Annotated in this window: 50 protein-coding genes and 1 pseudogene (2 of these 51 running past the window's edge); 27 read left to right on the top strand and 24 right to left on the bottom strand. The window is 65.1% G+C overall.

Going from position 1 to position 57,103, the window contains the following annotated elements; translation table 11 throughout:
• Together ABZN20_RS03765 and ABZN20_RS03760 are read right to left on the bottom strand one after the other, a co-directional pair.
• Positions 1-1,044 carry the 5' portion of an ABC-F family ATP-binding cassette domain-containing protein gene (locus ABZN20_RS03765; protein ID WP_367026793.1) on the bottom strand. The gene continues 858 nt to the left of window position 1, outside the view, so 1,044 of the gene's 1,902 nt are visible here — the first part of the coding sequence; its start codon is at positions 1,042-1,044; its stop codon lies beyond the left edge, outside the window.
• A 19-nt stretch (positions 1,045-1,063) separates the two neighbouring features.
• Positions 1,064-1,588 carry a YcxB family protein gene (locus ABZN20_RS03760; RefSeq protein ID WP_218806864.1) on the bottom strand — a complete coding sequence of 175 codons (525 nt, stop codon included), beginning with the start codon at positions 1,586-1,588 and terminating at the stop codon, positions 1,064-1,066.
• A gap of 177 nt (positions 1,589-1,765) precedes the next feature.
• On the opposite strand from ABZN20_RS03760, the gene bfr reads away from it, so the two are divergent.
• Positions 1,766-2,245 carry a bacterioferritin gene (bfr, locus tag ABZN20_RS03755; protein ID WP_218806865.1) on the top strand — a complete coding sequence of 160 codons (480 nt, stop codon included), beginning with the start codon at positions 1,766-1,768 and terminating at the stop codon, positions 2,243-2,245.
• A 133-nt stretch (positions 2,246-2,378) separates the two neighbouring features.
• Positions 2,379-2,582 (top strand): (2Fe-2S)-binding protein, encoded by a 204-nt coding sequence (locus ABZN20_RS03750; RefSeq protein WP_218806866.1) that lies wholly within the window; start codon positions 2,379-2,381, stop codon positions 2,580-2,582.
• Between the two features lie 301 nt (positions 2,583-2,883).
• On the opposite strand, the gene def is transcribed toward ABZN20_RS03750, so the two are convergent.
• From def to ABZN20_RS03735, 3 genes are all read right to left on the bottom strand, one after another.
• Positions 2,884-3,459, bottom strand: a complete 576-nt coding sequence (gene def, locus ABZN20_RS03745; protein ID WP_367026792.1) for a peptide deformylase — start codon at positions 3,457-3,459, stop codon at positions 2,884-2,886.
• 1 nt (position 3,460) lies between these two features.
• Complete coding sequence (locus tag ABZN20_RS03740) at positions 3,461-4,282, bottom strand: NADPH-dependent oxidoreductase (RefSeq protein ID WP_367026791.1); 822 nt, start codon at positions 4,280-4,282, stop codon at positions 3,461-3,463.
• 69 nt (positions 4,283-4,351) lie between these two features.
• Positions 4,352-4,585 (bottom strand): hypothetical protein, encoded by a 234-nt coding sequence (locus ABZN20_RS03735; RefSeq protein ID WP_367026790.1) that lies wholly within the window; start codon positions 4,583-4,585, stop codon positions 4,352-4,354.
• Positions 4,586-4,894: 309 nt separating this feature from the next.
• Here ABZN20_RS03735 and ABZN20_RS03730 point away from each other — a divergent pair, with 309 nt between their 5' ends.
• From ABZN20_RS03730 to ABZN20_RS03710, 5 genes and pseudogenes are all read left to right on the top strand, one after another.
• Positions 4,895-5,725, top strand: coding sequence for a methyltransferase domain-containing protein (locus tag ABZN20_RS03730; protein WP_218806869.1), 831 nt, complete (start codon positions 4,895-4,897; stop codon positions 5,723-5,725).
• A gap of 176 nt (positions 5,726-5,901) precedes the next feature.
• Positions 5,902-7,275, top strand: coding sequence for a porin (locus ABZN20_RS03725; RefSeq protein WP_367026789.1), 1,374 nt, complete (start codon positions 5,902-5,904; stop codon positions 7,273-7,275).
• A 2-nt stretch (positions 7,276-7,277) separates the two neighbouring features.
• Positions 7,278-7,742 (top strand): annotated as a pseudogene (gene nhaD / locus ABZN20_RS03720) (sodium:proton antiporter NhaD); the annotation flags it as partial.
• A 406-nt stretch (positions 7,743-8,148) separates the two neighbouring features.
• Complete coding sequence (locus tag ABZN20_RS03715) at positions 8,149-8,685, top strand: flavodoxin (protein WP_367026788.1); 537 nt, start codon at positions 8,149-8,151, stop codon at positions 8,683-8,685.
• A gap of 287 nt (positions 8,686-8,972) precedes the next feature.
• Positions 8,973-9,470 carry a type II toxin-antitoxin system RatA family toxin gene (locus ABZN20_RS03710; protein WP_423246427.1) on the top strand — a complete coding sequence of 166 codons (498 nt, stop codon included), beginning with the start codon at positions 8,973-8,975 and terminating at the stop codon, positions 9,468-9,470.
• Between the two features lie 15 nt (positions 9,471-9,485).
• Here the strand turns inward: ABZN20_RS03710 and ABZN20_RS03705 are convergent, their stop codons facing one another.
• On the bottom strand, positions 9,486-11,861 hold the full coding sequence (locus ABZN20_RS03705) for a DNA translocase FtsK (RefSeq protein ID WP_367026786.1): 2,376 nt from the start codon (positions 11,859-11,861) through the stop codon (positions 9,486-9,488).
• Between the two features lie 171 nt (positions 11,862-12,032).
• Here ABZN20_RS03705 and trxB point away from each other — a divergent pair, with 171 nt between their 5' ends.
• The 4 genes from trxB (at position 12,033) to miaA (ending at position 16,493) form a co-directional block, all read left to right on the top strand.
• A complete protein-coding gene (trxB, locus tag ABZN20_RS03700) occupies positions 12,033-12,986 on the top strand; it encodes a thioredoxin-disulfide reductase (protein ID WP_367026785.1) in 954 nt (317 codons plus the stop codon).
• A 39-nt stretch (positions 12,987-13,025) separates the two neighbouring features.
• A complete protein-coding gene (locus ABZN20_RS03695; RefSeq protein WP_255556473.1) occupies positions 13,026-13,637 on the top strand; it encodes an outer membrane protein assembly factor BamE in 612 nt (203 codons plus the stop codon).
• A 127-nt stretch (positions 13,638-13,764) separates the two neighbouring features.
• Entirely contained in the window at positions 13,765-15,558 is a 1,794-nt protein-coding gene (mutL, locus tag ABZN20_RS03690) for a DNA mismatch repair endonuclease MutL (protein WP_367026784.1), read from the top strand.
• Positions 15,555-16,493, top strand: coding sequence for a tRNA (adenosine(37)-N6)-dimethylallyltransferase MiaA (gene miaA / locus ABZN20_RS03685; protein WP_367026783.1), 939 nt, complete (start codon positions 15,555-15,557; stop codon positions 16,491-16,493). The genes mutL and miaA overlap by 4 nt, the downstream gene beginning before the upstream one ends.
• A 58-nt stretch (positions 16,494-16,551) precedes the next feature.
• On the opposite strand, the gene ABZN20_RS03680 is transcribed toward miaA, so the two are convergent.
• Positions 16,552-16,986 carry a type II toxin-antitoxin system VapC family toxin gene (locus ABZN20_RS03680; protein WP_367026782.1) on the bottom strand — a complete coding sequence of 145 codons (435 nt, stop codon included), beginning with the start codon at positions 16,984-16,986 and terminating at the stop codon, positions 16,552-16,554.
• A gap of 628 nt (positions 16,987-17,614) precedes the next feature.
• Between ABZN20_RS03680 and ltrA the strand changes: the two genes are divergently transcribed.
• Positions 17,615-18,925: a group II intron reverse transcriptase/maturase gene (gene ltrA, locus ABZN20_RS03675; protein ID WP_218806875.1), complete on the top strand. Its 1,311-nt coding sequence runs from the start codon at positions 17,615-17,617 to the stop codon at positions 18,923-18,925.
• A 188-nt stretch (positions 18,926-19,113) separates the two neighbouring features.
• Here ltrA and mepA read toward each other — a convergent pair whose 3' ends face one another.
• The 3 genes from mepA to ABZN20_RS03660 are packed head-to-tail and all read right to left on the bottom strand — an operon-like array spanning position 19,114 to position 22,292.
• Complete coding sequence (gene mepA / locus ABZN20_RS03670) at positions 19,114-19,953, bottom strand: penicillin-insensitive murein endopeptidase (protein WP_367026781.1); 840 nt, start codon at positions 19,951-19,953, stop codon at positions 19,114-19,116.
• 7 nt (positions 19,954-19,960) lie between these two features.
• Complete coding sequence (locus ABZN20_RS03665) at positions 19,961-21,037, bottom strand: hypothetical protein (RefSeq protein WP_367026780.1); 1,077 nt, start codon at positions 21,035-21,037, stop codon at positions 19,961-19,963.
• Entirely contained in the window at positions 21,021-22,292 is a 1,272-nt protein-coding gene (locus ABZN20_RS03660) for a hypothetical protein (RefSeq protein ID WP_367026779.1), read from the bottom strand. Before ABZN20_RS03660 ends, ABZN20_RS03665 begins: the two co-directional genes overlap by 17 nt.
• An 80-nt stretch (positions 22,293-22,372) precedes the next feature.
• Here ABZN20_RS03660 and ABZN20_RS03655 point away from each other — a divergent pair, with 80 nt between their 5' ends.
• The 6 genes from ABZN20_RS03655 (at position 22,373) to ABZN20_RS03630 (ending at position 31,008) form a co-directional block, all read left to right on the top strand.
• Entirely contained in the window at positions 22,373-22,510 is a 138-nt protein-coding gene (locus ABZN20_RS03655; protein ID WP_367026778.1) for a hypothetical protein, read from the top strand.
• A gap of 32 nt (positions 22,511-22,542) precedes the next feature.
• Positions 22,543-24,183, top strand: coding sequence for an ATP-binding protein (locus ABZN20_RS03650; RefSeq protein WP_367026777.1), 1,641 nt, complete (start codon positions 22,543-22,545; stop codon positions 24,181-24,183).
• 94 nt (positions 24,184-24,277) lie between these two features.
• Positions 24,278-24,613: an STAS domain-containing protein gene (locus tag ABZN20_RS03645; protein WP_218806881.1), complete on the top strand. Its 336-nt coding sequence runs from the start codon at positions 24,278-24,280 to the stop codon at positions 24,611-24,613.
• 13 nt (positions 24,614-24,626) lie between these two features.
• Positions 24,627-25,055, top strand: a complete 429-nt coding sequence (locus ABZN20_RS03640) for an ATP-binding protein (protein WP_218806882.1) — start codon at positions 24,627-24,629, stop codon at positions 25,053-25,055.
• A gap of 20 nt (positions 25,056-25,075) precedes the next feature.
• Positions 25,076-28,444, top strand: coding sequence for an NAD-glutamate dehydrogenase domain-containing protein (locus ABZN20_RS03635; protein ID WP_367026776.1), 3,369 nt, complete (start codon positions 25,076-25,078; stop codon positions 28,442-28,444).
• 11 nt (positions 28,445-28,455) lie between these two features.
• A complete protein-coding gene (locus tag ABZN20_RS03630) occupies positions 28,456-31,008 on the top strand; it encodes a PAS domain S-box protein (protein ID WP_367026775.1) in 2,553 nt (850 codons plus the stop codon).
• Between the two features lie 62 nt (positions 31,009-31,070).
• Here the strand turns inward: ABZN20_RS03630 and pgsA are convergent, their stop codons facing one another.
• Positions 31,071-31,640: a CDP-diacylglycerol--glycerol-3-phosphate 3-phosphatidyltransferase gene (pgsA, locus tag ABZN20_RS03625; RefSeq protein WP_218806884.1), complete on the bottom strand. Its 570-nt coding sequence runs from the start codon at positions 31,638-31,640 to the stop codon at positions 31,071-31,073.
• 3 nt (positions 31,641-31,643) lie between these two features.
• Positions 31,644-33,476, bottom strand: a complete 1,833-nt coding sequence (uvrC, locus tag ABZN20_RS03620; protein WP_367026774.1) for an excinuclease ABC subunit UvrC — start codon at positions 33,474-33,476, stop codon at positions 31,644-31,646.
• Positions 33,477-33,651: 175 nt separating this feature from the next.
• On the opposite strand from uvrC, the gene secA reads away from it, so the two are divergent.
• The 8 genes from secA to ABZN20_RS03580 all read left to right on the top strand — a co-directional run bounded on the left by secA (position 33,652) and on the right by ABZN20_RS03580 (position 42,565).
• On the top strand, positions 33,652-36,369 hold the full coding sequence (gene secA / locus ABZN20_RS03615; protein ID WP_367026773.1) for a preprotein translocase subunit SecA: 2,718 nt from the start codon (positions 33,652-33,654) through the stop codon (positions 36,367-36,369).
• Entirely contained in the window at positions 36,353-37,579 is a 1,227-nt protein-coding gene (gene argJ, locus ABZN20_RS03610) for a bifunctional glutamate N-acetyltransferase/amino-acid acetyltransferase ArgJ (RefSeq protein WP_367026772.1), read from the top strand. Before secA ends, argJ begins: the two co-directional genes overlap by 17 nt.
• 7 nt (positions 37,580-37,586) lie before the next feature.
• Positions 37,587-38,537 carry a Nudix family hydrolase gene (locus ABZN20_RS03605; protein ID WP_367026771.1) on the top strand — a complete coding sequence of 317 codons (951 nt, stop codon included), beginning with the start codon at positions 37,587-37,589 and terminating at the stop codon, positions 38,535-38,537.
• Between the two features lie 167 nt (positions 38,538-38,704).
• Positions 38,705-40,114, top strand: coding sequence for a glutamate--ammonia ligase (gene glnA / locus ABZN20_RS03600; RefSeq protein WP_367026770.1), 1,410 nt, complete (start codon positions 38,705-38,707; stop codon positions 40,112-40,114).
• Between the two features lie 130 nt (positions 40,115-40,244).
• Complete coding sequence (locus ABZN20_RS03595) at positions 40,245-40,412, top strand: hypothetical protein (protein ID WP_367026769.1); 168 nt, start codon at positions 40,245-40,247, stop codon at positions 40,410-40,412.
• Positions 40,409-40,678, top strand: coding sequence for a hypothetical protein (locus ABZN20_RS03590; RefSeq protein ID WP_218806890.1), 270 nt, complete (start codon positions 40,409-40,411; stop codon positions 40,676-40,678). The genes ABZN20_RS03595 and ABZN20_RS03590 overlap by 4 nt, the downstream gene beginning before the upstream one ends.
• Before the next feature lie 67 nt (positions 40,679-40,745).
• Positions 40,746-41,315, top strand: coding sequence for a Uma2 family endonuclease (locus ABZN20_RS03585; RefSeq protein WP_218806891.1), 570 nt, complete (start codon positions 40,746-40,748; stop codon positions 41,313-41,315).
• A gap of 56 nt (positions 41,316-41,371) precedes the next feature.
• Positions 41,372-42,565 carry an ISAzo13 family transposase gene (locus tag ABZN20_RS03580; RefSeq protein WP_367025483.1) on the top strand — a complete coding sequence of 398 codons (1,194 nt, stop codon included), beginning with the start codon at positions 41,372-41,374 and terminating at the stop codon, positions 42,563-42,565.
• 69 nt (positions 42,566-42,634) lie between these two features.
• Here ABZN20_RS03580 and ABZN20_RS03575 read toward each other — a convergent pair whose 3' ends face one another.
• Both ABZN20_RS03575 and ABZN20_RS03570 read right to left on the bottom strand, forming a co-directional pair.
• Complete coding sequence (locus ABZN20_RS03575; RefSeq protein ID WP_367026768.1) at positions 42,635-43,021, bottom strand: type II toxin-antitoxin system death-on-curing family toxin; 387 nt, start codon at positions 43,019-43,021, stop codon at positions 42,635-42,637.
• Entirely contained in the window at positions 43,018-43,245 is a 228-nt protein-coding gene (locus tag ABZN20_RS03570; RefSeq protein WP_218806893.1) for an AbrB/MazE/SpoVT family DNA-binding domain-containing protein, read from the bottom strand. The genes ABZN20_RS03575 and ABZN20_RS03570 overlap by 4 nt, the downstream gene beginning before the upstream one ends.
• Before the next feature lie 119 nt (positions 43,246-43,364).
• Between ABZN20_RS03570 and ABZN20_RS03565 the strand changes: the two genes are divergently transcribed.
• On the top strand, positions 43,365-44,399 hold the full coding sequence (locus ABZN20_RS03565) for an ATP-binding protein (protein WP_367026767.1): 1,035 nt from the start codon (positions 43,365-43,367) through the stop codon (positions 44,397-44,399).
• Positions 44,400-44,421: 22 nt separating this feature from the next.
• On the opposite strand, the gene hypF is transcribed toward ABZN20_RS03565, so the two are convergent.
• The 10 genes from hypF to ABZN20_RS03515 form a co-directional block, all read right to left on the bottom strand.
• Complete coding sequence (gene hypF / locus ABZN20_RS03560) at positions 44,422-46,812, bottom strand: carbamoyltransferase HypF (RefSeq protein WP_367026766.1); 2,391 nt, start codon at positions 46,810-46,812, stop codon at positions 44,422-44,424.
• Positions 46,813-46,820: 8 nt separating this feature from the next.
• A complete protein-coding gene (gene hypD, locus ABZN20_RS03555; RefSeq protein WP_367026765.1) occupies positions 46,821-47,921 on the bottom strand; it encodes a hydrogenase formation protein HypD in 1,101 nt (366 codons plus the stop codon).
• Between the two features lie 12 nt (positions 47,922-47,933).
• Entirely contained in the window at positions 47,934-48,785 is an 852-nt protein-coding gene (gene hypB, locus ABZN20_RS03550) for a hydrogenase nickel incorporation protein HypB (protein WP_367026764.1), read from the bottom strand.
• 35 nt (positions 48,786-48,820) lie between these two features.
• A complete protein-coding gene (gene hypA / locus ABZN20_RS03545) occupies positions 48,821-49,174 on the bottom strand; it encodes a hydrogenase maturation nickel metallochaperone HypA (RefSeq protein WP_367026763.1) in 354 nt (117 codons plus the stop codon).
• On the bottom strand, positions 49,167-49,403 hold the full coding sequence (locus ABZN20_RS03540; protein ID WP_367026762.1) for a HypC/HybG/HupF family hydrogenase formation chaperone: 237 nt from the start codon (positions 49,401-49,403) through the stop codon (positions 49,167-49,169). Before ABZN20_RS03540 ends, hypA begins: the two co-directional genes overlap by 8 nt.
• A gap of 112 nt (positions 49,404-49,515) precedes the next feature.
• Positions 49,516-50,988 (bottom strand): DegQ family serine endoprotease, encoded by a 1,473-nt coding sequence (locus ABZN20_RS03535; protein ID WP_367026761.1) that lies wholly within the window; start codon positions 50,986-50,988, stop codon positions 49,516-49,518.
• Between the two features lie 94 nt (positions 50,989-51,082).
• Positions 51,083-51,739 carry a CerR family C-terminal domain-containing protein gene (locus ABZN20_RS03530; RefSeq protein ID WP_367026760.1) on the bottom strand — a complete coding sequence of 219 codons (657 nt, stop codon included), beginning with the start codon at positions 51,737-51,739 and terminating at the stop codon, positions 51,083-51,085.
• A gap of 53 nt (positions 51,740-51,792) precedes the next feature.
• Positions 51,793-54,960: an efflux RND transporter permease subunit gene (locus tag ABZN20_RS03525; protein ID WP_367026759.1), complete on the bottom strand. Its 3,168-nt coding sequence runs from the start codon at positions 54,958-54,960 to the stop codon at positions 51,793-51,795.
• Positions 54,957-56,117: an efflux RND transporter periplasmic adaptor subunit gene (locus tag ABZN20_RS03520; RefSeq protein ID WP_367027528.1), complete on the bottom strand. Its 1,161-nt coding sequence runs from the start codon at positions 56,115-56,117 to the stop codon at positions 54,957-54,959. The genes ABZN20_RS03525 and ABZN20_RS03520 overlap by 4 nt, the downstream gene beginning before the upstream one ends.
• A 31-nt stretch (positions 56,118-56,148) precedes the next feature.
• Positions 56,149-57,103, bottom strand: the 3' portion of a protein-coding gene (locus tag ABZN20_RS03515; RefSeq protein ID WP_367026758.1) for an efflux transporter outer membrane subunit. 608 nt of this gene lie beyond the right edge of the window; 955 of the gene's 1,563 nt are visible here — the last part of the coding sequence; its start codon lies off the right edge, out of view — the gene reads right to left on this strand; its stop codon occupies positions 56,149-56,151.

Below are 57,103 nucleotides of genomic sequence, written 5' to 3'. Positions count from 1 at the left end.
CCCGTTGCGGCCCAGCAATCCGACCCGGTCGCCCGGCATCAGCGACATCCCGACGTTTTCCAAGAGCGGAACGCCTTCGTATCCCACCGCCACGCCTTCGGCCTGCAGCAGCGGACGGGGCAGCTTTTCCGGCGGGCGGAAGGCGAATTCGAAGGGTGAATCCACGTGGGCCAGCGAAATGACCTCCATCTTCGCCAGCAGCTTGAGCCGGCTCTGGGCCTGACGCGCCTTGGTCGCCTTGGCACGGAACCGGTCGACGAAACCCTGCAGGCGGGCGACCTCGGCCTGCTGTCTGCGGAACGCCGTTTGGTTCTGGGCCAGCCGCTGGGCGCGGGCTTGTTCGAAGGCGGAGAAATTGCCGGTGTTCAGGACCACTTCGCCGTTTTCGATGTGGAGGATGTGATCGGCCAGGCCATCGAGGAAGTCCCGGTCGTGCGAGACGAACAGCAGGGTGCCGGGATAGGCCGCGAGCCATTCCTGCAGCCACAGCACGGCGTCGAGGTCGAGGTGGTTGGTCGGCTCGTCCAGCAGCAGGAGGTCCGAGCGGCACATCAGCGCCCGGGCCAGCGCGAGGCGCATGCGCCAGCCGCCGGAAAAGGCGTCGACCGGACGGTCCCCGTCTCCCGCCGCAAAGCCCAAACCCGCGATGAGCCGCCCGGCGTTGGCCCTGGCCTGGTAGCCGCCGATCGCTTCGTAGCGAGCGTGGGCCCGGGCCAGCGCGAGCCCGTCTCCGGAGGCTTCGGCCGCGGCGATCTCACGCTCGACCTCGCGCAGCTCGGCGTCGCCGTCCATGACGAACTCGATCGCCGCCCGCGTGTCCGTCGGCGTTTCCTGGGCGACATGGGCAATCACCCAGTTCGGCGGAAGCTGAACTTCGCCCGCGTCGGCCTGGCCGCTACCGGTCACCAGCTTGAACAGGCTGGACTTGCCGACCCCGTTGGCGCCGGTCACGCCGACCTTCTGACCCGGGAAGATGCTGAACGACGCGTGCTCGAACAGTATCCGCCCGCCGATCCTCAGGGGGACGTCGCGAAACCCGATCATCGTGAAAGGCGCGGCCGCTCTAGTCCGCCGCGGCGATCCGTTCGTCCGCCGCCCGCACGAAGTCGCGCAGCTTGGCGGCATTGACCGTGGCCCGCGGCACGATCAGGGCCGCGTCGATCGCCACGAAAATGAATGCGTACTTGTCGGTGAGCTCGATCCGCAGGATCTCGCTCCAGGGAATCCGGCTTTCCTCGCCGTCCAGCTTCTTTTCGATCAGCGCGTCCCTGGCTACGCTCAGCCGGTAGCGGCCCAGGATGCGCCGCTTGTCTTCGTCCGAGTGCATGGCGAGCAGTTGCTTGCGCGTGGTCCACCGCATGTAGGCGGGAACCAGGAAGCCCCAGGCCAGCGCGATGACGCCGACGTAGGCCGCGGACACCAAGTCCTGGTAATAGAACCAGAGAAACAGCGAAATGGCGACCAAGAAGGCAGGGATCGTCGACTGATGCCGTTGCCGCCGTTTCTTCAGCGCCTTGGTTTCCCGTATCTGATGCTCGCTGAAGGCCAGCAGGTCCTGTTCGCGCAGTTCGTACTCGATTTCGTTCATCTGTTGAGGTGTTCCGGTCGCCGATGTTGTGGTTTTCTTGCCGCGTGCGCCGCGGATCGGGCGTATATTCGAATGTGGCAGGGTGTTTTTTGGAGCTGACTAGTATACGTAATTCTGTTTCAATTACGCACGACAACCACGAAGGCCCTGAAGGGCCGCGTCCCGGGAGATGGGGAAATGAAAGGCCAACCCGAAGTGATAACGGCGCTGAATCGGCTGCTGGCGGGCGAGCTTGCCGCCATCGACCAGTATTTCATCCACGCGATGATGTACCGGGACTGGGGATTTCATGCCCTGCATGAGCACACCGCCCACGAAATGCAGGAAGAACAGGCTCACGCTGGTGCGCTGATCAAGCGGATCCTGTTCCTGGAAGGGGTTCCGGATGTGGTCGGCCGGGATGCGATCCGCGTCGGACGGAACGTGCCGGAGATGCTGAAAAACGACCTCGGCGTCGAATACGCCGTGATCGGCCATCTGCGCGAGGTGATCGGCCTGTGCGAGGAGAAGGGTGACTACGAGACCCGGCGTATCCTCCAGATTCTGCTCGACGACACCGAGGAGGATCACAGCTTGTGGCTGGAGACCCAGCTTCGGCTGATCGAGAGCATCGGCCTGGAGAACTATCTGCAAAGCCAAATGGAAGAAGGGATTTAGGCGCCGCTTCGGCCGTTGGATCGGGAAATGCTGTCGTCCCGATTCGGAAACAAAATTTTTTTCCGATTCTTGTTTGAGAAACGTTCTCAGTTCTGCTAGTCTAAGCTCGTACCCAGTCTCGAGGTCCATGCTTATGTACGTCTGCATCTGTAGGAACGTCACTGAACGCCAGGTCCGGGAAGCCGTCGTTCGCCACGGCGCGTGCAATCTGCGCACGCTGCGGAAGCGTGTGGATACCTGCAGCCAGTGCGGAAAATGCGCGCTGGAGGTCAAGACGCTCATCCGGGAAACCCTGGCGGAAAACGCCATGCTGGAACAGCAGGACATGGCGGCCTGAATATCCCTTGGCTTCCCCGGCGAAGCTTGCGCCGGCATCCAACGCCTTCCGTAAGCCGGGTTCCCACTCCGACATCAGAGCGAGCACAGGGCGCTTCAGCCCATTCCTCACGGCCCAATCCGGATCATTTCCGAAAACGTAAAACGCCCTTCCACGACCAGTTCTCCGAGAGGCCTCCGGGACCAGGGTGGCTGGTCGCCATGATCGTCAGGATTTCGTTGAATCACGGGGGACCATTCGCCCCCCGGATCGTTGATGCCAGCCGGCATCGGTGGCAGCGGGGCCGTTTGGTCCGCCGGCCTCAGCCGGATTCGATGTCCCGGTACCGTGCGTAGTTGGCCTGGCTGGTGAAGCTGCGCGGGTCCATGCGGTCGATGTAGAGGCTGCCGTGCAGGTGATCGATCTCGTGCTGGAGGATACGGGCATACCAGCCGCTGGCCTCGATGATTCGCGCTTCGCCCCACTGGTCCAGGCAGGACACCCGGACCGAGCGCGCGCGCTCCACCCGTGCGCTGAAGCCGGCGAGGCTGAGGCAGCCTTCGTGGAAGACGTCGGTCTCTTCCGAGCGGGCGATGATTTCCGGGTTGACGATGACGTGGAAGGGCACCGGTTCGCGTCCTCGCGCCGCCAGTTCCTCGGCCGACAGGCTCTTCTGGTAGTCGGCGCGGTCTTCGATGACGGCCAGTTGCAGGCCCTGGCCGATCTGCGGGGCGGCGAGCCCTACGCCCGGCGCGTCGCGCATCGTCTCGCGCATGTGCCCGATCAGCGCCTGGACCGCGGCGCTGCGGATTTCCTCCGGGCTCAAGGGACGCGCCCGCTGCCGCAGCACCGGTTCGCCGGCCTGGACGATCTTCAATCTGAGAGCGGCGCCGGCCAAGTCAGCGCAGCTCGAAGCCGAGGGCGTTCAGGGCCGCCTTGAGGCGGTCGCGGCCGGACAGCTTGGCGGGACCGGAGATCCGGGAGGCGGAGTGTTTCGACCAGTCGCCCGTGACCGCCATGTTCTGTTCGGCATAGAACTCCGACATCGCGGCGTTGTACCGCTCCACCGCGTCGTCCTGGCTTTCCAGGGCATAGGTTTCCCGGTGCAGCACCGCTTCCTGCGGCAGGCGCGGCTTGATGGCGGGGAGGGCGGCGGGGTCGGGATGGCCGACGCAGAGCCCGAATACGGCGAAAACCCCTGGCGGCAATCCGAGTTCCGCCGCCACCTGTTCCGGCCGGTTGCGCATCGCGCCGAGGTAGACGGTGCCCAGCCTTAGCGATTCCGCGGCGACCACGGCGTTCTGCGCCGCCAGGGCGGCGTCGACCACGGCCATGGTGTACATCTCCAGATAATCCAGCCCCTCCGCGGCGATGCCTCGCTGGGCCGCGATCCGCCGCAGACGGGCATGGTCGGCCAGCCAGACCAGGAACAGCGGCGCCTGGACGATGTGGGCCTGGTTGCCGGCCAGTTCGGCCAGCCGGGCGCGCCGCTCGCCATCCTCGACAGCGACCACGCTCCAGAGCTGGAGGTTGGACGAACTGGCGGCGGACTGGGCCGCCGCGATCAGGGTTTCGAGCGTGCCTGGGGCCAAGGGCTCGGCGGTGTAGGCGCGGACCGAGCGGTGGGACAGCAGGTGTTCCAGGACTTCGTTCGAGGCGATGGCCGGCATGGGTTCGTGCCGGCCGTAACGTGAGGCGAGTAGCGTTCGGGCTTGGCTCATGGTTTTCGATCGATGGCTCAGAAGGGCCGTCCTCCCGCCAGGCTGATGCGCTTGAGCACGCGCCGGGATTCACTTCGCCGCGCTTCGAGTCGGCGGGGAACGGGGTTCGCGCATGCACGGTCGCCTGGCTTGCGCTTTGAACGGATTGTAGGTGATGAGCCGCAGGCCGTCGATGAGGGGCCTGGTGGCTTCGTCCAGCATGTCGTAAGCCAGTGCCAGGTTGATCCGGGTGGTATCGTCGACGTTGGCGATGGGGGCGATGTCCGGGGTCTTGCCGGCGGCGTCGGATGTCGGTACCGGCATGTCCTCCGGCGGAATCCGGCAAGTGGCGGGCCGGCGGGTTGGCGCGCATACCGGTTGCTTTTTGATTTTGCCCCGGCTCTTCCCGAGGAGGGGGCATTCGATTATTCAAGAGAAATCCCGCAGCCTGTCCGGTTCCGCAGGCTTGTCGCCGGGCTGCATGCCGTAGATCGCCAGCCGATGGCGCAGGACGTTTGTTTCCGGGACAACCGCCGGGTTTCCGGCCGCCGCCAAGGCTTCTGAAGGGAGGGGACGTTGACTCAGGGACTTTGTAAACTCCGCCGGGACACTGCGCGATAACGGGTACAGGGTATGGCGAACGAATCGCACTACATCATCCAAGGCGGGGAATCCGGAGCCGAGCGGCTGCACGTGCTGGGCCGCGTCATGCGGCCGGGGAGCCTCGAGGTTCTGGGGCGAGCCGGCTTGGCGCCCGGAATGGACGTGCTGGATCTGGGCTGCGGAAGCGGGGACATGACGCTCGAGATCGCGCAGATCGTCAGCGCCACCGGGCGGGTCGTGGGGATCGACATGGACGCCGGCGTTCTTGCGCACGCCAAAAGGGTTTCCGACGGCTGTGGCCTCCCGGTCGAGTGGCGGCAGGGTCGCATCGAGGACATCGACGAAGATGGGGCTTTCGACATCGTTTACGCGCGCTTCCTCCTGTCTCACCTTGCCGATCCTCGCGATGCGCTCCGGCGGATGTGCAGGGCCGTCCGGCCGCTGGGCCGAATCGTGGTCGAGGACATCGACATCTCCGCCCATGTCCACTGGCCGCCGAGCGCGGCGTTCCGGCGCTACGTCGATCTGTACGCCGCTACCGGGCGCGCCCGGGGCGCCGATCCGGGCATCGGGCCGAGTCTTCCCGCATTGCTGATCGACGCCGGCCTGGAAGACGTGGACGTAGCGGTTTCCATGCCCGTCTTCCGGCAAGGCGAAGGCAAGACGGTCGCGCGGATCACGCTCTCGAACATCGCCGAGTCGGCGATCGCGGCGGGGCTGACCTGCCGCGAGGAAATCGACCGCTTGCTTGCCGAGCTGGCGGGACACGAGGCCGATCCGCGGTCCATCCAGAGTACCGCCCAGGTGTTCCAGGCGATCGGACGCCGTCCGCTGAAAGCGCTGGACACAGCGGGTGTGTGACGATGTTGCCCTTTTTGGATAGGGTTCGATCTCTGCTGAAGCGACGGCGCCGTTGGGATACCATCCGGAAAACGCTTCGGCGTTGTCCTTCCCCCGGTATCGGCGTCAGGGAGTCTTTTACGCACTTTTTATCACCACGTAGATAAACTGCCCTCTTTTTTGCATTGGACAATCGAATGGCTCTGGTGCCGGAGAGGCTGTTTCCCTTTGCGCGTCGCTTCGCCGTCACAGTGAGTTTATGCCTCGCCTGGCCCCTGGCATCCGCCGCGGACACCGCGTCGGGCCTGCTGGATTATCTCGGCGCCGACGTAAACGGCAGCAAGGGGCTCCAGCGGGCGGGCATCCATCTCGGCGGATGGGTGAACGCCAGCGTGACTTACAACGCAAGCAGTCCGGCGGACGATTTCAACGGTCCCGTTTCATTCAACGACCGCACGGGCGAACTTCAGATGAACCAGTTCTATCTGTATCTGGAGCGTGCCGTCGCGGCCAGTCCCGACGACTGGGACGTCGGCGGCCGTTTCGACTTCATGTACGGTACCGACGCGATTTTCACCCAGGCCTACGGCATCCCCTACGTGGACCCGAGAACCGGGCGGCCGTTGAATCGGGGCCATTGGGACCTGCATCTGTCGAGCTGGTCGGACCGCTTCTACGGCATCGCCTTGCCCCAGGCGTACGCCGAATTCAATCTGCCGGTGGGCAACGGTCTAGCCGTCAAGGCCGGGCATTTCTATACCCCGCTGGGGTACGAAATGGTCACGGCGCCGGACAATTTCTTCATCACGAAGCCCTACACCTTTCAGTTCAATCCATTTACGCATACCGGCATCCTCGGCAATTACGCGATCGACGCCAACTGGGCGGTGTCGGCCGGGGCGGTCACCGGCAGCGCCACCGGCGGCGGAGACGGTACCTGGGACCAGCAGTTGGGCAATTGGGACTTCCTGGGCGGTGCGGTTTGGACCAGCGACGACAGGAGCGATTCGCTCAGCCTGACCTCGATGGCGGGGGGGCGTTCCGAACGGTTCGGCGACCTTTGGGCCGTATACAGCCTGGTGGGCAAGACGAGTTTTTTGGACGACAGGCTGCGTTACGTCATCGAACATACCCACGGTTTCGCGGATCAGGTGCAGACCGCCAATTACACGCGCAACGGCGGAAAGCTGGAAAACGCCCAGTGGTACGGTATCGCCCAGTGGCTGACCTATGCGCTCGAGGAGCACTGGTCGGTCGGCCTCCGGGCCGAATGGTGGCGCGACAACAACGGCTTCCGCGTGTCCGGTCCGCCGCGCTGCAGCGGGAGCGTGAACATCAACGGCGCCGGCGTTGCACGGCCCTATGCCTGCAACCCCGATTTTTCCACCGTCTATCCGGTTCAGGGCAGTGGGTATTACGCGCTGACGTTGGGCCTGAACTGGAAGCCCCTGAACTGGGTCATCTTGCGTCCCAACGCCCGCTACGACTGGTCCGACGACATCAAGATCTTCGATGCGGGGAAACGCTCGGACCAATTCCTGTTTTCCGCCGACGTGATCGTGACTTTCTGACGCCGGGCGGCATCCTGGAAACGCGCCGTTTCGACATTCTCGATAAAGTGGGGCGGTTGGAGTGGGACACGCTCCTGTTCTTTTACGGTGCGATGGTGGGCATCGGCGGGCTCGGTTTCATCGGCTATCTGGACGCCGTATCGGCCTGGCTGTACGGCCAGCACAACGCTACGCTTGCAAACGTGCTGATCGGTCGTTCGTCCGCCTTCGTCGATAACGGGACGCTGATGTTCGCCGTCCTGAGCATGCGCCCCGATCTGCCCGAAGGGCAGTGGCTGCTGGTGACGCTGCCCCTCGGGCTGGGCGGCAGTCTGCTGGCCATCGGGTCGGCGCCGGGCATCGCATTGCTCGGGATGACCAAAGGGCAATACGGCTTCAGCAGCCATCTGAAATGGTGCCCGGTGATCCTTCTTGGTTATTTTGCAGCCATCGGGGTCCATTTCGTCGTCAACTCGCGTTGTTTCTGACAATCCATGCCTCAATGGCGGGCGCCGTGAACGGCGTCCTGCACCTTTTCCGCGCGCGGCTGGAAAAGCTCTGGGCGTTGAGTAAATGTCCATATTTATCAACGGAATGAATCCTGATTGCCCGGCGAGCCCACATGCTTATCCACAGATTCTGTGGACATTGTTCCGTCTGGGAGCCGCGTGAATGCCCCATGATCCGGGTTTTCCTTACGACTGGTCTGGTTATTGCTACATCCTGGTCGATGCCTGAACCGTTGGCGTTTGCCGCGGATTTACGCGCCACTGTCTTTCTAAGGAACCGCCAGGCGCTGGCGGGAGTTCGCAGGGCGCGGCCGAAAGGGCCGGCCCGGACCGGTTCGGGCGCAGTATTATCCTTGTTGAACAACATGTTATAGAGGAAACAGTCATGGGGAAGATAGGGATCTTTTTCGGCTCCGATACCGGCAATACCCGCCGCGTCGCCAAGCAGCTTGCCAAGAAGCTGGGCGATGACGCGGATGCTCCGGTCGATGTCAAAAAGGCCAGCATCGACGACGTGCTCAAATACGATGCACTGATCCTGGGAACGCCGACCCTGGGGGACGGCGAATTGCCTGGCCTGGACTCCGGCGCTTCGGAGGAGAGCTGGCTCGAGTTCCTGCCGAAGTTCAAGGGCAAGGACATGTCGGGGAAGACCGTGGCGCTGTTTGGTCTGGGCGATCAGCAGGGTTACGGCCATGAATTCGTCGACGCCCTGCGCGAAATCTACGAGCAGGTGATCGAGTGCGGGGCCAGTGTGGTCGGCGCGTGGCCGACGGATACCTACGAGTTCGAAAAGTCCAAGGCGGTCGTGGACGGCCAGTTCGTCGGCCTGGTGATCGATCACGAAAACCAGAGCGAAATGACGGACGAACGCCTCGACGAGTGGCTGGAGATCGTCAAGCCGGCGCTCGTCGGCGCCTGATACCCTTCGGCTTGCTTCGGCTCACAATGATGTGCAAGGAAGCTCCGGGTCGATCGGAGCTTCCTTGAATTTCCCGCCCCTTGCCTGGTCAAACGCTACAGGCCCTGCGCGGCGTCAGGGCGAGAGGCTGAAGTTCTCGAGAGTGCTTGTGGCATTCGTCTCTTTCGGCCGGCTCTGGACGGCGCTCGCCTTCGATCCAAGCGGCAAACTGCTTTATCATCTCTGGTTTCGGTCTGCGCCGCGGCTCTAAGCAAGGGAGGCGGACGACCGTTGAACTTCCGAGGGGAATGATGTCGACAATATCGACCAGCGTCTGCGTGAACTACACGCAGGACCAGATGTACGAGCTCGTCAACGACGTGGCCGACTATCCGAAATATCTGCCGCTCTGCCGCGACGTCAGAGTGCTGTCCGCGGCGGAGCGCCACATCAAGGCGACCATCACCCTGGCGAAAGGCGCAGTGAGGCTGAATTTCACCACCGCCAATACCATGGAGCCGGGCCGGCACATCCACATGAAGCTGGTGGATGGGCCTTTCAAGTATCTGCGCGGGAACTGGCGTTTCGACCCCAATCCCCACGGCGGCTGCGACGTTTCGTTCCGGGTGGATTTCGAATTCGCAAATCCCCTCCTGCAGATGGCCTTGGGCGGGATTTTCAGGGAAGTGATGGAGTCGCTGGTGGCGGCATTCTGCAATCAGGCGGCCAAGCGTTACGGCAACGGCGGCCCCGCGTTGCCGCAGGGGCCTGTGCTGGATGGCGTCGGCCAGACCGGCCCTGCCTGAACGGAAGAAGCTCCTTCAGACCGGCGGTGGCGGCGGAGCCAGGACCTGGCGGCTGCCGTTGGTGTCGGCGGGCGTGACCACGCCGGCGCGCTCCATGTCCTCGATCATCCGCGCGGCGCGGTTGTAGCCCACCTTGAAGCGGCGCTGCACGGAGGATATGGAAGCCTTGCGGCTTTCCGTCACGAACCTTACCGCTTCGTCATAAAGGGCGTCGCCTTCGTCGCCACCGCCGCCGTCAGCGTTCCCGCCGCGGAACCCCGATCCGTCTCCCCCGTCCTCGCTGAACCGCGTGATGTCCTCGATGTAGTCCGGCTCGCCGGTGTTCTTGAGGAATTCCACCACCTTGTGGACATCGTGGTCGGACACGAAAGCGCCGTGGGCGCGCTGGGGGAAGCCGGTACCGGGAGGCAGATAAAGCATGTCGCCGTTGCCGAGCAGGGCTTCGGCGCCGCCCTGGTCGATGATGGTGCGCGAGTCGATCCGGGACGACACCTGGAACGCGATGCGGGTCGGGATATTGGCCTTGATGAGGCCGGTGATCACGTCCACCGAGGGCCGCTGGGTCGCCAGGATCAGATGCAGCCCCGCGGCGCGCGCCTTCTGCGCCAGCCGGGCGATCAGCTCTTCCACCTTCTTGCCCACGATCATCATCATGTCCGCCAGCTCGTCGATGACGATGACGATGCAGGGCAGGGGTTCGAGCAGCGGCGGCTCCTCGTCGCCCAAAGCCAGGTTCGGGTTCCACAGCGGGTCGCGCAGCGGCTTGCCGGCTTCGGCGGCCTCCCGCACCCGCTGGTTGAAGCCTTCGAGATTGCGCACCCCGACCAGCGACATCAGCTTGTAGCGGCGTTCCATCTCGGCGACGCACCAGCGCAGGGCGTTGGCGGCCTCTTTCATGTCGGTGACCACCGGCGTCAGCAGATGGGGGATGCCTTCGTAGACCGAAAGCTCGAGCATCTTGGGATCGATCATGATCAGCCGTACCTCCGCCGGGCCGGCCTTGTACAAGAGGCTCAGGATCATCACGTTGATGGCGACCGACTTGCCCGAGCCGGTGGTGCCGGCGACCAGCAGATGCGGCATCTTGGCCAGGTTGGCCACCACCGGGTGGCCGCTGATGTCCTTGCCGAGCACCAGGGTGAGGGGGGAGGACGCCTGCTGGTAGGCTTCGGAAGCCAGGACCGAGTGCAGCAGCACGATCTCGCGCTCCCGGTTGGGAATTTCCAGGCCCACCACCGACTTGCCCGGAATGACCTCGACCACGCGCACGCTGGTGACCGACAGCGCCCGCGCCAGGTCTTTCGCCAGGCCGCTGATCCGGCTGACCTTGACCCCGGCCGCGGGCTGCAGCTCGAACCGGGTGATCACGGGGCCCGGATGGACCGAGACGACCTCGACGTCCACGCCGAAATCGGCCAGGATCGTTTCCACCAGTTCGGACATCTGCTGCAGCACGGACGGAGAATAGGCGTGCACCTTGGCCGAGGTGTCGTTCAGCAGGGTCAGGGCGGGCAGAGCGCCGCTGGCGGGCTTCCGCGCGACAGGTGCCGCCGGCGGTTTCCTGGGTTGCAGAAAAGGAATCACCGGAGCGCGCTGCGCGGGGGGTTCCGGGGCCTGGGCCGGTGGGTCGGCGGGACGGGCCGGCGTCGCGGACTGCTCCTGCGGCCTGGTCGGGCGCGGTGCGGTTTGGCGGGGCTTCACCGGAGCGGCTGCGGCCGGCTGTGGCGGCGCGGGCTGGGGCTGGTGCGCGCCTCTCGCGAGGAAAGCGGGAACGGTTGTGACCGTGCGGATCAGCCTCAGCACCGTCTGGCCGACGGTATCCACCAGTCCCAGCCAGGACAGGCCGGTCGCCAGGGATACTCCGGCCAGGAAGACCCCGCCGAGCAGGACGGATGCGCCCTTGACGCCGAACGAGCCGGTCACGAGGTCCGCGAGTTCCCTTCCGACGATGCCTCCCGTGGTCTCCGGCAGAGGCAGGGGCGCCCGCAGCAACTGCAGGTCGACGATGCCGGAACCGGCCGCGATGGCGGCGCCCAGGCCGAGCCATCGCAAGGTGGAGTCGAGCAGCGAAAACCGGTGCTGCGCGCCGCGGCCCCGGTAGATGCGGTAGCCGTAGCCGGCCAAGAGCAGCGGCAGCAAATAGGCCATGATCCCGAACAGGGAAAACGAAAAATCCGACAGCCAGGCTCCCACCGCGCCGGCGCCGTTGGAGACCGAGCGGCGGCCGCCGGTATGGGTCCAGCCGGCATCCTCCAGGTCGAAAGTGACCAGAGCAATGAGGAAGAACGAGGCGAGCGCCAGATAGGCCAGAAACGCTCCCTCTCTCAATGTCCGCACCAGGGAGGAGCGCAGATCGTCCGCCGGCGTCATCTTCTTGTCCGCTCTCGCCAAAAGGCCCACCAAATCAATCAAATAAATAAACCAATTATTGTTTCAAATGTGCGCGGCGATCCGCAAGGCGCACCGCTTCCGGCGCAGGCGCTTCCCGTGCGCGTCCGGTTAGAAATCGCGCTCGGCCGCACCGTATAATGCCTTCATTTTTGCAGCAGGATAGAGGATTTCATGAGCGAACCGAAGCATTCCAGAGTACTGATCCTGGGTTCGGGCCCAGCCGGCTATACGGCGGCGGTCTACTCCGCGCGCGCCAACCTCAGGCCGGTACTCGTGACCGGCATCCAGATGGGCGGGCAGCTTACCACGACGACCGATGTGGACAATTGGCCGGGCGATGCCGACGGCGTGATGGGGCCGGAGCTGATGGAGCGGATGCGGCGCCATGCCGAGCGCTTCGACACCGAGATCGTCTTCGATCACATCCACACGGCCGACCTGTCCCGGCGCCCCTTCACCCTGACCGGCGATTCCGGCGTCTATACCTGCGATGCGCTGATCATCGCCACCGGCGCATCCGCCCGCTACCTGGGTCTGCCTTCGGAGGAAGCGTACAAGGGCCGGGGCGTCTCCGCCTGCGCCACCTGCGACGGGTTCTTCTACAAAGGTAAGCACGTGGCCGTGATCGGCGGCGGCAATACCGCGGTGGAGGAGGCGCTGTACCTGTCCAACATCGCGGCGAAGGTCACCGTGGTCCACCGCCGCGACAAGTTCCGCTCCGAAAAGATATTGTCGGACAAGCTGCAGGAGCGTGCGGCGAACGGCAACGTCAGCATCGAGTGGAACAGCGTGCTCGACGAGGTCCTGGGCGATGAGATGGGCGTCACCGGCGTGCGCATCAAGAACGTGCGGGACGGTACGACCAAGGACATCGCCCTGGAGGGCGTGTTCATCGCGATCGGCCATAGCCCGAACACGGAAATCTTTTCGGGGCAACTGGAGATGCGCAACGGCTACATCGTGGTCAAGGGCGGCAGCGACGGGGGGGCCACGGCGACCAGCGTGGAGGGGGTGTTCGCGGCCGGCGACGTGTCCGATTCGATCTACCGCCAGGCCATCACCTCCGCGGGTTCGGGCTGCATGGCGGCACTCGATGCGGAGAAATTCCTCGACAGCTTGGGGTAGGTATTCGGTGATCCATAGGCCTCACTTGAAGAGTCGCAGATGAAAATGAATGTCTGGAATTTACGGACGGCTTGCCGGTTCGCGCTGTCGGGCTTGGCCATGGCAGGGATGACGGCATGCGCCCCCCATTACGATCCGAACGCTCCTGCGCTGAGGACCGGCTATACCTGCTGCAACCTGCATTTCGAGGATGACTGGATCAGCGACGGCAACTACGGGGAAAACCCGTTCATCGCCGCGGGAACGCCGGTCCAGGTGTACGGATACAGTGGCGACCGCGCCTACGCGGAAATCGGCGGCCGGAAGATGCGGCTCGGCCACGACTACGGCCGCAAGCAGGAAACGCTGCAGCAGTGGGTCGAAAAGATCGTCGTGACGAAAGACCCGAAGATCCGTCTCGCCACGTTTCCGCCTGATGTGCGGGAGGCCATCCGCATCGGCAAAGTGTCGGAGGGCATGACCAAGGAACAGGCCATCATGGCGGTCGGTTATCCCTTGACCAGCGATACCCCTTCGCTGGACGCGCCGGTGTGGAATTACTGGCTGTCCAGTTTCGCCCAGTACCAACTCATCTGGGACAAGGAGGGTAGGATGAAGGTCTCGGCCGATCCGGGCGTCAAGGCCAGAGCGGTATACTCGCCCGGGAAATGATGTTTCCACGGCGCAGTCGGCGGCCTTTCGAGATGGTCGTGGAGCTCCGGTCGCATCCCGTTTTTTCAGGGGCGCGGAAACACCTGCCGGATGAACGGCGCCGAGCCATTTTCCCGCCTTGATCCGCATGCGCATCCGCCAACTCCCTCCACAACTGATCAACCAGATCGCCGCTGGCGAGGTCATCGAGCGGCCGGCTTCCGTCGTGAAGGAGCTGGTCGAGAATTCTTTCGATGCCGGTGCCCGCCGGATCGAACTCGACGTCGAGCAGGGCGGAGCGCGGCTGATCCGGATCCGCGACGACGGCTGCGGCATCGACCGCGAAGACCTGGGCCTGGCACTGTCGCGCCATGCCACCAGCAAGATCGCATCGCTCGAGGACCTGGAGCGGGTGGCGAGCATGGGGTTTCGCGGCGAGGCCTTGCCCAGCATCAGCTCCGTGGCCCGGCTGACGCTCACCTCCCGCACCGGCGATGCCCAGTGCGGCTGGCGGGTGAGCGCCGACGGCAGCGAGAGCGATTTCGACATCCAGCCCGCCCAGCATGCCCAGGGCACCACGGTCGAGGTGCGGGACCTGTTCTATAACACCCCGGCCCGGCGCAAGTTCCTGCGGGCGGAGAAAACCGAGTTCGGCCACATCCAGACCCTGGTGCAGCGGATGGCCCTGGCGCGGTTCGACGTCGGCTTCGGCCTGCGGCACAACCAGCGCGAAATCCTCCGGCTGCGGCCGGGCGTTGAGGAAACCGAACGGGCCGAGCGCATCGGCGCGCTGTGCGGCCCCGATTTCCTGGAACAGTCGCTGCGGGTGGATTTCGAAGCCTGCGGCCTCAGGCTGCACGGCTGGGTTGGGCTGCCGACCTTCTCACGCAGCCAGGCCGATCTACAGTTCTTCTACGTCAACCGCCGGCTGATCCGGGACAAGCTGGTCGGCCATGCCATCCGCCAGGCCTACAAGGACGTGATGTACCACGAGCGCCAGCCGGTCTACGTGCTGTACCTCGAGATCGATCCGGCCCTGGTCGACGTCAACGCGCATCCGGCCAAGCTGGAAGTGCGTTTCCGCGAGGGACGGATGGTGCACGATTTCCTGTTCAGCGCCCTCCACCGTTCGATCGCCGGACATCGGCCGGGGCAGGCGGCGAGCGTGGCCGAGGCACCCGCCGTGGAACGTCCGGCCTCGCCGCCGGAACAACCGCAGGGGCGCCAGCAGCCGCTGTTCCGGGTCGCGGAGGCGCCGCCCCGGCCGTACCAGCCAGGCGGCTTGGGCGATCTGCGCAAACTCTATTCGGCGCCGGAGCCCGTTCCGAATCCACCGGAGACCCAAGGCGAGCACGACGTCCCCCCACTGGGCTACGCCCTGGCCCATCTCAAGGGTGTGTACATCCTGGCCGAGAACGCGCAGGGGTTGATCCTCGTCGACGGCCATGCCGCCCATGAGCGGATCACCTATGAGCGCTTGAAGCGGCAATACCAGGCCGGCGGGATCGCCAGCCAACCCCTGCTGCTGCCGGTGAGGATCAAGCTGAGCCGGGCCGACGCCGATCTGGCTGAGGAGCATGGCGAGCATCTGGCGCGGTTAGGGATAGAGCTGCGGCGCACGGGCGAGGACAGCGTACTGGTCCGTTCGGTGCCGGCTTTGCTGGACGGGGGCGACGTCGAGCGGCTGGTGCGGGATACCTTGGCCGATCTGCGTGAGCACGGGTCTTCCGAGCGTTTGCAGGAAACCTTGAACACCGTCCTCGCCACCATGGCCTGCCACGGCTCGGTGCGGGCCGGGCGCAAGCTCACGGTGCCGGAGATGAACGCGCTGCTGCGCGAAATGGAGGCCACCGAGCGCGCCGGCCAGTGCAACCACGGCCGGCCGACCTGGGTGCAGCTCGACACCCAGGAGCTCGACCGTCTGTTCCTGCGCGGCCGATGACCGCTGCCGAGCTGCCGCCGGTCGTGGTGCTGATGGGCCCCACGGCGTCGGGCAAATCACGGCTGGCGATCGAACTCGCCGACACCCTGAACGGCGAGATCGTCAGCGTCGACTCCTCCCTGGTCTACCGCGGCATGGACATCGGCACCGCCAAGCCCACGCCCGCCGAACGCGAAGCCGTGCCGCACCACCTGATCGACATCCTCGACCCGAGCGAGGCCTTCTCGACCGGCCAATTCCGCGACCAGGCCTTGGCCCTGATCGCCGACATCACCGCCCGTGGCCGTCTGCCGGTGCTGGCCGGCGGCACCATGCTGTATTTCAACGCCCTGTTGCGGGGACTGGCGGAACTGCCCTCGGCCGATCCGGCTATCCGCCGCGAGATCGAAGCGCGGGCGGCGCTGGAAGGCTGGCACGCACTCCACGCCGAACTGGCCCGCATCGACCCGCCCGCCGCCGCCCGCATCCACCCCAACGATCCCCAGCGCCTGCAACGCGCTCTGGAAGTGTTCTACATCACCGGCCGGACGCTGACCGACCTGTGTGAAGGCAGCCGGACTCCCGATCTGCCGTTCCGGCCCTTGCGCCTCGTGCTGGCGCCATCGAGCCGGGCCGTGCTGGCGGAGCGCATCGCCGAGCGGTTCCGGCGGATGCTGGAGGAGGGATTTCTGGAAGAAGTCGAAGTCCTCTACCGGCGCGGCGACCTGAACGAAACCCTGCCCTCCATCCGCGCCGTGGGCTACCGCCAGGCCTGGGCTTATCTGAAAGGGGATTGCGACTTCGATACCTTCGTCGAACGCGCCATCATCGCCACCCGGCAGTTCGCCAAGCGGCAGTACACCTGGCTGAGAAAGGAGACCAAGGCTACCTGGCTGGAGAGCCAGGCGCGTGGTTTGAAGGAAAGAGCGGTGATGGAGGTGAGGGCAATGCTATAGCGCTTGGGGGCACAGTCGTGATCATGACGCCCCCTGAGCAATATTATCAAGCAAGATGTCACGTGGCGCGACGTGGCTCCTCTATTGCGATTCGTGTCAAGCGCTCTGCCAAACAGGCAAACTCAGGGTCAGCGGTCAGCAAGGTCGCCTCACGGCCCATGGCCAAGGCCGTGGCGAAGCAATCCGCGTATGACATGGGGTAGTTCGCCTTGAGCTGGACTGCCTGCCAGAACAATATGTCATCGAAAGGAATGACCGTAACGGGCAGAAGCGTGATTTCGTGACGTTTGCGTTCGGCCAAGGCCCATCCATGGGTTTTGCCGATCCGATAGACCACTTCGCCCAGATTGATTTGGTGCATCAGGATTTCACATTCCCCGCGCCGGGCTGAGTAGAGATACTCCGCCACCTTGGCCGTACCCGGTTCGGCCTGCGCCAGGCGTAGCAAGGCGCAGGCATCCATCACGAAAATAGGTTTAACACCCTTTGTCACGTTCAATCTCTACGGCGTGTTCGGAGATCAGTTCGTCGGCGAGGCTGACGTCTCCGGCCAGGGAACCTCTAAACGCGGCGATAGGATCCTTGGGCATTGGCCAAAGTTCGATGTGGTCGCTGCTGACTCGGAGTTCCAGCAACACCCCGGGCTCGATGCCGAATTGTCCCCGCACTTCGGCGGGAATGAGTGCGTCCGTGAGGACGCTTTGTTAGCAAGGTGAAAGTCCACGCCATAGGAAGTCACAACCTGTGTAGTCGAAGGTCACTGCGTCGCCGCGAGGCGGGGTGGAGAGCCACCTAAGACGAACGAACAGCCCGTAGGCTGACGAACCCGATTCGGCGGCGTGTGGCGGCGAGCCTGCTCATTCATGGCGAAGCCCGAAATTTGTTGGACGCGCTGAAGTGACTGGCAAAGCGACGTCCGGGCGCACGGTGTGGTTGGGGGCGGGATGTTCGGAAAGCAAAGCGGAGTAAGCTTCAGAGACCTGGCCTTCGGCGCGAAGAGGGTCAGGAGTCAGAGCCCGCATAGTACCGAGGCGGCGTAAGCCGCGAGAGATTCGGGTAGCAAAACCGGATCGAGGGAAGGCAGGGCAGGAAGGTGGATGCGTAAAGACAGAGAGAGGCCAATGAAAGCATCGACAGTGCCGGTGAAGGCTAAGCAAGGCGCAGAAGCCCTTGGGATACCGGGGGTGGAAGCCTCGATCTGGACGGAGCGCATGGTGTCGGCACTGGTTAACGGTGTCGAAGGAGGCAAATGGTATAGCCTGATGGACAAGGTGTATGCGCCCCAGACGCTGGTGTTGGCCTGGGAGAAAGTCCGGGCCAACCGAGGCGCGGCGGGCGTGGATGGGCAAAGCGTGGAGCGTTTTGCAGCCCAAGCCGGGCGCTACCTGGCCGAGTTGGGCCAGGCGCTGCGGGAAGGCTGCTACCGCCCCGGCGCGGTGAAGCGCGTGGAGATTCCCAAAGGGAACGGCCAAATCCGCCCGCTGGGGATACCGACCGTGAAGGATCGCATCGCGCAGACCGCGGTGAAGCTCGTGATCGAACCGATCTTCGAGGTTCAGTTTCTGGCGAGCAGCTATGGGTTCCGGCCCGGCCGGGGTTGCAAGGACGCGCTGCGAGCAGTCGATGCGCTGCTGAAGGCGGGCTATACCCATGTGGTGGATGCCGACCTGAAAGGGTACTTCGACAGCATCCCGCATGAACGGCTGATGGAACGGGTGAGCGCCTCGGTCAGCGATGGCCGGGTACTCGACCTGCTCCGGGGCTGGCTGAAGCAGGACGTCCTCCAGGGTCTGGAACGCTGGACGCCGACCGGGGGCACCCCGCAAGGCGGGGTGATCAGCCCGCTGTTGGCGAATCTATACCTGCACCCGCTGGATGAACGGCTGATGGCCCGAGGTTACCGCATGGTGCGCTACGCCGACGACTTCGTCGTGTTGTGTGCCAGTCGGGAAGAAGCCGAAGCTGCCTTGGGAGTCATCCGGGACTGGGTGGCCGAAAACGGCCTGACCCTGCACCCGGACAAGACCCATCTCGGGGACTGTCGGCAAGCGGGGCAAGGCTTCGACTTTCTGGGCTATCGGTTCGAAGCCGGGAAACGCTGGGTGCGGAAGAAAAGCCTTCAGCGGATCAAGGACGGCATTCGAGCCAAGACACGGCGGACGCGCGGGGACAGCGTTGAGCGGGTCATCGCCGATTTGAACCCGATGCTGCGCGGCTGGTTTGGATACTTCAAGCATGCCCATTCGAGTACCTTTCGCAAGTTGGACGGTTTTCTCCGCCGCCGACTGCGAGCGTTGTTGCGCAAACAGGAAAGGCGTCCAGGTAGGGGCCGCTGCCTGGCCGACCAGCAACGCTGGAATAACGCCTTCTTCGCGGCTGCCGGGTTGTTCGCCTTATACCCAGCCTGGCAAGCCGAGAGACATCCCCGATGAGGAAACCACCGACTGGAGAGCCGTGTGCGGGAAAACCGCCCGCACGGTTCGGAGGGCGGGGAGGCGAAAGCCTTCCCGACCCCTATCGACCTGGCCTTTCGCCAGTGTGCGCACCGTGTGCATTTGTGTCTCCAGCTGAGTTGTGGGAGATATCAGTTTAACCAGGTTGAATCGGTTAAACCAAGGTGTCACCGACCATTCAACACCGCCCTGCAGGCTCTGGGCAGGGCGGGCGAGGGGGCCGGGCCGTGATGGTTGTCGGGCAGAGGCCGCAGGGGCGGGAGGGATAGCCACCAGTCCAGCGACGCGTCGCAGCCGTCGCCGGGTTCGAGCGGTTTTTGCGGCACGCAGTCTGGACTGTCGGCGGGACAGGCGAGGCGCATGTGGAAATGGTCGTCGTGGCGGTGCCAGGGGCGGATTTTCCGCAGCCAGGAGCGGTCGCCGCGCACCGAGCGGCAGAGTTCCTGCTTGATGCGGGCGTTGACGAAGATCCGGTCGACGCGGCGGTCGCGGGCGGCGGCTTCCAGCACGCGGGCATGGCTGGCGTCCCACAGCATGTGGTTGAGCCGGGTCTGGTCCGAGGTCAGCAGCGAGGGCGCGGGGATGTTGCTGCGCAGGCCGTCGGCGTTGCGGACCAGGTTCGGGTCGAGCGCGAACCAGACGTCGGCGTCGATGCCGCTCTGGTGGCTGCGGTGGCCGAACCGCATCGGCCCGCCGCGGGGCTGGGACAGGTCGCCGACATGGAGTTCGCCCCAGCGACCTTGCACGGTGGCGCGTCCCAGCTCGACGATGCTGCGGATCAGGTCGGGGTGGCCGTAGTTGCGGTTGCGTTCGAGGTGCATGACCTTGTAGCCCTCGCCTTCGGTGGGCAGGGGCAAACCGCCGGCCAGGCATCCCGCGCTGGTTTCGCCGATGGCTTCGGGCGTTCCGGAGGTCGGGGAGGGGACGTCTCCCCAGTCGCGGCTCGCCGCGGGGAGGCTGACGACGGACAGCAGGGCCAGAAGCAGGGGTAAGCGGTTCGATGGCATCGGCGACTCACTTTTCCGGCAATTCGGGGGGCAGGCCGGGCGGTTCCGGTTCGTCGAATTCGGCGTCCTGGCCGAGCTGGAACCGGCGCGAGGCGTTGATGACCCAGCCCTTGGCCTTGGCGAGCTTGATGTCCCTGACTTCTTCCTCCAGCAGCAGGCGCTGGCGCTCCAGCGCGAGCAGCTCGATTTCCCGGCGCAGGCGGGCGTCGGCGTCGTCCATGGCTTCGGCGCGCCGGGCTTTCGACTGCAGCTCGGCCTCGATCTCCATTTCCCGCAGTTTCTGCTCGTGGCGCACCTGCTCTTCCTTCTGGCGGGCTTCCGCGGCTCGGCGTTCGGCCTGCAGTGCTTCTTCCGCGGCGAGTTCGGCCTTCAGGCGCTCGGTTTCGTGGGCGTACTTCGCCTTCCGCAACTCGGTCTCCCGCTGTTCCAGCGCCAGCCTTGCCCGTTCCCGATCCATCCGGGCCGTTTCGTCCTGGGCCTCCTGCTCCCGCCGCCGCCGTTCTGCTTCGGCGGCGAGGTCACGCTGGCGCTGCAGCAAAGCCCGATAGAGTGGACGATGCGGCGACCACGGCGGCAGGTTCTCGACTTCCGCCTCATCCAGCGCCCGGAATTCCGGGGTGAGGACGCAGCGGGCGCGGCAGCGGATGCCCTGTGCGGCCAGGGCCTCGTTGGTCAGGGTTTCGACGCGCCGTTCGATCCCCGCACATCCCTCCGTCAGCCAGAACGGGTCTTCCAGCACCCGCAGTTCTTCCAAGGCCATGTCGAGCAGAACTCGCTGGTAGCGCAGCTTGATGGCATGGGTGAGCTGGTCCAGGCTGTCGGGATTGCTGCGGGCATAGTCCAGGGTCGGCTGGAATCTCACGGACAGATCGACGCCGATGCGCAGCGCCTCGCCCAGCGTCAGGTCCGGCACCGGCAGGCTCCAGTCCTCGATGGCCAGTTCGGTGAGCCGGTGGTAGAAGCGCGGCGTGAAATCGCGCGGTTTGAGGAACAGCTTGCGGAACGGGCCGAGCCGGGCGGTGACGAGGTAATGGTCGCCGACGAAGCCGGGGTCCCAGCGGTCGTGGTCAGGCTCGCCGTTCATGGGCTTTTCTTTCGAGGAACTGCCGTATGTTGCCATCCTGGATACCCTCGCCGGTGCCGGCCTGCGGCGGCTCCTTTCTCATGCATTCGGCCATGATGGGGTAGAGGTTGGGCGCGAATTCCACGCTGCGTTCGCTCACCTTTCTCAGGAACCCCCGGTTGAGCAGGAAGGCCACGGTGAACATGCGGTTCCAGTCGGGATAGCGTTTCGCCCGTTCGAGCTCGGTCTTCTCGAACACGAACTCCAGCTCGTCGTTGTCGTTGATGGCGAACTGCGAGAACTCGCGCAGGCCCTGGAAGGCCAGCACTTTCTCCTCCTCGGTCAACGGCCCGGGGGCGCTGAACTCCAGCCGGTATGACAGCACCAGGGTGAAGAAATCCACCATGGCGGCGCAGGCGAGCGCGAACAGGGACAGGTCTTCCCACATGGCGAAGGAGGGGGTGATGCCGCGGACGAATTCGGAATGGCTGCCCCAGGCAGGCGCGGGAACCGGAGCGGCGCCGTGGACCGACGCGAGATTGTCCGCCTTGGACTGGGCCTGCCGCACCTGTTCCATGAGTTCGGCATAGAGGGCCGGATTCTTGAGGTCCGCCGAAAACCTCTGCACCGTGCCCCGCGCGGCCGCGATGCGCTGGTCGAGCTCGCCGAAGCTCGCTTCCATCTGGCGCAGCCGGTTTTCCTCCGCGAGCTGGAGCTCGTTGTAGTGGCTCCACATCGGCCCCTTGCCCACCCGTCTCCGGCTTTCCTCGCGGATGCCCTGCAAGGTGCCGAGATAGGCCTGGGTGGCCTCCTTCGCCGCCGTGTCGGTCCGCTTCTGCTGGCGCGCCATCAGCGTGCTCTTCAGTTTGTTGATCCGGTCCAGGTAGTCGTTCAGATTCTGGTCCAGGGTGCGGTAGCGGGTCAGCAAGGTGTTGTCCTGCTGCGAAAGCTCGTAGAACTTGAAGTAGGAGAACGACACCGAGACCAGCAGGGCGACGGCCAGCGTCACACCGACGGTGAGGAAGCGCGCCAGGTTGGCGCGCCAGTGGCAGCCCGCCAGTTCAAGGGAGCAGATCACGATGACCGACTGCACGGCGACGGTGATGATCAGCGCGATCCAGTCCGTAATGAAGTAGGACAGGCCATAATACGTGGTGTAGCCGGAGGCGAGGCTCAGCAGCAGCACCAGCGGAATGGACCAGATGCGCAGGAGGCCCACGAAGGTGCTCTGCACCGAGTTCAGTATCTGCCCGATGCGCCAGACCGATGTGTTCATGTCGTCCTCGTCCGGGCAGAATGGAAACCTTGGCGGCAGGTCATCGATCGAGTCTATGGGCGAATGTGAAGAGGGAAGCCATGGAGCTGTTCCTGATTTTCTCCATTATTGCTTTCCTCGTCATCGTCGGCAACGCATTGCTCTTGCTGCGCACGGCGCGAAAGCCGAAGCCGCCCGAGACGGTGCGGCCTAAGCCTTGCTGGGAAGACGAGGACTGAGGGCTTGTTTCAACCGGGGAGTCGGGATTTCCATGGATGCATCCGAAAATTCGCTGATCGGCCACTTGGTCGAAGTCCGGGCCGGACGTTTCGTCGCCCGTCTGCTGTCGGAGGAGGAAGGTTTCCGCAGCGAGGTGTCGCTGGGGGAGGAAGCCCAGCGTCCCGGTCAGGTCGGTGCCTACGTGTCGGTCCGGCATGGCGCATTCCGCATCCTCGCCCTGGTTCGGGAAGTCTCCGGCGGGGAAGCCGGATCGGCCGCCGGCAGCTCGATGCACCTGGTACCACTGGGCGAATTCAACGACAAGGGCGCATTCAGCCGCGGGGTGCGGCGTTATCCGGTGCCGGGCGCCGAGGTCCACGCCGCCGCGCCTCAAGAGATCAACGCCGTGTTCGCCCGCACCCGCAGCCTGCGGTTCAATCCGGGCTATCTGCCGAATCACCCCGCGACCGGCGTCTATCTCGACCCCTCGGCCCTGTGCAGCCGGCATTTCGCCATCCTCGGCCAATCCGGCGCCGGCAAGTCCTGGACCGTGGCCAGCCTGATCCAGCGCATGCTCGTCTCCAGTCCCAAGGCGCACATCATCCTGCTGGATCTGCACGGCGAGTACTGCTGGCGCGGCGCCGATGGCACGGTCCACAGCGCATTTCCGCCCGAGGCCACCCGGGCGATGGATGCCCGGGAGCTGGAAATTCCCTACTGGCTGATGAGTTTCGCCGAGCTGGTGGATCTCCTGATCGAGCGGGACGATCCGGCGGCCTCGATCCAGACCGCCTTCCTGCGCGAAGCGGTGTTCGAGCTCAAGCGGCGGAGTGCCCGCGGGCTGGGTCTGGAAGGGGTGTCGATCGATGCGCCGGTGTATTTCTCGCTGCAGGAGGTGTACGAGCGCTTCAAGGAAGCCAACGAACACCGGACCGATTTCGGCAAGACCAAGGGGCCGCTGTTCGGGCAGTTCGACGAATTCCTGCTCAAGCTCGGCAGCCGGCTGCACGACGTGCGCTACGACTTTCTGCTCAACCCGAGCCGCCGCAACCGTTCGGAGAGCCTGCCCGGCCTACTGCGGGATTTCGTCGGATTGGGCGAGCCGCGCTGCCGGATCAGCGTGATCGACCTGAGTCCCGTGCCGTTCGACGTGCGCCCGACCGTTTCCGCCCAGATCGGCCGCCTGGCCTTCGAGTTCAACTACTGGAATCCGGACCGGCGTGAATTCCCCATCCTGCTGGTCTGCGAAGAGGCGCACGCCTACATTCCCCGCGAACACGCCACCCAGTACGAAGGCACGCGGAAGTCGATGGAGCGCATCGCCAAGGAGGGGCGCAAATACGGCGTCGGCCTCGCCGTGGTCAGCCAGCGCCCGCACGAACTTTCCGAGACGGTGCTTTCGCAGTGCGGGTCCTACATCTGCCTGAGGATCAGTAATCCGGACGACCAGGCTTATGTCCGCAAGCTGGTGCCGGAGGGGGAGGCCGATCTGGTGGAGGCCCTCACCGCCCTCGGCCGGGGCGAGGCCCTGATCCTGGGCGAGACGACACCGCTGCCGGTACGCTGCCAGATATTCAAGCCGGACCCGCCGCCCAACAGCAACGACGTGGACTTCCATCGAGCCTGGAACGCCGATGCGGACGATCTCGACGTCGAGGCGATCGTCCGGCGCTGGTGGAGCCAGGGGCGGTAAGCCGCTCCCAGCGCTTGTATGCCCGCCGCCTTCGGTGTATGAGTAGGCTCATCCCCGCAGGCCGACGCCTTCCGCAAGCTCGGAAATCGGAGTCATGAACCTTACGACCGAAACCATCGACGGCAAGACCGTCCTGAGGCTGGGCGAACAGCGCCTGGATGCCCACAATTCCGGCGAGCTGAAGGACTTCATGCTCAAGCTGCTGGAGGGCGGCAGCCGCCATCTGGTCGTCGACCTGAGCGGAGTGGGATTCATCGACAGTTCGGGGCTGGGCGCCCTGTTGTCCGGGCAGAAGAATGCCGCTCTGCGCTCCAGCGTCTTGCTGCTGGCGGGTCTCCAGCCGCGGGTGCGCTCCATGTTCGAGCTGACCCGCCTGCACCGGGTGTTCGAGATCTATTCCACCGTCGAGGAAGCATTGCGCGGCGAGTAGCCGGGAGGGTGCCATGCACGGCGAAACCGATGTCGATGTCGACATCGCGGTCCCCAACCAGACCCGTTACCTCGGGCTGATCGGGAACATCGCGGAGCAGATCGCCAGGGAACTGGTGGACTACCGCGGTGACCGCGATACGCTGGGTTACCACATGAACCTGGTGCTGACCGAAGCCATGGTCAACGCGATCGAGCACGCCACGCCGGGTGAGACGGACAAGACGGTCCGGGTTTGGATCCACATCGAGGACGAGGAACTGTGCATCCGCGTCTACGACCAGGGGCAGGGTTTCGACCTGGAGTCCGTCCCGATGCCGGATTTCGACGAGCCGGGCGAACACGGCCGCGGCATCTTTTTCATCCGCACCCTGATGGACTCGGTGACCTACCGCCGTACCGAGAGCGGCAATGTCCTGGAAATGCGCAAGAAGCTGGCCTAGCTCAGCGGGAGGGCGCCGGTATGGACGGTAGGCGGCCGGCCGCCGGCCAAAGCTGGGAAAGCGCTTACGCCGCCGTTCTGAAGCGATTTTGCCGCAGCAGGAGGATCGCCGCGGAGCCGCTGCCCGATGCCCGGGTTTTCCCGGCCGAATACCGCTCGCGGATTCCGCCGGCGGCGGCAGTGCGGGATGCGATCTTGCTCGAAAAGGCCGTACGGACGGAATCCGGCGCTGCCGATCTGTGGCGGCCTTCCCCACGTTTCGGCGATGCTCACTGCCGGTTGCGAATCTACAGCCCGGCCGAGGAGGATCTCGACCGGATCATGCCGCTGCTGCAGAATCTGGGGCTCCGCATCGTCGATCAGATCCAGTTCAGGCTCGCCTTCCGAGGGCGATGCTGCTCCGTCCGCAGTTTCGTCGTGGCCTCGGGTGGAGCGCCGGCCGGTGATCTCATGCCGCTGCGCAAACCGCTGCTGTGTGCCCTGGCCGCCTTGACGGCGGGCCGCGTGGAGAATGACGCGCTCAACGCGCTGATCCTCGCCACCGGCCTGTCGTGGAAGGAAATCGACGTCTTCAGGGCCTATCACAATTACCGCCTGCAACTCGGCGGCCGGTTCGGGCGTTCGCGTTTTTTCCGGGCGCTGTTCAACAATCCCGATGCCACCCGGCTTCTCTACCGGTATTTCGAAAGCCGGTTCCACCCGGACGCGCAGGGTGACGAGGAGGCGCAGTCGGGGCTCCGGCAGGACTTCGTCGCGGCACTGAACGACGTGACGGACAGCGGGGAAGACCACGTCCTCCGGGATCTGTTCAACCTGATCGATGCCACCGTGCGCACGAATTTCTACCGCCGCCGCGACGATCCCGATTTCTTCATCGCCTTCAAGATCAGCAGCCTCGGCGTCTTCGACATGCCCGCGCCGAAACCGCTGTTCGAAATCTACGTGCATTCGGCGGCGATGGAGGGCATCCACTTGCGCGGCGCGCGAGTGGCCCGCGGCGGCATCCGGTGGTCGGACCGGCCGGACGATTTCCGGGTCGAGATACTGGACCTGATGCAGACCCAGATGATCAAGAATGCCCTGATCGTGCCGCAGGGCGCCAAGGGTGGCTTCGTCCTGAAGTCGCCCTGCCGCGATCCCGATGAGTGCCGGCGCCTCGCGGCGGCGGCCTATGCCACGCTCATCCGCGGCATGCTGGATTTGACCGACAACGTCACGGCGGGCGGTGTCATGCGGCCCCCTTTCGTCGTCGCCCATGACGATCCCGATCCGTATCTGGTCGTCGCCGCGGACAAAGGTACCGCGCGGCTTTCCGACACCGCCAACGCCATCGCTCAGGAATACGGCTTCTGGCTGGGGGATGCCTTCGCCGCTGGCGGCTCACAGGGTTACGACCATAAGCGTCTCGGCATCACGGCCCGCGGCGTATGGGAATGCGTGAAGCGCCATTTCGCGGAGTTGAATCGGGACATCGAAAAGGAGCCGTTCACGGTGGTCGGCGTCGGCAGCATGGACGGCGACGTGTTCGGCAACGGCATGCTGTATTCCCGGAACATCCGGTTGCTGGCGGCTTTCAGCGGCCAGCACATCTTTCTCGACCCGGACCCCGATCCGGAGGTGTCGTATCGGGAGCGGCGGCGGCTGTACGACCTGCCGGGTTCCAGTTGGGCGGATTACGACGGCCGGGCTATCTCATCCGGCGGCGGCGTGTTCCGGCGCGACGCGAAGGATATCCCCCTCTCGCCGCCGGTCCGGGCCTGGCTCGGCGTACGGCACCGGTCCGTCGACGGCGAAGGGCTCGTCCGCCTGCTGCTGACCGCCCCGGTCGATCTGCTCTGGCTGGGCGGCATCGGGACCTATGTGAAGGGCAGTGCGGAGAGCCACGAAGACGTCGGCGACCGGGCCAACGACGCGGTGCGGGTGGACGGCATCGAGTTGCGTGCGGCGGTGGTGGCGGAAGGCGCCAACCTCGGCTTTACCCAGCCGGGACGCGTGGAGTTCGCCTTGGGCAACGGCCACATCAATACCGATGCGGTGGACAATTCGGCCGGCGTGGATCTGTCCGACCACGAGGTCAACCTGAAGATACTGACCGGACTGTTGCGGGAGCAGGGGATATTGGGCGGCGGAGAGGAGCGCAACTGGTTTCTGGCCGAGCTGACCCGTACCGTTTGCGATTCGGTGCTGCGAGACAACGCGTCCCAGAGCCTCTGTATTTCGCTCGACCGGGAACGCTGCCTTCGTGACGCGGAGCCTTTCCTGGAGCTCGCGGAGCGGCTCGAAAACGCCGGCAGCCTGGACCCTGGCTACGAGTCGTTCCCGGGCCGGAAAGAGGTTCAGGCCCGCGAGGGGCGCGGGCTGGTCCGGCCGGAACTGGCGGTCCTGCTCGCCCATGCCAAGCTGGTCCTGAAGCGGGCACTGCTCGACGCGCCCGGCTTCCTCGAAGCCGAATGGTGCCGTCCGATCCTGGCGGAATATTTTCCGCCGGAGGCGAGGCAGCGTTGTGGCTCGGCTCTCCATGAGCATTCCCTGGCCTCTGAAATCACGGCCACCGTCATCTGCAATCGCATCCTGGACCAGGCCGGCCCGTCTTTCCTCGCTCTGGCCGACGAACTCGATCCGGGCATAGCCGCCGATCTGGCCGGCGCCTATCTGTGCTTCGACGCCGTCCTCGGGGGCGCGGCGTTGCGGAGAACGGTTTCGGCGTGGGGCGGAAGCGTGGAGGTGTCTCGCTCATACCGCATGCTTTTGGACCTGGAGGATCTCCTGTGCGCCTGTTGCGACTGGGCGGTCCGTGAGGGTCTCGGACTGCGTCCCTCTGAAACCGAAATCGGAGTCTGGCGGTCCGATCTGGCGGAGTATCTGCACTACCGGGAGGCATCGCTCGGCGACGTTGAGCGAACGGCTTGGGGCGGGCGGCTGGCCGAGTTGAAGGGGCTCGGGTTCGGCCAAGAGCAAGCTCGGATATTGGCGTTGCTCGCGGAGCTCCGGGATTTTCCGGTGCTGGCGAAGCTCGCCCGATCGGCCGGTGCGCCATTGGAAAAGGTTGCCGCCGTGGACGACGCCATCGCCGAACATCTGGGGATTCGCCGCTGTCTCAACCTGCTCCGCAACGTCCGGCCGCGCGACCGCTGGGAGCGGCGCGCGCAGGCCGCTCTCCTCGAGCGGTTCCGCAGGGCCGCGGCGCACCTGACCGGGCAGGCATTGCGGGCGGAGAGGCTGGAACCGTCGGCCTTGTTTTCCGGGGAGCGGCTTCGGCGCCGGCTGACGCGGTTCCGGCGGCTGCTGAACGAGCTGGAAGAAACCTCCTCGCCGTCCCTGACGCCTTTCGCCGTCCTGGGCGTGGAGCTGGAAGCTCTGGTCGACCTGGGGCGGTCGCCGGGCGTCTGAAGGAGCGGTCCATGCGGCAACCGGAACTCTCGCGGGCATTGCTGAACGCCTTCGACGAAGCGCTCTGCCTGTTGGATTCGGCCGGAAATCTCGTGGAGATGAACGGAGCGGCGGAACGCCTCCTCGGCTGCGGCAGGCAAGCCCTGCTGGGGAAAAAACTGTTGCCGGAGCCAGCATCCGCGACATCGGCCCGGCGGACGCGGATCAGCCTGGGGTGCGGGAAAGACCGGCTGCTCGATTGCGAAATCCGTCCGCTGGATGCCGCCGGCATCGCGATGGGCCTGCTGCGTCTGTCGGATCCCTCGGCGAAGGATGCCGGTGGCCGAGACAGCGAAGCGACCCTGCGGGCGGTGCTCGATACACTGGTCGACGGCATCGTCGTGATCGATGATCGGGGCGCCATCCAGTTGTTCACGCCGGCGGCGGAACGCATGTTCGGCTACCATGCCGATGAGGTCCTCGGCCGCAATGTCGGACTGCTGATGCCATCGCCCTATCGCGAGGAGCATGACGCCTACATCGGCCGTTATCTCCGCACCGGCGAGGCGAGGATCATCGGGATCGGACGCGAGGTCCAGGGGCGGCGGAAGAATGGCCGGCTGTTTCCGCTCCACCTCTCGGTCGGCGAGCTCCGCATGGATCGGCGCCGCTGGTTCGTGGGCATAACCCGCGACCTGACCACGAGGAAACAGACCGAGGACCGGCTCCTCATGCTCTCCAGCGCCGTGGACCAAAGCCCCTCGGCGGTGCTGATCGCCGACCCGCAGGGCCGTATCCAGTACGTGAATAGAGGTTTCACGGCACTGACGGGGTACGGCGCGGAGGAACTCGTCGGCACGCGGCCCGGTGTGGCGAGGGCAGGGGATGCGGACCGGTTCGGACGTCTGCGCCATGTCATGCGCTCGCAAGGGGAATGGCGCGGAGAGGTGAGGGATATCCGCAAGAACGGCGAAATCTATTGGGCGCTCGAAAGCATCACCCCGATTCGCAGCGCAACCGGCGAGGTGACGCACTATCTCGTCATCCAGCAGGACATCACCGAACAAAAGCGGGACAAGGAGGCGCTCGCCGAGAGCGAGGAGCGATTCCGCCAAGTGGCGGAAATGGCCGGCGAATGGCTCTGGGAGCAGGACCCCGAGGGGCATTACCTCTACAGCAGCGGCGCGGTCCGGGCCATCCTCGGCTTCGAGCCGGAAGAGGTGCGTGGCAAACATTACTTCGAGCTGCTGACGCCCGAGGACCGGCAGCACTGGATGAGCACTCTGCCGCCGGCCAAGGCGAGCGAAAAGCCGTTCTTCCGCCTCATCAACCGCTACCGGCACAAGGACGGGCACGAGGTCTATACCGAATCCACGGGGGCGCCGATCTTCGGCGAGCGGGGCGAACTCATCAAATGGCGGGGCGTCGACCACGACATCACCACCCGAAAGCGCTACGAGGACGAGCTGAGGGTGCGCAACCGCGCGATCGAGTCGGCAAGCGTAGGCATCAACATCGCCGATGCGCAGACCAAGGGATTGCCGAACGTTTATGTCAATCCGGCGCTCAGCTCGATCACCGGCTATTCACGGGAGGAACTGCTCCAACACAGCATGCGGATGCTGCAGGGATCGGAGACCGATCCTGCAAGCATCGAAGAAATCCGCGAGGCGATCCGGGCGGGCCGGCCATGCCGGCTGACGATCAGGAACTACCGCAAGGACGGCACGCCGTTCTGGAACGAGCTGCTGATCTCGCCGGTGAAGGACGAAGCCGGCGTCATCACCCACTACATCGGGATCCAGACGGATGTGACAGAGCGCCGCCGCGCCGAGGAGGAGCGGCATGAGCTGGAAATCGCTAAGCAGATCCAGCTCTCGCTCCTGCCCGAGGCTCCGCTTCACCTGGCGACTGCCGAGATCGCCGGACTCTGCGTGCCCGCGACCCATGTGGGGGGCGATTATTTCGATTATTTCCATCGCGGCGATTTGGTGGACCTGGTCATCGCCGACGTCTCCGGCCACAGCGTCGGCGCCGCGCTCATCATGGCGGAGGCCCGCAGCGTGCTCCGGGCGGAGGCTCGCAGGACGCTGGCCGAGCCCGTTTCGGGCGAAGGCGTCGCCCCGATTCTCGGCGGCATCAACGACATGCTGCATGAGGACCTGTCGGGGGCGGACCTGTTCATCACGATGTTCTACGTCCGCTACGATTGCCGGATGCGCAGGCTGAGCTACGCCAACGCGGGGCACAATTTCGCGCTGCTGCTCAGGAACGGGGAGGAGAGCTGCATTCCTCTGGACGCGGACGGTTTGGTCCTGGGCGTCAGAAAAGGCGTGTCTTTCGAGGAAAAGACCGAGGACTTGAAAGCCGGGGACTGGCTGCTGCTCTATACCGACGGCGTGATCGAGGCGCAGAACGGCGAAGGGGAGTTCTTCGGCATCGCCAGGCTCTGCCACCAGTTTTCGACACGCCGCTCACTGGCGCCTGAGGCGATGGTGGCCGGACTCCTGGCCGAGCTTCGGGCATTCGCCGGGAAGAACCCTCTGCGGGACGACGTCAGCATGGTGGCCCTGCGAGCGCGCTGACGCGGGATGCCTTGCCTCGGCCGGTCAGCCATCGCGTTGCCGGCCCACGGCGGGAACCGCCCTCATTCCGCTTCGGTGCTCGCCTTGAAGACCGGCATGGCGGCCTGGAGATAAACGACCATCGACCACAGCGTCAGCACGGCGGAAACCACCAGCAGCAATTCGCCCGTCGTCTTGACCGCACTGTGCCGGGCATCCAGACCGAGCAGCAGGAGCGTGATCGCCAGCATCTGGAAGGTGGTTTTCCATTTCCCCAGGGAGGATACTTCGACCCGCTTCCGCTGCCCGATTTCCGCCATCCACTCGCGCAGCGAGGCGATGGTGATCTCCCTGCCGATGATGATGGCGGAGGCCACCGCGATCAGCGGTTGGGGTTCGGCCTGCACGATCAGGACCAGAGCGACGGCGACCATCAGCTTGTCGGCCACGGGGTCCAGGAACGCACCGAAGCGGGTGGCCAGGCCCATCCGCCGGGCGAGGTAGCCGTCCAGCCAGTCGGTGGCTGCGGCAAACGCGAAAATGATGCCGCAGACGACGTGGGCAGCGCTCCAGGGCACGTAGAACAGCACCGCGAGGATCGGGATGAGCACGATCCGGAGCAGCGTCAGGTAGGTGGGCAGGTTGAAGTGCATGAGTTAGGCGCCATGATCGTGGAACATGTCGTAGATGCGCTGAGCCAGTTGCCGGTTGATTCCCTCGACGCTGCTCAGGGCTTCCACGTCGGCGCGGCTGATCTGCCGCAAGCCTCCGAACTGCCGCAGCAGCTGCTGGCGCCGTTTGGGGCCCAATCCCGCGATCGCCTGCAGCGGGGACTGGATCGCGGCTTTTGCCCGCCGTTGCCGGTGCCCGGTGATGGCGAAGCGGTGCGCCTCGTCGCGGATGTGCTGAATGAGCAGGGAACCGGGGTTGTTGGGTTCGACGACGATGGGATCGCTGCAGCCTGCTTTGAACAGGGTCTCCATGCCGGGCTTTCTGTCGGGCCCTTTGGCGATGCCGATTATACGGATATTTCCCACGCCGAGTTCGTCGAGTGCCTGGGCCGCCGCGTGAATCTGGCCCTTGCCGCCGTCGATGAACAGGATGTCCGGCGTCTCGACCTCGCCGGCGCGAACCCGCTGGTAGCGGCGTGACAGCGCCTGGGCCATGGCCGCATAGTCGTCGCCGCCGGTGATGCCTTCGATGTTGAAGCGGCGGTAGGCCGACTTCAGAGGGCCGTTGCGGTCGAACACGACGCAGGACGCGACGGTCTGGTCGCCCTGGGTATGGCTGATGTCGAAACATTCCATGCGGTTGGGCGGCTCCGCGAGACCCAGCATCTCGGTCAGGTGCCGCAGGCGATCGGCGATGTTCTGCTGGCTGGCCAGCCGGGTTTTCAGCGCGTATTCGGCGTTGGCTTGAGCCAGTTCCAGACGCCTGGCGCGCTCGCCCCGCAGCCGCCAGGAAATCTTGACGCCGCGCCCGGCCTGCTGTCCGAGCACGGCCTCGAACAGCTCGCGGTCGCGGATCTCGTGGCTCAGCAGCAGTTCGCGCGGGATCTCCTTGTCCAGGTAGAACTGGGGGATGAAGGCCTCTAGCACGGCCGCGGCGTCGTGTTCGTCCTGCATTCTCGGGAAAAAGCTGCGGTCGCCGATCTGCTGCCCGTTGCGGATGAACACGACGTGGACGCAGCCGATATTGCCCCTGATGGCGCAGGCGATCATGTCGAGATCGCCCTGCTCGCCGGCGACGAGCTGCTTCGCCAGTACGGTCCGAAGGTTGGAAATCTGGTCGCGGTAGCGCGCCGCCTTTTCGAACTCGAGGCGCTGGGCGGCTTGTTCCATGCGCTGCGCGAGCCGGTCGATCAGCGCTTCGCCCCGGCCCTCCAGGAACAGCAGGGTGTTGGCGACGTCCTCGCCGTAAGCGTCCGGCCCGACCAGTCCCACGCAAGGGCCGGTGCAGCGCTCGATCTGGTACTGCAGGCAGGGCCGGGTGCGGTTGGCGAAATACGAGTCCTCGCATTGCCGGACCGGGAAGATTTTCTGCAGGGTTTTCAGGCTGTCGCGCACCGCGGCGGCGCTCGGGAAGGGTCCGAAGAAGCGCCCCGGCCGCGCCCGGCTGCCGCGATGGAAGGCCAGCCGCGGAAATTCCTGGTGGGTGGAGACGTAGATGTAGGGATAGCTCTTGTCGTCGCGCAGGTTGATGTTGTAGCGCGGCTTATGGCGTTTGATGAGCTGGTTTTCCAGCAGCAACGCCTCGCCCTCGGTGCGGGTTACAGTGACCTCGATCGCCTGCACCCGCGCCACCATCGCATTCTGCTTGGGCGAATTGTCGCGCTGGGCGAAGTGGCTGGCCACACGCTTCTTCAGGTTCTTGGCCTTGCCGACGTAGATCACCTCGCCGTTTCCGTCCAGCATCTTGTAGACGCCGGGTGCACCGGTCAGGGTCGCCAGGAAGGCCTTGATGTCGAAAGCCGCTGCCGCGGTGCTCATGGTGCCGAAAGGGGAAGCCTGGGAGATTACCGATGCCCATTATATTCCTCCGCAGCCGCTTTCCCCATTTCGCCCGTCCAGCCGCCCGCAGGCGGGCCGGCCCCCGCATTTCTCCAGGGGTCCGGTTTTGCGGTATCATGCGCGGATTACGTTTTCGTCCGGAATTCACCGAATCATGCTTGGCAAGCTTGTCAGAAAAGTCGTCGGCAGCCGCAACGACCGCATCATCAAACGCAAGAGGCGTCTGGTCAAGAAGATCAACCAGCTCGAACCCACGATCGCGGCGCTGACCGACGAGGCGCTGGGACGGAAGACCCTGGAGTTCCGGGAGCGGCTGAGCGGCGGAGAGGCTCTCGATGACCTGCTGGTGGAGGCTTTCGCGGTGGTGCGGGAGGCTTCGCGGCGCGTGCTGAACATGCGCCATTTCGACGTTCAGCTGATCGGCGCCATGGTGCTGAACGACGGCCAGATCGCCGAGATGAAAACCGGCGAAGGCAAGACGCTGGTCGCCACCCTGGCGGCGTACCTCAACGCGCTGCCCGGCAAAGGTTGCCACGTGGTGACGGTGAACGACTATCTGGCGCGGCGCGACGCCGAGTGGATGGGCAAGCTTTACGGTTTCCTGGGCCTGAGCACCGGCGTCATCGTCAGTAACCTGGAACAGGAACAGCGCCGCCACGCCTATGCCTGCGACATCACCTACGGCACCAACAACGAATTCGGTTTCGACTATCTGCGCGACAACATGGCGTTCACCCTGGATCAGCGGGTGCAACGCGATCCGTTTTTCGCGATCGTCGACGAAGTAGACTCCATCCTCATCGACGAGGCGCGAACGCCCCTGATCATCTCCGGTCCGACCGAAGACCGCAGCGATCTCTATCACAAAGTCAACACACTGATCCCTCATCTGATCCGCCAGGAAAAGGAAGGCGGGCCGGGCGATTATTCGGTGGACGAGAAGGCGCGCCAGGTTTACCTGACGGAGACCGGACACGAGACCATCGAGCGGGTGATGGTGGAACAGGGCCTGATCGGCGCCGAAGAAAGCCTCTACGACGCCGTCAACATCCGCCTGATGCACTACATCAATGCCGCCCTGAAAGCGCACGCGCTGTTCCAGCGCGACGTGGACTACATCGTGCGTGACGGACAGATCATCATCGTCGACGAATTCACCGGCCGCGCCATGCCCGGCCGGCGCTGGTCCGAGGGGTTGCACCAGGCGGTGGAGGCGAAGGAGAACGTGCAGGTGCACAACGAGAACCAGACGCTGGCCTCGATCACCTTCCAGAATTATTTCCGCCTTTACGAGAAACTGGCCGGCATGACCGGCACGGCGGACACCGAGGCGCCGGAGTTCCACCAGATCTACGGTCTCGAGGTGGTCATGGTCCCGCCGAACCGGCCGATGATCCGGAACGACATGGGCGATCTGGTCTATCTCACCGCCCGCGAGAAGTTCGCCGCGATCGTCGAGGACATCAAGTATTGCGTCGACCACGGCAAGCCGGTGCTGGTCGGCACCGCTTCGATCGAGAATTCGGAGCTGCTGTCCGGCATTCTGCGCCAGGCCGGTGTGCCGCACCAGGTGCTCAACGCCAAGCATCACGAGCAGGAAGCGCACATCATCGCCCAGGCCGGCCGTCCCGGGGCGGTCACCATCGCCACCAACATGGCCGGCCGAGGCACGGACATCGTGCTGGGCGGCAGCCTGGAGGAGGACTTGGCCCATGCCGATCCGGCCATGGCCGAGCAGATCAAGGCGGAATGGCAGCAGCGCCACGACGCCGCCGTCGCCGCCGGCGGCCTGCACGTCATCGGCTCCGAGCGCCACGAGTCGCGCCGCATCGACAACCAGTTGCGCGGCCGTTCGGGACGTCAAGGGGATCCGGGTTCCACCCGCTTCTATCTCTCGCTGGAAGATCCTCTGATGCGCATTTTCGCTTCCGACCGGGTCGCTGTGCTGATGCAGCGCCTCGGCATGAAGGAAGGGGAGTCGATCGAGCATCCGTGGGTGACCCGCGCCATCGAGAACGCCCAGCGCAAGGTGGAAGCGCGCAATTTCGACATCCGCAAGCAGTTGCTGGAATACGACAACGTCGCCAACGACCAGCGCAAAGTGATCTACCACATGCGCACCGAACTGATGCGGGCCGACGATATTTCCAAGACCATCGAGGACATCCGTCACGACGTGCTCGGCCGCATGTTCGCCGAACACGTGCCTCCGCACAGCCTCGAGGAGCAGTGGGACGTCCGCGGACTGGAGGAGGTGATCGAGCGCGAGATCGGTTTGAGCCTGCCGATACGGCGATGGCTGGACGACGAACCCGACCTCCATGAGGAGACCTTGCTGGAGCGCATCATTCAGGAGGCCGACGCCGCTTATGCCGCCAAGGTCGAAGCGATCGGACCGCAGGTCATGCGGCACTTCGAGAAGTCGGTGATGCTCCAGGTGCTCGACAATTCCTGGAAGGAGCATCTGGCCTCGATGGACCATCTGCGCCAGGGAATACATCTGCGCGGCTACGCTCAGAAGGACCCCAAGCAGGAATACAAGCGGGAAGCCTTCGAGATGTTCACCGGCATGCTCGACGGCATCAAGCAGGAGGTGGTCGGCATCGTCTCCCGCGTCCAGGTCCATTCCGAGGAGGAAGTCCAGGAGATGGAGGAACAGAGCCGCCAGCCGCAGGAAATGCAGTTCCAGCACGCCGAGGTCAGCGCCCTGACCGTGGAGGAGCCTCCCGCTGCGCCGGAAAAATCGCAGGAATATGCGGTTCCGGAAGGCCCCCGCCCATTCGTGCGCCCCGGCGACAAGGTCGGCCGCAACGACCCTTGCCCTTGCGGCTCCGGGAAAAAATACAAGCAGTGCCATGGCCGTCTCGCCTGAGAAGGAAGGAGCGGCGCACGGCCGCATCAGTCCGGTATCCGGGATCCGCCTCGGCACCGCGGCGGCGGCTATCAAGCATGTCGGGCGCGACGACGTGCTGCTCATCGAAATGACGGAAGGCTCGACCTGCGCGGCGGTGTTCACCCGGAACGCCTTCTGCGCAGCGCCGGTCACCGTGTCGCGCGAACATCTGGGGCAGGCGCCGCGCTGGCTTCTGGTCAACTCGGGCAACGCCAATGCCGGGACCGGTGCGCGAGGTCTGGCGGATGCCCGCGCGAGCTGCGAGGCGGTCGCCGCACTGGCCGGCGGGCGGGCCGAACAGGTCCTGCCCTTTTCCACCGGGGTGATCGGCGAATATCTGCCGCTCGACAAGATCCGCGCAGCCTTGCCGAAGGCCTTCGAGGCCTTGTCGGAGAACGGCTGGGAGGCCGCTGCCCGCGCCATCATGACCACCGACACCCGGCCGAAGACGGCGAGCCGCAGAATCGAGATCGAGGGGCATCCCGTCTTTGTGTCCGGTATCGCCAAGGGCGCCGGCATGATTCACCCGGACATGGCGACTCTGCTGGCCTTCGTCGGTACCGATGCCCGTATCGGGGCCCAGTTGCTGCAGAGCGTTCTGCAACATGCGGTGGACCGCTCCTTCAATTGCATCACCGTCGACGGCGACACCTCGACCAATGACGCCTGCGTGCTGATGGCGAGCCAGCGCTCGGACGCGCCGCCGATCGAGCCGGGCAGTTCCCACCTCGAGACCTTCCAGGCCGCCGTCGACGCGGTGCTGGATGATCTGGCCGAAGAGATCGTCCGCGACGGGGAAGGCGCCACCAAGTTCATCCGCATCGTGGTCGAAGAAGCGGCTTCGGAAGACGAGGCCAGGCGGGTCGGGAAAACCATCGCGCATTCGCCCCTGGTCAAGACCGCCTTTTTCGCCAGCGATCCCAATTGGGGCCGGATCCTGGCGGCGGTCGGGCGGGCGGGATGCGATGACCTGGATATCTCGCGGGTGGCGATCTGGCTGGACGAGGTCCGGATCGTCGCCGGCGGCGGACGCGACCGCGGCTATACCGAGGCGCAGGGCGTCGCCGTGATGCAGCGGCCGGAGATTACCGTGCGAGTATCGCTGGGAAGGGGTAAGGCTTCCGCCCGCGTGTTGACCTGCGATTTGTCGTTCGATTACGTCCGTATCAACGCCGAGTACCGGACCTGAATTTCCGTTGACGTCCCCCGGAAACAAGGAGATTCGCGTAGCCGCCGGTGTCATCGAAGATGCCGCCGGCCGCATCCTGATCGCCCAACGGCCGGCCGAGGCGGATCAGGGCGGCCTGTGGGAGTTTCCCGGTGGCAAGATCGAACCCGGCGAGACGCCGCTCGATGCCTTGCGCCGCGAGTTGATGGAGGAGATAGGCATCGCCGTGGACAGCGCCGAACCGATGCTGGTGGTGCGCCACGACTATCCCTCGCGGCGGGTCGTCCTCGACATCTGGCGGGTTCGGCGGTTTTCCGGTGTCGCCCGCGGCTGTCTGGGACAGCCCATTCGCTGGGTCGGCGCCGACGAACTGGTCGATTTCCAATTCCCGGCGGCGAACCGTTTCATCGTGACGGCGGCCCGGCTGCCGTTCCATTATCCGATCGTGGACGATGCCGCGGGCGATCTCGCGGCCATGCGCCGCCATTTCCGGCGGCTGGTGGCTGAAGGCTATTCGTTGATCCAGTTGCGGGCTAAAGCGCTGTCGCGGACGGACTACCGCGCGTTCGCGCGGGAATGCTTGGAGTACTGTGCCGACGATCGCACTCGATTGCTATTGAATGCCGAGCCGGAACTGGCGGTCGAGCTCGGTGCCGCCGGCGTTCATCTCACCAGCGCGCGCTTGAACAGCCTGAATTCAAGGCCGCTGGACGAAAGATTCTGGGTCGCCGCTTCGTGCCACGACGCGGGTGAACTGGAAAAGGCGGAATCTCTGCAACTGGATTTCGCCGTCTTCGGTCCCGTGTTGCCTACCCGGTCCCATCCGGCGTCGGCTCCGCTGGGCTGGGAGCGTTTCTCCGAATGCCTCCGGGCCGTCAACCTCCCGGTATACGCATTGGGCGGGATGGCGGTGGAGTATCTCGCCGGCGCCAGATCGGCCGGCGCCTGGGGGATAGCGGGCATTCGGGGATTTCTGTGATCGCAATGCTCCATGGAAGTGCTGTATGCACTAATATAGTGCGCCATTTGTTTCGCATGGCGCTTAACTCGGGCGTAAAATCAAGAAGATATTTGCCCGGTACCCTTGGTACAATTTTTGTGTAACCTTTGAATTACCCAATCCTAGCTGGAGGAGACGACCTTACTATGACACCGAAAGACGTATTGCAGATCATCAAGGAAAAGGAAGTCCGCTACGTGGACCTGCGTTTCGCCGACACCCGCGGCAAGGAACAGCACGTGACCGTCCCCGCTTCGACGATCGACGAGGCCGCCTTCGAAGAAGGCAAGATGTTCGACGGTTCCTCGATCGCCGGATGGAAAGGCATCAACGAGTCCGACATGATTCTGATGCCGGACGCATCCACCGCGGTGATGGACCCGTTCTTTGACGATCCGACACTGATCATCCGTTGCGACATCGTCGAACCGGCCACCATGCAGGGCTACGAACGTGATCCGCGCTCCATCGCCAAGCGGGCCGAAGCCTACATGAAGTCCATCGGCATCGCGGACACCGCACTGTTCGGGCCGGAAAACGAATTCTTCATCTTCGACGACGTCCGCTGGGGCGCCAACATGTCCGGCTCCTTCTACAAGGTCGATTCCGAAGAAGCGGGCTGGAACTCGGAAAAAGTCTACGAAGACGGCAACATCGGCCACCGTCCCGGCATCAAGGGCGGCTATTTCCCGGTTCCGCCGGTCGATTCGTTCCAGGATCTGCGTTCGGCCATGTGCAACACCCTGGAAGACATGGGCATGGTCGTGGAAGTCCATCATCATGAGGTCGCCACCGCGGGCCAATGTGAAATCGGCGTCCGCTGCAACACCCTGGTGAAGAAGGCCGACGAAGTCCTGCTGCTCAAGTACGCCGTGCAGAACGTGGCGCACGCCTACGGCAAGACCGCGACCTTCATGCCGAAGCCGCTGGTCGGCGACAACGGCAACGGCATGCACGTTCACCAGTCGCTGGCGAAGGACGGCAAGAATCTCTTCAGCGGCGAACTCTACGGCGGCCTGTCCGAAACCGCGCTGTACTATATCGGCGGCATCATCAAGCACGCCAAGGCCCTGAACGCGTTCTGCAACGCCTCCACCAACAGCTACAAGCGTCTGGTGCCGGGCTTCGAAGCGCCGGTCATGCTGGCCTATTCCGCCCGTAACCGTTCGGCTTCCATCCGTATCCCTTACGTGATGAACCCGAAGGCCCGCCGCATCGAAGTTCGCTTCCCGGACTCCACCGCGAATCCGTACCTTGCATTCGCGGCGATGCTGATGGCCGGTCTCGACGGCATCCAGAACAAGATCCACCCGGGCGATGCCATGGACAAGGATCTGTACGATCTGCCACCGGAAGAAGAAAAGGCCATCCCCCAGGTCTGCTACTCCTTCGATCAGGCTCTGGAAGCGTTGGACAGCGATCGCGAGTTCCTGACCCGCGGCGGCGTCTTCACCGACGACATGATCGATGCTTATCTCGAACTCAAGGGTCAGGAAGTGACTCGTCTGCGCATGAGCACCCACCCGGTCGAGTTCGATATGTACTACAGCCTGTAATAATCCGGCCCGTCCCAGACGGTCCCATGTCGTCCCAGAACCCGCCTAAGTCAATGACTTGGCGGGTTTTTTATGTCCCACGCCGTTCAAGCAGGTGCTAAGGGCGCAAGACGGATATCGGCGATGCCCAGTGGCTGGCCATGCTGGCCCGCCCCGCTGTGCCCAGCGCGGCGCCACGGCGGTCCAGGTCAACCCGGCCGAAACCGCGCTGGACGGCCATGCCGGCTACAATCTGCGGGGCGCGGCAGGCAAGGTCATGCCGCTGCCGCTCCAAGCCCTCCGGAGATCACGCCCATGAAGATCAAGCGCCTGGCTGGAGCCGCCCTCGGCGTCAGCCTGGCGGCCGCCGCCGACGATGCCGCCCGCTGCTACAACATCCGCGACAAGGACCTGCGCAACGCCTGCCTCGCCGACACCCGCGGCGACAAGAGCCGCTGCTACTCGATCCAGGATGCCGACGCCGAACAGCTCTGCCTCGCCCGCCTCACCGGCGACAAATCGCGCTGCTACAACGTCCGCGACAAGGACCTGCGCGCGGCCTGTCTGGCGGGAATGGGACGCTGAGCTTGCGGCAAGCCCCCGCCGGTTTCAGAATCGGCTCTCCAGACGCAGAACCGCAGAAAACAACCGTATGACCGCTCCCGCCGAACGCCTCGCCACTTATCGAGACCTGTTCGATCTTCCGGACAACGTGATCGGCGAGATTCTGCACGGTCAGCTGATCGCCCAGCCGCGGCCCGCGCCTCGGCATGCCCGCGCCGCCTCGGTACTCGGCGGGGATTTGATGAATCCGTTCGACCACGGCAGAGGCGGCCCCGGCGGCTGGTGGATACTCTTCGAGCCGGAGCTCCATCTCGGCGCGCATATCCTGGTCCCCGATCTCGCGGGCTGGCGGCGGGAGCGGATGCCCGTGTTTCCGGATGAGGCCTATTTCACGCTGGCCCCGGACTGGGTCTGCGAAGTGCTCTCGCCGGGCACCGTGCGGATCGACCGCGTGGTGAAGATGCCGCTCTACGCCGAACACGGCGTCGGCTGGCTCTGGCTGGTGGACCCGGACCAGCGCACCCTGGAAGTGTTCCGGCTGCTCGAAGGCCATTGGCTGATGGAACAGGCCTGGCAGCAGAACGAAGAGGTCGGCGCCCCGCCCTTCGGCGAATGGCGGTTTGCGCTGGCGGACTTATGGGTGCCGGAGGCAACCTAGGCGTTGGAACAAAATAACCCTTCCAAATGCTGAGGGGTTTGTTCTAAAGTTGCGGTATGGAACATGCCGCAATCAAGAAGCGCTTTGAGAAACTCGATCGGTACCTGGACGAGCGTCTGCGGCGCTTGGTTGCCGGGGCGGAGGCGCTGGCGATTGGCCGAGGCGGAATCTCGGCCGTGTCACGGGAAACCGGTTTATGTCGAGAGGCGATTCGTCAAGGCTGCCAAGAGTTGGAACAACAGAATGCCTTGCCTCAGGGCCGTATTCGCCGGAAGGGGGCAGGCCGGAAACGGACGGTTGACCAGGACTCCACCCTGAAGGCCGATTTGGAGCGATTGATTGATCCGGTGACGCGCGGGGATCCGGAATCCCCGTTGCGTTGGACGTGTAAGAGCACGCGGCAATTGGCCGAAGCCCTCACTGAGATGGGGCACCGAACCAGCCATCGGATGGTGGGCGAACTGCTCCGCGCGCTGGGCTATAGCCTGCAAGGTAATCGAAAAACCTTGGAGGGCGGTTCGCATCCGGATCGCAATGCCCAGTTCGAGCATATCTACACCCAGGTGAAGCAGTTCCAAGGGCGGGGCGATCCGGTCATCTCGGTGGACACCAAGAAGAAGGAACTGGTCGGGAATTTCAAGCAACAGGGCCTGGAATGGCGCCCCGAAGGGCAGCCGGAAGCCGTTCGGGTGTATGATTTTCAAGACCCCGAACTGGGGAAGGTGGCACCGTATGGCATTTACGATCCGACGTTGAATATCGGCTGGGTCAATGTCGGGACGGATCACGACACCGCGCAATTCGCGGTGGAAAGTATTCGCCGCTGGTGGCACTCCATGGGCGCACCGTGTTATCCGAAGGCACGGCACTTGTTGATTACGGCCGATGGCGGTGGGAGCAATGGCTCGCGTGTGCGCTTATGGAAGCGGGAGCTTCAGGCATTAGCCACCGAGTTAGGACTGGCCATCACGGTGTGTCACTTCCCGCCGGGAACCAGCAAATGGAACCAGATTGAGCATCGCCTATTTTCCTTTATCACGATGAATTGGCGCGGTCGTCCGCTCATCAGTCACGAGGTCGTGGTGAATTTGATTGCCTCGACGACCAATCGCAAAGGCTTGCGGGTCTATTGCGAACTGGACGATAGCGAATATCCCAAAGGGATCAAGGTCACCGACGCGGAAATGGACGGCCTCAAAATACAGCGCCATGCCTTCCATGGCGAATGGAATTATACGATCCTGCCGTAGCATTCATATGGCAGATTTATTTTGTTCCAATGCCCTAGCATCCGCTCGTTCCGTTCACCCTCGGCACGGCTAGCGTTTTGTCAGATCGACCCTGATCCAAGCGGCGAAGGCAACCTCGTCCAGATCGCCGGCGGCCAAGGCGAGCATAGTCAGGACACAGTCCGCATCTTCGGCTTCCAGGCTGTAGCCATTCAGGGCCAGGAACAACTCGACACATACGAATGCCGTGCGCTTATTGCCGTCGATGAACGGATGATTGCGGGCGATGCCGAAGCCATAAGCCGCGGCGCAGTCGGCCGCATCGGGCGTTCCGTATGCGGCGAGGTTCCGGGGCCGTGTCAGGGCGGAGTCCAGGAGACCGGCGTCTCGGACGCCTGCGGAGCCGCCGTGCTCGGCCAGTTGCGCTTCATGGACGGCCCAAACGACGGCTTCGTCGATCCAGTGGAACACGGTCACTTGGCGAGTTCGCGAAGCACATTGCGCCGCCGCTTCATGATCTCCTCGGCCTCGCTCATTTGCCGTTCGAAGCCGGGATCGTAGCCCACGACGCGATAGCCGTCGGGCGACTCGGTCAGGAACACGGCGTCGCCCTTTTCCAGCTTCAGCCGCGCCAGGACTTCCTTGGGCAGGATCACTCCCACGGAGTTGCCGATCTGGGTCAGTTTGAGGGTGTAGTGCATAGCGGGTCCCGGTTGAAGTTATAACAATCGTTATACTACCGCGGCGGTCGGGTTAAAGGAACGTCATACCGGCATGGAGTGCCGGTATCCAGGGCACAGGGATGTGAATGCCTTTGGCCATGCCGCCCGCGAAGTTTGGGTTCCGCCAATCCGGAACGACCGGCAAACCGGCTTTCCGGCGGCACTTCCTGCTGCCGGTCGCCTTCGTTCAGCCGCCACGCTCGGTGCGCCGGCAGATGGTGGAGTCTCACCTCGGCGAGTGCGCGGTCCCGTCGTCGCTGTTGGACGAGCTGGCGGATGACGCGGTGCTTGCCCCGGCCCCGTTGGGCTCGGCTCGCCGATTGTGGGAGCTGCTGCCGGAAGCGCCGCCCGAGGAGACGATCCGGGCCGGTGTGGCCGCGCTGCGCACGCTGTTGCACGGTTCACCCTCGCCCCCGCCGGCGCCGGGCGGCCACCCGGTTCGATGCGGCCTTCCTGAACCTGGCCGGCGGAGTGAGCCGGGCGCCATCGTCCGGGCCCTTTCCCGGCACGGCCACGGCAGCCTGTGCTTCTACGGCCCGCCGGGCACCGGCAAGACCGCCTTCGCCGAAATCCTGGCCGAGGCGCTCGACCGGGAACTGGTGGCGCGGCAGGCTTCGGACCTGCTTTCTCCCTTCGTGGGCGAAACCGAGCAGAATCTGGCCCGTCTGTTTCTGGAGTGCGATCCCTCGCAGTCGGTCCCGCTGCTCGATGAGGTCGACAGCTTCCTGACCGACCGGCGCCAAGCGCAACGGTCCTGGGAGCGCACCCAGGTCAACGAGCTGCTGCAGCAGATGGAGCGCTACCCCGGCATCTTCATCGCCGCCACCAATCTGATGAGCGGCATCGATGCGGCGGCCTTGCGCCGGTTCGATTTCAAGTTGCATTTCCGCGCCTTGACCTCCGCGCAGCGGCTCGCTCTGTTTGCGCGGGAGGCTTTGGGGGATGCCACGGCGCCGGTGCCGGCGGACCTGATCTATGTGCTGGAGGGCTTACAGGGCCTCACGCCCGGCGATTTCTCCGCGGTCACGCGCCAGTGCACGCTGCTCGGCGAGCGGCTGGCCCCGGAGCAGTTCCTGCGCCGACTGGCGGCGGAATGCCGGCTGAAGCGGACGGAGCCCCTGGAGGAGGCTTGAGAAACCGACAGTCCGCCCGGCATCAAGCGGGGCTTGGCGCCCGGCTGGCGCGGGCGGTCTCGACGAGCTGGCCGTAGGCGATCGCGGCATCGTTGACGGGCAGACTGGCGGGCAGGGCGACTTCGAATCCGTCGGCCCGCAGCAGATCCGTGGTCAGTTCGGCGAGAACGCGGTTCTGGAACACGCCGCCGGTGAAGCTGGCCAGGTTTACCCCCGATTCGCGTCGTATCGCTCGGGCCTGGGCCAGAGCCGCTTGGGCCAGGCTGGCATGGAGCATCGCGCTGCGGCCGGCGGCCGGTCGGCTCCCGTCCATCAATGCGGGCAGCAGGGGTGTCCAGTCGACGCGGTACAGGCCGTTCTCCCGCCGCAGGGGCAGTTCGACGAAATCCCCCGTGTCGCCGGCCAGCGCTTCCAGCCACATGCCGGCCTGGCCTTCGTGGCTTTGATTCAGCGTGACGCCGATCAGGGCGGCGGCGGCGTCGAACAAACGCCCGGCGGAGGTCGTGTAGGGGCTGTTGATCCCGCGTTCCCAGACGTGCCGGAACGGCGTGGGGTCCACCGGGCAGCTGAACCAGTCCAGCCCCGCTTCCCAGCAGGCCGCGAGCGCGCAGCGCCAGGGTTCGGCGCTGGCCTTTTCGCCGCCGATGAGGCGGAACGGCCGCAGGCTCCCCACCCGGCGCCAGCCGCCGGGCCGGCCGAGCAGGGTTTCGCCGCCCCACAGGGTGCCGTCGCCGCCGAAGCCGGTGCCGTCCCAGGCGAACACCAGGATGTCGTCGTCCGGCGCGAACTCACCGTGCAGCGCCGAGGCGTGGGCGTGGTGGTGGAGGACGCGGTGGATTTCGAGCCCGCAGGTCCGGGCCCAGCGACTGGAGAAGTAGTCGGGGTGGGCGTCGCAGACCACCCGCTTCGGCTCGATTCCGTACAACCTGGATAGCTCCCGAATCAGTTGCTCGAATACGTCGAGGCTGCGCGGCGCGCCGAGATTGCCGAGGTGCGGGGAGACGATCACGCGGTCTTCGAAGGCCAGGGCGATGGTGTTCTTGAGATCGGCTCCGAGCGCAAGGGTCGGTTCGGCCACTGGACAGGGGAGGCGCATTTCGACCGGCGCCGTGCCGCGCCCCAGCCGCAAGGGCCTGAGGCTTCCGGCGCTGCGGCGGTAGACCGAGTCGTCGGCGGGCCGGCGGATCGGCCGGTCGTGGTGCAGGAAGGCGTCGGCGACGTGAGCCAGCCGGCGCTCGACTTCCGCGCCGTCGGTCAGCACCGGCTCGCCGCTGAGATTGGCGGAAGTGGCGACCAGCGGCGCGCCGTAGTCCCCCGCCAGCAGGTGGTGCAGCGGGCTGTAGGGATACATCAGGCCGATCTCGTCCAAGCCGGGCGCGATGAGGCCGGACAGATCGCTGTCGGCGGAGCGTTTGACGATGACGATGGGCCGGAGGGGGGATGCCAGCAGTTCCCGTTCGTCAGGGCGTGGCTCGGCCAGGCGTACCAGCCAATCGATTCCTTCGCCTTCGAACCAGGGGATCAGCACCGCGAGGGGTTTGTCCGGGCGGCGTTTGCGTTCGCGCAGGCGCCTGACGGCGGCATCCGAGCGGGCATCGCAGAGCAGGTGGTAACCGCCGACGCCTTTGACGGCGACGATCCGGCCTCGCCGCAGGGCTTCGATGCATTGGGCCAGGGCCTCTTCGTTCGGCTGGCTTTCATTGATACCGACTGCCCTCACCCGAACCCAATGTTTCCGGCCCATCCTGGCCGGAACCCTTCGGGCGAACGCGGTTCGACCCAACCCGCTCCCGGCGGCTTGGTCCCAGAGGGAGAGGGAATTATTCGCGGCCTCATCTTGCCGACGGAACTCCAGCACCGGCCCGCAGCAAGGACACGCCAGCGGCTGGGCGTGGTAGCGCCGGTCGTGGATGTCTTCGTATTCGCGCCGGCAGTCCTCGCACAGCGGGAAATCCGCCATCGCGGTGTTCGGGCGGTCGTAGGGCAGCCGGTCGATGAGGGTATAGCGCGGCCCGCACTGGGTGCAGTTGATGAAGGGGTAGCGGTAGCGGCGGGCGGCGGGGTCGCGCATTTCGTCCAGGCAATCGGGGCAGACGAAGTGGTCGGGCGGTACGTGGATGGGCGTTTCGTTTCCGGAATCGCTGAGCAGGATTTCGAATCCGGCGCAGCCCCGGAATTCGGCAGGCCGGCGAACCGGCGGCTGCGGACCGGCCAGCGGCGGGGCACGGGAGACCAGCGCCTCGATGAACCGCTGGATCGCGGCGGGCTCGCCCTCGGCGTGGATTTCGACGCCGCCGCCACGGTTCTTCACCCAGCCATCGAGGCTGAATTCATGGGCGAGCCGGCAGACGAAGGGACGGAACCCCACGCCCTGCACGCGGCCGCGGACCTGGATGCGCTGGGCGGTCCGCATCCGGGCTTTCAGGCGGCGGCGGTGTCCTTGCGCACGCCGGCCGCCCACCAGATGCGGCAGGCTCCCTCGTCCGAGACCATGCAGGGGCCGACCGGGCTGCGGGGGGTGCAGGGCTTGCCGTAGATGCGGCACTCGTCTGGCTGGATCTTGCCGAGCACGACGCGGGCACAGTCACAGCCGGCGGGCATTTCACCGGCATGGCGGCGGTCGCCCGCGTTGTAGTCGGGGAAATGCAGGCGGGCGTCGTGCGCGGCGAATTCCGGTTTCAGCACATAGGCCGAATCGGCGATCGGGCCGATGCCGCGCCAGTTGCCGGCGGCGACGTCGAAGCTGCGGCCCAGGAATTCCCGGGCCTTCGGATTGCCCCCCGGCTTCACCGCCTCCGGATAGCAATTGTCCAGCCGCGGCGTTTCCTCCCGCCATTGGACGATCGTCGAATGCACGGCCTGGAGCAGGCTGGCGGGCGTGAAGCCGGCGATCGCCACCGGCAGCCGGTAGTCGTCGGCGACGAAGGCCCATTCATCCGGCCCCATCACCGTGGCCACGTGGCCGGGCGCGACCAAGGCGTCCAGCACGCATTCGTCGGAATCGAGCAGCAGCTTGACCGCCGGCCAGGTCAGCCGGCCGCTGCACAGGATGTAGAGGTTGTCGGGCAGGCCTTCCGCCATCAGGGCGGCGATGGGCGCCATGGTGGTCTCGAAGCCGACCGCGAACAGCACCACCGGCTTGCCGGCCGCCTTCTCGGCGATGGCCCGCGCTTCGATGGGCGAGGCGATGGGCCGGATGTCGGCGCCCGCCGCCTTGGCCTGTTCCAGCGAGCGCACGGCGTAGCGCCCGAGGTTGACCGGCACCCGCAGCATGTCGCCGAAGCTGACGACGATGGCATCACCCTCGAGGCCGAGCCGGATGGCCTGGTAGATGTCCTCTTCCGGGCAGATGCACACCGGGCAGCCGGGGCCGGGGATCAGGCGGATGGCCGGCGGCAGCGCGGTGCGCAGCCCCGCCATGCTGATCGAGCGTTCGTGCCCGCCGCAGACGTTCATGATGCGGATGCCGCCCGGAATCGGCAGCGTTCGTATCCGCTCCAGCCAGAGCCGCGCGTCGCTCATCGCCCTATGCCGTCAGACCGTTTCGGGTTGCGAGACCGGCTTGAAGCGGACTCCCGGCTTGGCTTGGTTGTGCAGCCGCCGGCCTTCGGACTGCACGGCGGGCCGCAGGCTGCGGTTCTCGCGGCGCAGTTCCCGGTAGTGTTCCAGCCGCTGGTTCAGCCAGTCCAGCCATTCCCGCATGCCTTCGCCGGTCTTGCTGGAGATGCGCAGCACTTGAGCATTCGAGGCCAGTCGCCGCAGGCAGGCTTCCGCCTTGGTGGGCGAAAACTCGTCGAGCACCGCCAGCAGATCGGTCTTGCTGACGAGCATGGCATCGGCCGCCCGGAACATCACCGGGTATTTGGCCGGCTTGTCGTCTCCTTCGGTGACAGAAAGCAGGGTCAGATTGAGATGATGGCCCAGGTCGAAACTGGCCGGGCAGACCAGGTTGCCGACGTTCTCGATGAACAGGACATCGATGTTCTCCAAATCGAGCTTGGGCAATACATTGGCGACCAGATGCGCGTCGAGATGGCAGGCGGTGCCGGTGGTGATCTGGTGCGCCTCTACCCCTAAGGCGCGGATGCGCGCCGCGTCGTTTTCGGTTTCCAGGTCGCCTTCGATGACGGCGATGCGCAGGGCGCCGTTCGGGGCCTTGATGGTCGCTTCCAGCAAGGAAGTCTTGCCCGAGCCGGGCGAGGACATCAGGTTGATGACCAGAACGCCGTGCCGGTCGAACAGGGCCCGGTTCGCCTCGGCCTGGGCATCGTTGTGTTGTAGCAGTTTGTTCAGGACGGAGACGGCGGTGACTTTGGCGTGCGAGCCGTCGGCGCGCAGCAGATGGCGGTTGCCGTCGGTGATGTTGCATCCGCAGGTGTCGCACATGGGGGGCTTACCTCATACAGTCTCGAAAAGCGGATTCAGTCTGCGGCCTGCAGCAGTTCGACCCGGGCCAGGATCATTTCGTCGCCGGCGATCAGCGCCGTGTCGGTACCGGAGCAGGCCGGACAGCGCAGGTCGCCCGGTCCGGCGTCCGCCTCCGAGCCGCAGGCCCGGCAGCGGATGCGGGGCTCGATTCTTTCGGTGCGCAGGCTGGCGTGCTCGGCGACCGTGCCCAGCCGCGCCATTTCGAAAGCGCTTTCCAGGAGGCCGGGTTCGACGCCGGAGAGCGATCCGATCCGCAGGACGATGGTATCCACCCGCTCGGCCTCGTGGCTGCGGGCGATGGCTTCGACCTGGTCGATCAGCTCCATGCAGACCGACAGCTCATGCATCGGCGTCGCCCGCGGCGAGGATCTGGTCGAACAGTTCCCAGGTCGCCTCGGCATCCTCCCGGCTGATCTTCTGGATGGCGTAGCCGACATGGACCAGGACGAAGTCGCCGGGGACGATGTCTTCGTCCTGCAGCATGAAAAGGCTGACGTCCCGCTCGACGCCGCGCGCCGTGCAGCGCGCGGAAAAGCCGTCGAGCCGGGTGATCTGCATCGGGACAGCGAGACACATGGCCGTCGCCTAGAGTCTGCGGATCGGATCCGCAATCGGAGCGGTTCGGAACATGGTCTGCTTGAATCCTCGGAGCCGGTTCAAATGCCAGTCAATATACACCGCTTCGGATTCAGCCTAAATCCAGCGGCACGAAAATCCTCGTGCCGCCGCGCTGCACCAGCAGGGCCACGTGCTTGTCCGCCCGGTCCGCCAGTTCGCGCAATTCACCGGGATTGGCCACCGCATGGCCGTTGAGCGCGAGGATCACGTCGCCCGGCCGGATGCCGGCGCGTTCGGCCGGGCCCGCGCTCGCCTCGACCAACACGCCGCCGTTGACGTCGGCGGCCCGCTGTTCTTCCGGCGACAGCGGCCGCACCGCCAGTCCCAGCCGGCCCTTGGCCAGGCCGTTCCCGGTCGCGGCGGACTGCTGGGTGTCGGGCATTTCGCCGACCTGGACCGTGACCTCCTCGCGCTTGCCGTTGCGCCAGAGACCTAACTTTGCCTCGCTGCCCGGCTTGATATCCGCGACCAGCGGCGGCAACTGGCCCGAATTTTCGATCGGCTGGCCGTTGAGGCTCAGGATGACGTCGCCCGGCTTGATACCGGCCTTGGCCGCGGGTCCGTCGTTCGGCACCGAATCGACCAGGGCGCCCGTCGGGCGCTCCAGCCCGAAGGATTCGGCCAGCGACTGGTTCAATTCCTGGATGCCGACGCCGAGCCGTCCCCGGCTGACCTTGCCATCCGCCAGCAGCTGCTTTTCGACCTTCAGCGCGACGTCGATGGGAATGGCGAAGGACAGGCCCTGGTAGCCGCCCGTGCGGCTGTAGATCTGCGAGTTGATGCCGATGACTTCGCCGTTCAGATTGAACAGCGGGCCGCCGGAGTTGCCGGGATTCACCGCGACGTCGGTCTGGATGAAAGGTACATAGGTTTCCTCGGGCAGGCTGCGCGATTTCGCCGAAATGATGCCGGCCGTCACGCTGTTCTCGAAGCCGAACGGCGAGCCGATCGCCACCACCCAGTCGCCGGGGCCGGACTGCGCCGGCTCTCCCAGGGGCACCACCGGCAGGCCGTCGGCCTCGATTTTGAGCAGGGCGACGTCGGTGGGCTTGTCGACGCCGACGATCTTGGCCTTGAATTCGCGCCGGTCGGTCAGCTTCACCGTGACTTCCTGGGCGCCGTCCACCACGTGGGCGTTGGTCAGGATCAGCCCGTTCGGACGGATGATGAATCCCGAGCCCTGGCCGCGGGTGGGGGCGTCCCCTCCGCGTGGAATCTGCGGCTGGAACCGCCGGAAAAATTCGCCGAGCGGATCGTTGGGATCGAGCTGGGGCGTCTCCGGCAGGTTGACTCTGGTGTTGCCGGTGACGCTGATGTTGACGACCGCCGGTCCGTTGCGCTGCACGATGGCGGCGAAATTGGGCAGAGACAGAGCGGCGGCGGTGGAGGAGGGGGGCACCGGCGGTTGAGCCGTCTGGACGGTCGGCTGCACGAGATCCGATTTCGGCACCAGGGTGTAGTCTCCGTAGCGGGCATAGCCGGCGCCCAGGGCGGCGATGACGGATGCGGCAATCAAGGTGGGACGCAGGGTGTTATTTTGCATGGCGGGTCTTTCCTCACGAATCAGCGGCACTCGCTGCTTGGTGATCACGATAAGGCGGGAAACTTAAAACAGGCTTAACGATCGGGTCGTCCCGTCAGGAGCCGGCCCGTTCCGGGCGCAGATGCTTCAATGCCGCGATCGAAAAGCGGGCGATGTGCTCGGCGGTCTTTTCGATTTCCTCCGGCGTGGCGATGATCTCCGGATAGACCCGATCGATCAGCGAGCGGGAGTGCCGGTACATCAGGCACTGCCCGACGACGCTCAGGCTCAGCCGGTGCATGTCCGCTTCGCTGTAGCCCGGGCCGACCAGTGCGGCGACGATGTCGTGAAGAATCGAACAGTGCGGCTTCATGGTGGTCTCGATGACCTGGTCCAGCGCCGCCGTGGGATCCGCGATCTCACGCGCGATCAGCTTGCCGTGGCGGCCGAGATGGGTCTCGTCCAACAAGCGTGCCAGAAAGTTTGAGATGAAATGGCGCAGCCGCGTTTCGGGGGGGAGGTTCGGATCGCTGGCCAGCGTATCGGGATAACGCTCGTGCGCCTCCCGGAATGCGAACCCTAAGACTTCGGAATAAAGCGCCTCCTTGCTCCGGAAGTAGTAATTCACGGAAGCGGTGTTCACCTCCGCTCTGGCGCAGATTTCCCGCACGGTTGCGTCGCGAAATCCTTTGTCGGCAAACACGTCGAGCGCGGCTTGGAGCAGCCGTTCGCGGGTCGGGTCGTGGCAAAGCGCCGCGTTCAGTATGTTCATATTGTTATTTTATTGGGGTTCCAACCGCATTGTTCAAGCGGGCGACATGCATGTCATCCCTCGCCGGCTGGCGCCAGCGCGGCGCGGCCATGGCTCCGGTCGGCGATCCTTTGCAGGACATAGTAAAACACCGGGGTGAACAGCAGGCCGAACACCGTCACGCCCAGCATGCCGAAGAAGACCGGCACCCCCAGGGCCTGCCGCATCTCGGCTCCCGCGCCGGTGGCGAACATCAGCGGCAAGACGCCCATGATAAACGCGAACGAGGTCATGAGGATCGGCCGGAACCTGAGCCGGCAGGCTTCGATGGCGGCCGCCAGTGCATCCACGCCCTCCTCGCGCCGGGTCTTGGCGAATTCGACGATCAGGATGGCGTTCTTGGCTGCAAGCCCGACCAGCACCAGCAGGGCGATCTGGGTGAAGATGTTGTTGTCGCCGGCGTGCAGCCACACTCCGCCCAGCGCGCACATCAGGGTCATGGGCACGATGAGCACGATCGCCAAAGGCAGGATCCAACTCTCATACAGCGCTACCAGGACCAGGAACACCAGCAGGCTCGAGAGGGCGAACACGTAGACGGCGGTGTCGCCCGCCAGGATCTGCTGGTAGGTCAGTTCGGTCCATTCGAAATCCATGGACAGCGGTATGGTTCTCCTCACCAGATCCTCCATCAGGGCGATCGCCTGTCCCGAGCTGACGCCCGGCGCGGGGGAACCGTTGATCTCGGCGGCGGGGTACATGTTGTAGCGGAGCACCCGGTCCGGGCCGCTGATTTCCCTCACAGCCATCAGCGCCGCCAGCGGCACCATGTCCCCCGCGGCGTTGCGGGTCTTGAGCCGGCCGATGTCCTCGGGCTCGCGGCGGAATTCGCCGTCGGCCTGGGCCGTGACCTGGAAGGTGCGCCCGAACAGGTTGAGGTCGTTGACGTAGAGCGATCCCAGATAGATCTGCATGGTGTCGAATATCTCGGACAGCGGGATGCCCTGGGACTTGGCCTTGACCCGGTCGATGTCGGCGTAGAGCTGCGGCACGTCGTTCTGGAAGCTGGTGAACAGCCCCGCCAGTCCAGGCGTCTGCCGGCCCGCGTTGAGGGCGGCTTGCAGCGCGCCGTTCAGCGTATCGAAACCCTCGTTGCCGCGGTCCTGGATCTGCAGCTTGAAGCCGCCCAGGCTGCCCAGGCCCAGGATCGGCGGCGGGGGAAAGATGCCGATGAAGGCCTCCTTCACGCCGCCGAGCCTGGGCTGCAGCTCGCCCAATATGCGCTGGGCCGACAGGCCCTGGGCCACCCGCTCCTCGAACGGTTTCAAGGGCACGAAGATGGTGCCGGCATTGGAGGTGTTGGCGCCGCTGACGACCGAAAAGCCCGGAAAGGCCACCGTTCCCTTCACGCCCGGCTGGGCCAGGATGATTTCGGAGGCCCGGTGCAGCACGGCGTCGGTCCGCTCCAGCGAGGCGGCCTCCGGCAGCTGTGCGAACACCACCAGGTAACCCTTGTCCTGCATCGGAATGAACCCGGCCGGCACCCGCTTGAATTCGTAACCGGTGAAGGCGAGCAAACCGGCGTACAAGGCCAGGACCACGCCGGACAGCCGCAGCAGCCGTTTGACCAGCTTGGCGTAACCGCTGGAGCTGGCATCGAAGCCGCGGTTGAACCAGCGGAAGAACCAGCCGAACAGGCGGTGGATCCAAACGCTCAGGCGGTCTTCACGGGCGTGGTGCGGCTTGAGCAGGACCGCGGCCAGGGCGGGGCTGAGGGTCAGGGAATTGAAGGCGGAGATCAGGGTGGAAGCGGCGATGGTGACGGCGAACTGGCGATAGAACTGGCCGTTGATGCCCGCCACGAAGGCCGCCGGAATGAACACCGCGCCCAGCACCACCGAGATGGCGACGATCGGCCCCGTCACCTCGCGCATCGCCTGGCGCGCCGCCGCCTTGACCGAAAGCCCGAGGCCGATGTGACGCTCGACGTTCTCCACCACCACGATGGCGTCGTCGACGACGATGCCGATGGCGAGCACCAGCCCGAACAGCGAGAGGTTGTTCAGCGAATACCCCATGGCCGCCATGACCGCGAAGGTCCCGACGATGGAGACCGGCACCGCCAGCAGGGGGATGATGGCGGCGCGCCAGGTCTGCAGGAACACCAGCACCACCAGCACCACCAGGGCCAGCGCCTCGAAGAAAGTGCGGGTGACGGCATCCAGCGATTGCTCGACGAAGATGGTGGTGTCGTAGACGATCCGGTAATCCACCCCTTCCGGAAACCGCTTCTTCAGGGTCTGCATCGTGCTCTTGACCAGCTTGGCCGTGTCCAGGGCATTGGCGCCCGGCCGCAGCGAAATCGGTATGGCGACGGCGTCTTCGTTGCTCAGCTGGCTGCGCAAGGAATAACGGTTGGCGCCCAGCTCGATCCGGGCCACATCGCGCAGGCGCACCAGGCTGCCGCCTTCACCGTACTTGACGATGATCGCGCCGAACTGCTCGACGCTGGTGAGCCGCCCCATGGTGTTGACGTTGAGCTGGAAGTCCGGGCTGCCGTCCAGCGGCGGCTGGCCGATCACGCCGGCCGGCACCTGGATGTTCTGTTCGCGGATCGCGCGCACGACGTCGCCCGCGGTCATGTTCAAGGCCGCGATCCGGGTCGGGTCGAGCCAGACCCGCATGCTGTAATCGCCGGCGCCGAAGGTTCTGACGTCGCCCACCCCCGGCAGCCGCAGGATCCGGTCGCGGATGTTGAGCAGCGCGTAGTTGGAAAGATAAAGCTGGTCGTAGCGCTCGTTGGGCGAGACCAGATGGATGACCAGCAGGATGTCGGGCGAAGACTTCTTGGTCGTCACGCCCTGCCTGCGGACGTCCTCCGGCAGCTTCGGCAAGGCGTTGGAGACCCGGTTCTGCACCTGCATCTGGGCGATGTCCATGTCGGTGCCGATCTCGAAGGTGATCGTGAGCTGCATCTGGCCGTCGCTGGTCGACTGCGAGGACATGTACAGCATGCGCTCGACGCCGTTGACTTCCTGCTCGATGGGGGCGGCCACGGTTTCGGCGATCACCTTGGGATTGGCGCCCGGATAGGTGGCCGACACCACGATGGTCGGCGGCACGACCTCCGGGTATTGCGCGATCGGCAGCGCGAACATCGCGATTCCGCCGATCAGCACGGTGATGACGGAGAGGACGATGGCGAACCGCGGCCGGTCGATGAAGAAATGGGCGAACTTCATCGGGCCGCCCCTGGCTTCGCGCCCGGCATGTCGATGCGGGTGGCCTCCACCGGCGCGCCGGGCCGGACGAATTGCAGCCCGTTGACGATCACCCAGTCTTCGGGCGACAGACCGCCCGACACGATGCGCAGGCCGTCATGCAGCCGCCCGGTGGTGACGGGACGGTATTCCGCCCGGTTGTCGGCGGTCACGACCATGACGTATTTCTTGCCCTGATCCATCGCGATCGCCCGGTCGCTGATGAGCAAGCCCTGGTGGCGGCTGCCGCCGGGAATCCGGACCCTGGCGAACAGCCCCTGCTCCATCAGTCCGTCGGGATTGGCGATGACACCGCGGGCGCTCACGGTGCCCATGTCGGCGTTGACTCTCGGGTCCACGTAGTCGAGATAGCCGCGATGCGGGTAGCCCTGCTCGTCCACGAGCCCCATTTCGAGCGGCGTTCCGTCCTTCCTCTTGCCGTCGATTTCCAGACGGCGATACTTGAGCAGGGCGCGCTCGTCGGCGTCGAAATAGACGTACATCGGATCGACCGAAACGATGCCGGCCAGCACCGTGGAATCGGCCGTGACCAGGTTGCCCTCGGTGATGAGCCTGCGGGAAATGCGCCCCTCGATGGGCGAGCGGACCTGGGTGAACTCGACGTTGAGCTGGGCCAGGTCGACTTCGGCCTTGGCCGATTCGACGTCGGCCGTGGCCTGAACCAGGCTCTGGTGGCGGGTATCGTATTCCTCCTCCGAAATCGCCTGTTCCTTCAGCGGACTCTCGGCCCGCTGCAGATGGTTCTGCGCCAGCTTGAGCCTCGACCTGGCCCGCTCGAGTCCGGCCTGCGCCTGCTGGAGCTGCGCCACATAGGGCCGCGGGTCGACGACGAACAGCAGATCGCCTTTCTTGACCCGGCTGCCGTCCGTGAAAAGAATTTTCTCGAGGTAACCGGAAACCCGGGCACGGACCTCTACGGACTCCACGGCCTGCAACCGGCCGGTGTACTCGTCCGTTTCGAGGATTTCCCGCCGTACCGGCCGGCTCACCTCCACCTTCGGTGTCGGCAGTTCCGCCATGCCGCCTTCGCCGCCGCCACAGCCGACGAGCTGGAACAGGCCGATCGCGGCCAAAGTTCGAGCCACGGATTTGGACCAGGAATGGACATCTTTCTTCACGGTCAAGGATTCTCCTGAATGAGGGGCCGATTCAGCTTCCGCCGGCCAGCTTGCCCGGATCGATCAGGGCGGTTTCCCAGCCGCCGCCGAGAGCCTTGTACAGCGACACCAGGTTGGCGGCCACGTTCGCCTGGCTCCTCACCAGATCGCTCTCGGCGGAGTAAACCGCCCGCTCGGAATCGAGCACGTTGAGAAACGAGGTGAGCCCGGAGCGGTAACGCTCCTTGGAGAGCTTCAGCGCCAGCCGGTTCGATTCCACCGCCTGCTCCAAGGCCGTCCTGCGATCCTTTTCCTGGGCGTAGGCGACCAGGGAGCCCTCCACGTCCTTCAAGGCACCGAGCACGGTGGATTGATACGCCAGGAAGCTCTGCTCCTGCTGGGCCTCCTTGGCGTCGATGTTGGCCTGGATCCTGCCCCAGTTGAATATCGGGGTGGTCAAGGTCCCGGCAGCCGACCAGGATTTGCTCAAGGCGGTGACGTCGGTGATCTTCATGTTCTGGAAGCCGAGGAAGGCGGCGATGTTGAACTTCGGATAGAGATCGGCCGTAGCGACGCCGACCTGCGCCGTGGCGGCGGCCAATTGCCGCTCGGCCAGCCGGATGTCGGGTCGGCGCCGCAGCAGCTCCGAGGGCAGGTCGAGCAGGATACGGTCGGGCGCCGACGGCACCGGCTGTTCGGGATCGAGCAGGGCCTGCAATGCGCCGGGGGTCTTGCCGAGGAGCAATTCGAGCTGGTGCATGGACTGCTTGCGGGCGGTTTCGTACACCGGCAACTGGGCCTGGGTCTGCGCGGCGAGGGCTTCGGCCTGAACCGCTTCCAGAGAGTCCGACAGGCCGGCCTGGTAGCGGATACGCATCAGCCGGGCGGTCTCGAGCTGGAGCTTGAGGTTGGCCTGGCTGACGTCCAGCAGGTGCTGGTTGCTGCGCATTTCGATGTAGGCGCGGGCGACGTCGCCCAGGAGAGTGACCAGGACTGCCCGGCTGTTT

The organism is Methylococcus sp. ANG, assembly GCF_040730495.1.
Taxonomy (GTDB): Bacteria; Pseudomonadota; Gammaproteobacteria; order Methylococcales; family Methylococcaceae; genus Methylococcus.
This window is presented reverse-complemented; position numbering and strand designations above follow the sequence as displayed.

What these genes read in the sequence shown, in the direction of transcription:
- ABZN20_RS03760 (WP_218806864.1), bottom strand. Translation starts at nt 1,588, where the DNA reads ATGAACGAAATCGAGTACGAACTGCGCGAACAGGACCTGCTGGCCTTC.
- bfr (WP_218806865.1), top strand. Translation starts at nt 1,766, where the DNA reads ATGAAAGGCCAACCCGAAGTGATAACGGCGCTGAATCGGCTGCTGGCG.
- ABZN20_RS03750 (WP_218806866.1), top strand. Translation starts at nt 2,379, where the DNA reads ATGTACGTCTGCATCTGTAGGAACGTCACTGAACGCCAGGTCCGGGAA.
- ABZN20_RS03740 (WP_367026791.1), bottom strand. Translation starts at nt 4,282, where the DNA reads ATGAGCCAAGCCCGAACGCTACTCGCCTCACGTTACGGCCGGCACGAA.
- ABZN20_RS03735 (WP_367026790.1), bottom strand. Translation starts at nt 4,585, where the DNA reads ATGCCGGTACCGACATCCGACGCCGCCGGCAAGACCCCGGACATCGCC.
- ABZN20_RS03730 (WP_218806869.1), top strand. Translation starts at nt 4,895, where the DNA reads ATGGCGAACGAATCGCACTACATCATCCAAGGCGGGGAATCCGGAGCC.
- ABZN20_RS03725 (WP_367026789.1), top strand. Translation starts at nt 5,902, where the DNA reads ATGGCTCTGGTGCCGGAGAGGCTGTTTCCCTTTGCGCGTCGCTTCGCC.
- ABZN20_RS03715 (WP_367026788.1), top strand. Translation starts at nt 8,149, where the DNA reads ATGGGGAAGATAGGGATCTTTTTCGGCTCCGATACCGGCAATACCCGC.
- ABZN20_RS03710 (WP_423246427.1), top strand. Translation starts at nt 8,973, where the DNA reads ATGATGTCGACAATATCGACCAGCGTCTGCGTGAACTACACGCAGGAC.
- trxB (WP_367026785.1), top strand. Translation starts at nt 12,033, where the DNA reads ATGAGCGAACCGAAGCATTCCAGAGTACTGATCCTGGGTTCGGGCCCA.
- ABZN20_RS03695 (WP_255556473.1), top strand. Translation starts at nt 13,026, where the DNA reads ATGAAAATGAATGTCTGGAATTTACGGACGGCTTGCCGGTTCGCGCTG.
- mutL (WP_367026784.1), top strand. Translation starts at nt 13,765, where the DNA reads ATGCGCATCCGCCAACTCCCTCCACAACTGATCAACCAGATCGCCGCT.
- miaA (WP_367026783.1), top strand. Translation starts at nt 15,555, where the DNA reads ATGACCGCTGCCGAGCTGCCGCCGGTCGTGGTGCTGATGGGCCCCACG.
- ltrA (WP_218806875.1), top strand. Translation starts at nt 17,615, where the DNA reads ATGAAAGCATCGACAGTGCCGGTGAAGGCTAAGCAAGGCGCAGAAGCC.
- mepA (WP_367026781.1), bottom strand. Translation starts at nt 19,953, where the DNA reads ATGCCATCGAACCGCTTACCCCTGCTTCTGGCCCTGCTGTCCGTCGTC.
- ABZN20_RS03665 (WP_367026780.1), bottom strand. Translation starts at nt 21,037, where the DNA reads ATGAACGGCGAGCCTGACCACGACCGCTGGGACCCCGGCTTCGTCGGC.
- ABZN20_RS03660 (WP_367026779.1), bottom strand. Translation starts at nt 22,292, where the DNA reads ATGAACACATCGGTCTGGCGCATCGGGCAGATACTGAACTCGGTGCAG.
- ABZN20_RS03655 (WP_367026778.1), top strand. Translation starts at nt 22,373, where the DNA reads ATGGAGCTGTTCCTGATTTTCTCCATTATTGCTTTCCTCGTCATCGTC.
- ABZN20_RS03650 (WP_367026777.1), top strand. Translation starts at nt 22,543, where the DNA reads ATGGATGCATCCGAAAATTCGCTGATCGGCCACTTGGTCGAAGTCCGG.
- ABZN20_RS03645 (WP_218806881.1), top strand. Translation starts at nt 24,278, where the DNA reads ATGAACCTTACGACCGAAACCATCGACGGCAAGACCGTCCTGAGGCTG.
- ABZN20_RS03640 (WP_218806882.1), top strand. Translation starts at nt 24,627, where the DNA reads ATGCACGGCGAAACCGATGTCGATGTCGACATCGCGGTCCCCAACCAG.
- ABZN20_RS03635 (WP_367026776.1), top strand. Translation starts at nt 25,076, where the DNA reads ATGGACGGTAGGCGGCCGGCCGCCGGCCAAAGCTGGGAAAGCGCTTAC.
- ABZN20_RS03630 (WP_367026775.1), top strand. Translation starts at nt 28,456, where the DNA reads ATGCGGCAACCGGAACTCTCGCGGGCATTGCTGAACGCCTTCGACGAA.
- pgsA (WP_218806884.1), bottom strand. Translation starts at nt 31,640, where the DNA reads ATGCACTTCAACCTGCCCACCTACCTGACGCTGCTCCGGATCGTGCTC.
- uvrC (WP_367026774.1), bottom strand. Translation starts at nt 33,476, where the DNA reads ATGAGCACCGCGGCAGCGGCTTTCGACATCAAGGCCTTCCTGGCGACC.
- secA (WP_367026773.1), top strand. Translation starts at nt 33,652, where the DNA reads ATGCTTGGCAAGCTTGTCAGAAAAGTCGTCGGCAGCCGCAACGACCGC.
- argJ (WP_367026772.1), top strand. Translation starts at nt 36,353, where the DNA reads ATGGCCGTCTCGCCTGAGAAGGAAGGAGCGGCGCACGGCCGCATCAGT.
- glnA (WP_367026770.1), top strand. Translation starts at nt 38,705, where the DNA reads ATGACACCGAAAGACGTATTGCAGATCATCAAGGAAAAGGAAGTCCGC.
- ABZN20_RS03590 (WP_218806890.1), top strand. Translation starts at nt 40,409, where the DNA reads ATGAAGATCAAGCGCCTGGCTGGAGCCGCCCTCGGCGTCAGCCTGGCG.
- ABZN20_RS03585 (WP_218806891.1), top strand. Translation starts at nt 40,746, where the DNA reads ATGACCGCTCCCGCCGAACGCCTCGCCACTTATCGAGACCTGTTCGAT.
- ABZN20_RS03580 (WP_367025483.1), top strand. Translation starts at nt 41,372, where the DNA reads ATGGAACATGCCGCAATCAAGAAGCGCTTTGAGAAACTCGATCGGTAC.
- ABZN20_RS03570 (WP_218806893.1), bottom strand. Translation starts at nt 43,245, where the DNA reads ATGCACTACACCCTCAAACTGACCCAGATCGGCAACTCCGTGGGAGTG.
- ABZN20_RS03565 (WP_367026767.1), top strand. Translation starts at nt 43,365, where the DNA reads ATGCCGCCCGCGAAGTTTGGGTTCCGCCAATCCGGAACGACCGGCAAA.
- hypF (WP_367026766.1), bottom strand. Translation starts at nt 46,812, where the DNA reads ATGCGGACCGCCCAGCGCATCCAGGTCCGCGGCCGCGTGCAGGGCGTG.
- hypD (WP_367026765.1), bottom strand. Translation starts at nt 47,921, where the DNA reads ATGAGCGACGCGCGGCTCTGGCTGGAGCGGATACGAACGCTGCCGATT.
- hypB (WP_367026764.1), bottom strand. Translation starts at nt 48,785, where the DNA reads ATGTGCGACACCTGCGGATGCAACATCACCGACGGCAACCGCCATCTG.
- hypA (WP_367026763.1), bottom strand. Translation starts at nt 49,174, where the DNA reads ATGCATGAGCTGTCGGTCTGCATGGAGCTGATCGACCAGGTCGAAGCC.
- ABZN20_RS03540 (WP_367026762.1), bottom strand. Translation starts at nt 49,403, where the DNA reads ATGTGTCTCGCTGTCCCGATGCAGATCACCCGGCTCGACGGCTTTTCC.
- ABZN20_RS03535 (WP_367026761.1), bottom strand. Translation starts at nt 50,988, where the DNA reads ATGCAAAATAACACCCTGCGTCCCACCTTGATTGCCGCATCCGTCATC.
- ABZN20_RS03530 (WP_367026760.1), bottom strand. Translation starts at nt 51,739, where the DNA reads ATGAACATACTGAACGCGGCGCTTTGCCACGACCCGACCCGCGAACGG.
- ABZN20_RS03525 (WP_367026759.1), bottom strand. Translation starts at nt 54,960, where the DNA reads ATGAAGTTCGCCCATTTCTTCATCGACCGGCCGCGGTTCGCCATCGTC.